The organism is Streptomyces sp. NPDC033221 (assembly GCF_055577005.1).
Map to the genome: position 1 here is coordinate 255,479 of NZ_JBVIQN010000008.1, position 57,671 is coordinate 313,149.

Annotated in this window: 45 protein-coding genes and 3 pseudogenes (1 of these 48 cut by a window edge); 24 read left to right on the plus strand and 24 right to left on the minus strand. The window is 71.8% G+C overall.

Features of this window, described 5'->3' with window-relative positions:
• Window positions 1-109 precede the first annotated feature (109 nt).
• The 5 genes from ACZ53K_RS13580 to ACZ53K_RS13600 form a co-directional block, all read right to left on the minus strand.
• Window positions 110-1,444 carry an LCP family protein gene (locus ACZ53K_RS13580; protein WP_468835265.1) on the minus strand — a complete coding sequence of 445 codons (1,335 nt, stop codon included), beginning with the start codon at window positions 1,442-1,444 and terminating at the stop codon, window positions 110-112.
• 244 nt (window positions 1,445-1,688) lie between these two features.
• Window positions 1,689-1,943 carry a hypothetical protein gene (locus ACZ53K_RS13585; protein ID WP_468835076.1) on the minus strand — a complete coding sequence of 85 codons (255 nt, stop codon included), beginning with the start codon at window positions 1,941-1,943 and terminating at the stop codon, window positions 1,689-1,691.
• Between the two features lie 126 nt (window positions 1,944-2,069).
• Window positions 2,070-2,774, minus strand: coding sequence for a hypothetical protein (locus ACZ53K_RS13590; protein WP_468835078.1), 705 nt, complete (start codon window positions 2,772-2,774; stop codon window positions 2,070-2,072).
• A 68-nt stretch (window positions 2,775-2,842) separates the two neighbouring features.
• Window positions 2,843-3,808 (minus strand): M56 family metallopeptidase, encoded by a 966-nt coding sequence (locus tag ACZ53K_RS13595; RefSeq protein WP_468835081.1) that lies wholly within the window; start codon window positions 3,806-3,808, stop codon window positions 2,843-2,845.
• Window positions 3,809-3,815: 7 nt separating this feature from the next.
• Window positions 3,816-4,250 (minus strand): BlaI/MecI/CopY family transcriptional regulator, encoded by a 435-nt coding sequence (locus ACZ53K_RS13600; protein ID WP_468835268.1) that lies wholly within the window; start codon window positions 4,248-4,250, stop codon window positions 3,816-3,818.
• A 169-nt stretch (window positions 4,251-4,419) separates the two neighbouring features.
• On the opposite strand from ACZ53K_RS13600, the gene ACZ53K_RS13605 reads away from it, so the two are divergent.
• Complete coding sequence (locus ACZ53K_RS13605) at window positions 4,420-4,995, plus strand: TerD family protein (protein WP_468835084.1); 576 nt, start codon at window positions 4,420-4,422, stop codon at window positions 4,993-4,995.
• 107 nt (window positions 4,996-5,102) lie between these two features.
• Here the strand turns inward: ACZ53K_RS13605 and ACZ53K_RS13610 are convergent, their stop codons facing one another.
• Together ACZ53K_RS13610 and ACZ53K_RS13615 are read right to left on the minus strand one after the other, a co-directional pair.
• Window positions 5,103-5,558 carry a tellurite resistance TerB family protein gene (locus ACZ53K_RS13610; protein ID WP_468835087.1) on the minus strand — a complete coding sequence of 152 codons (456 nt, stop codon included), beginning with the start codon at window positions 5,556-5,558 and terminating at the stop codon, window positions 5,103-5,105.
• A gap of 256 nt (window positions 5,559-5,814) precedes the next feature.
• Window positions 5,815-7,197: an alkaline phosphatase gene (locus tag ACZ53K_RS13615; RefSeq protein WP_468835090.1), complete on the minus strand. Its 1,383-nt coding sequence runs from the start codon at window positions 7,195-7,197 to the stop codon at window positions 5,815-5,817.
• Window positions 7,198-7,611: 414 nt separating this feature from the next.
• On the opposite strand from ACZ53K_RS13615, the gene ACZ53K_RS13620 reads away from it, so the two are divergent.
• Entirely contained in the window at window positions 7,612-8,148 is a 537-nt protein-coding gene (locus ACZ53K_RS13620) for a DUF6344 domain-containing protein (RefSeq protein WP_468835093.1), read from the plus strand.
• A 144-nt stretch (window positions 8,149-8,292) separates the two neighbouring features.
• Here the strand turns inward: ACZ53K_RS13620 and ACZ53K_RS13625 are convergent, their stop codons facing one another.
• The 4 genes from ACZ53K_RS13625 to ACZ53K_RS13640 form a co-directional block, all read right to left on the minus strand.
• Window positions 8,293-10,467: an MFS transporter gene (locus ACZ53K_RS13625; protein ID WP_468835095.1), complete on the minus strand. Its 2,175-nt coding sequence runs from the start codon at window positions 10,465-10,467 to the stop codon at window positions 8,293-8,295.
• Between the two features lie 109 nt (window positions 10,468-10,576).
• Window positions 10,577-11,188: a GNAT family N-acetyltransferase gene (locus ACZ53K_RS13630; protein ID WP_468835098.1), complete on the minus strand. Its 612-nt coding sequence runs from the start codon at window positions 11,186-11,188 to the stop codon at window positions 10,577-10,579.
• Between the two features lie 157 nt (window positions 11,189-11,345).
• Window positions 11,346-12,650, minus strand: a complete 1,305-nt coding sequence (locus ACZ53K_RS13635; protein ID WP_468835101.1) for a sensor histidine kinase — start codon at window positions 12,648-12,650, stop codon at window positions 11,346-11,348.
• 97 nt (window positions 12,651-12,747) lie between these two features.
• Complete coding sequence (locus tag ACZ53K_RS13640; RefSeq protein WP_468835104.1) at window positions 12,748-14,217, minus strand: MMPL family transporter; 1,470 nt, start codon at window positions 14,215-14,217, stop codon at window positions 12,748-12,750.
• Window positions 14,218-14,531: 314 nt separating this feature from the next.
• Between ACZ53K_RS13640 and ACZ53K_RS13645 the strand changes: the two genes are divergently transcribed.
• From ACZ53K_RS13645 to ACZ53K_RS13670, 6 genes are read left to right on the plus strand one after another with little or no spacing between them, the layout of a single operon-like run.
• Window positions 14,532-15,467, plus strand: coding sequence for a 3-oxoacyl-[acyl-carrier-protein] synthase III C-terminal domain-containing protein (locus tag ACZ53K_RS13645; RefSeq protein ID WP_468835107.1), 936 nt, complete (start codon window positions 14,532-14,534; stop codon window positions 15,465-15,467).
• Between the two features lie 26 nt (window positions 15,468-15,493).
• Window positions 15,494-16,888 (plus strand): preATP grasp domain-containing protein, encoded by a 1,395-nt coding sequence (locus ACZ53K_RS13650; RefSeq protein ID WP_468835110.1) that lies wholly within the window; start codon window positions 15,494-15,496, stop codon window positions 16,886-16,888.
• Window positions 16,878-18,170: a type III PLP-dependent enzyme gene (locus ACZ53K_RS13655; RefSeq protein ID WP_468835113.1), complete on the plus strand. Its 1,293-nt coding sequence runs from the start codon at window positions 16,878-16,880 to the stop codon at window positions 18,168-18,170. Before ACZ53K_RS13650 ends, ACZ53K_RS13655 begins: the two co-directional genes overlap by 11 nt.
• Before the next feature lie 30 nt (window positions 18,171-18,200).
• Window positions 18,201-18,467: an acyl carrier protein gene (locus tag ACZ53K_RS13660; RefSeq protein ID WP_385226580.1), complete on the plus strand. Its 267-nt coding sequence runs from the start codon at window positions 18,201-18,203 to the stop codon at window positions 18,465-18,467.
• A complete protein-coding gene (locus ACZ53K_RS13665) occupies window positions 18,464-19,309 on the plus strand; it encodes a beta-ketoacyl-[acyl-carrier-protein] synthase family protein (protein ID WP_468835117.1) in 846 nt (281 codons plus the stop codon). The genes ACZ53K_RS13660 and ACZ53K_RS13665 overlap by 4 nt, the downstream gene beginning before the upstream one ends.
• Window positions 19,306-20,049 carry a 4'-phosphopantetheinyl transferase family protein gene (locus ACZ53K_RS13670; RefSeq protein WP_468835120.1) on the plus strand — a complete coding sequence of 248 codons (744 nt, stop codon included), beginning with the start codon at window positions 19,306-19,308 and terminating at the stop codon, window positions 20,047-20,049. Before ACZ53K_RS13665 ends, ACZ53K_RS13670 begins: the two co-directional genes overlap by 4 nt.
• Window positions 20,050-20,149: 100 nt before the next feature.
• Here ACZ53K_RS13670 and ACZ53K_RS13675 read toward each other — a convergent pair.
• Window positions 20,150-20,788, minus strand: a pseudogene (locus ACZ53K_RS13675) (response regulator transcription factor); the annotation flags it as partial.
• A 262-nt stretch (window positions 20,789-21,050) separates the two neighbouring features.
• Here ACZ53K_RS13675 and sbnB point away from each other — a divergent pair.
• The 7 genes from sbnB (at window position 21,051) to ACZ53K_RS13710 (ending at window position 40,420) form a co-directional block, all read left to right on the plus strand.
• Window positions 21,051-22,094: a 2,3-diaminopropionate biosynthesis protein SbnB gene (gene sbnB / locus ACZ53K_RS13680; RefSeq protein ID WP_468835123.1), complete on the plus strand. Its 1,044-nt coding sequence runs from the start codon at window positions 21,051-21,053 to the stop codon at window positions 22,092-22,094.
• A 48-nt stretch (window positions 22,095-22,142) separates the two neighbouring features.
• A complete protein-coding gene (gene sbnA / locus ACZ53K_RS13685; protein WP_468835126.1) occupies window positions 22,143-23,144 on the plus strand; it encodes a 2,3-diaminopropionate biosynthesis protein SbnA in 1,002 nt (333 codons plus the stop codon).
• 85 nt (window positions 23,145-23,229) lie between these two features.
• Window positions 23,230-31,146 carry an amino acid adenylation domain-containing protein gene (locus ACZ53K_RS13690; RefSeq protein WP_468835129.1) on the plus strand — a complete coding sequence of 2,639 codons (7,917 nt, stop codon included), beginning with the start codon at window positions 23,230-23,232 and terminating at the stop codon, window positions 31,144-31,146.
• Window positions 31,147-31,193: 47 nt separating this feature from the next.
• Complete coding sequence (locus ACZ53K_RS13695; protein ID WP_468835131.1) at window positions 31,194-38,375, plus strand: amino acid adenylation domain-containing protein; 7,182 nt, start codon at window positions 31,194-31,196, stop codon at window positions 38,373-38,375.
• A 50-nt stretch (window positions 38,376-38,425) separates the two neighbouring features.
• Complete coding sequence (locus tag ACZ53K_RS13700; RefSeq protein WP_468835134.1) at window positions 38,426-38,638, plus strand: MbtH family protein; 213 nt, start codon at window positions 38,426-38,428, stop codon at window positions 38,636-38,638.
• Window positions 38,639-38,643: 5 nt separating this feature from the next.
• On the plus strand, window positions 38,644-39,609 hold the full coding sequence (locus ACZ53K_RS13705; protein ID WP_468835137.1) for an ATP-binding cassette domain-containing protein: 966 nt from the start codon (window positions 38,644-38,646) through the stop codon (window positions 39,607-39,609).
• Window positions 39,602-40,420: an ABC transporter permease gene (locus tag ACZ53K_RS13710; protein WP_468835140.1), complete on the plus strand. Its 819-nt coding sequence runs from the start codon at window positions 39,602-39,604 to the stop codon at window positions 40,418-40,420. Before ACZ53K_RS13705 ends, ACZ53K_RS13710 begins: the two co-directional genes overlap by 8 nt.
• A gap of 118 nt (window positions 40,421-40,538) precedes the next feature.
• Here ACZ53K_RS13710 and ACZ53K_RS13715 read toward each other — a convergent pair whose 3' ends face one another.
• Entirely contained in the window at window positions 40,539-41,348 is an 810-nt protein-coding gene (locus ACZ53K_RS13715; RefSeq protein WP_468835143.1) for an AfsR/SARP family transcriptional regulator, read from the minus strand.
• Window positions 41,349-42,033: 685 nt separating this feature from the next.
• On the opposite strand from ACZ53K_RS13715, the gene ACZ53K_RS13720 reads away from it, so the two are divergent.
• Window positions 42,034-43,008 carry a D-alanyl-D-alanine carboxypeptidase family protein gene (locus ACZ53K_RS13720; protein WP_468835146.1) on the plus strand — a complete coding sequence of 325 codons (975 nt, stop codon included), beginning with the start codon at window positions 42,034-42,036 and terminating at the stop codon, window positions 43,006-43,008.
• 70 nt (window positions 43,009-43,078) lie between these two features.
• Here the strand turns inward: ACZ53K_RS13720 and ACZ53K_RS13725 are convergent, their stop codons facing one another.
• Window positions 43,079-43,654, minus strand: a complete 576-nt coding sequence (locus ACZ53K_RS13725; RefSeq protein WP_468835148.1) for a hypothetical protein — start codon at window positions 43,652-43,654, stop codon at window positions 43,079-43,081.
• A 182-nt stretch (window positions 43,655-43,836) separates the two neighbouring features.
• Here ACZ53K_RS13725 and ACZ53K_RS13730 point away from each other — a divergent pair, with 182 nt between their 5' ends.
• Complete coding sequence (locus tag ACZ53K_RS13730; RefSeq protein ID WP_468835150.1) at window positions 43,837-44,778, plus strand: NAD-dependent epimerase/dehydratase family protein; 942 nt, start codon at window positions 43,837-43,839, stop codon at window positions 44,776-44,778.
• A gap of 136 nt (window positions 44,779-44,914) precedes the next feature.
• Here ACZ53K_RS13730 and ACZ53K_RS13735 read toward each other — a convergent pair.
• The 8 genes and pseudogenes from ACZ53K_RS13735 to ACZ53K_RS13770 form a co-directional block, all read right to left on the minus strand.
• Window positions 44,915-45,855 (minus strand): IS5 family transposase gene (locus ACZ53K_RS13735; protein ID WP_468835152.1). Its coding sequence is split into 2 segments (ribosomal slippage): window positions 44,915-45,439 and window positions 45,442-45,855, totalling 939 coding nucleotides; the frame shifts between segments, so codons are not numbered across the junction.
• A gap of 63 nt (window positions 45,856-45,918) precedes the next feature.
• Window positions 45,919-46,647, minus strand: coding sequence for a TetR/AcrR family transcriptional regulator (locus ACZ53K_RS13740; protein WP_468835154.1), 729 nt, complete (start codon window positions 46,645-46,647; stop codon window positions 45,919-45,921).
• 322 nt (window positions 46,648-46,969) lie between these two features.
• Window positions 46,970-47,842, minus strand: coding sequence for an urease accessory protein UreD (locus tag ACZ53K_RS13745; RefSeq protein WP_468835157.1), 873 nt, complete (start codon window positions 47,840-47,842; stop codon window positions 46,970-46,972).
• Complete coding sequence (ureG, locus tag ACZ53K_RS13750; protein ID WP_468835159.1) at window positions 47,839-48,534, minus strand: urease accessory protein UreG; 696 nt, start codon at window positions 48,532-48,534, stop codon at window positions 47,839-47,841. The genes ACZ53K_RS13745 and ureG overlap by 4 nt, the downstream gene beginning before the upstream one ends.
• 30 nt (window positions 48,535-48,564) lie before the next feature.
• Entirely contained in the window at window positions 48,565-49,239 is a 675-nt protein-coding gene (locus tag ACZ53K_RS13755) for an urease accessory protein UreF (protein ID WP_468835161.1), read from the minus strand.
• Between the two features lie 157 nt (window positions 49,240-49,396).
• Entirely contained in the window at window positions 49,397-51,559 is a 2,163-nt protein-coding gene (locus ACZ53K_RS13760) for an urease subunit alpha (RefSeq protein WP_468835163.1), read from the minus strand.
• Window positions 51,559-51,918 (minus strand): urease subunit beta, encoded by a 360-nt coding sequence (locus tag ACZ53K_RS13765; RefSeq protein WP_468835270.1) that lies wholly within the window; start codon window positions 51,916-51,918, stop codon window positions 51,559-51,561. The genes ACZ53K_RS13760 and ACZ53K_RS13765 overlap by 1 nt, the downstream gene beginning before the upstream one ends.
• 138 nt (window positions 51,919-52,056) lie before the next feature.
• Window positions 52,057-52,350, minus strand: a pseudogene (locus ACZ53K_RS13770) (urease subunit gamma); the annotation flags it as partial.
• Window positions 52,351-52,998: 648 nt separating this feature from the next.
• On the opposite strand from ACZ53K_RS13770, the pseudogene ACZ53K_RS13775 reads away from it, so the two are divergent.
• Window positions 52,999-53,385, plus strand: a pseudogene (locus ACZ53K_RS13775) (tyrosine-type recombinase/integrase); the annotation flags it as partial.
• Window positions 53,336-53,809 carry a hypothetical protein gene (locus ACZ53K_RS13780; protein ID WP_468835165.1) on the plus strand — a complete coding sequence of 158 codons (474 nt, stop codon included), beginning with the start codon at window positions 53,336-53,338 and terminating at the stop codon, window positions 53,807-53,809. The pseudogene ACZ53K_RS13775 and the gene ACZ53K_RS13780, both read left to right, overlap by 50 nt.
• A 275-nt stretch (window positions 53,810-54,084) precedes the next feature.
• On the opposite strand, the gene ACZ53K_RS13785 is transcribed toward ACZ53K_RS13780, so the two are convergent.
• Window positions 54,085-54,780 carry an HAD family hydrolase gene (locus ACZ53K_RS13785; protein WP_468835167.1) on the minus strand — a complete coding sequence of 232 codons (696 nt, stop codon included), beginning with the start codon at window positions 54,778-54,780 and terminating at the stop codon, window positions 54,085-54,087.
• On the minus strand, window positions 54,770-55,636 hold the full coding sequence (locus ACZ53K_RS13790; protein WP_468835169.1) for a winged helix-turn-helix domain-containing protein: 867 nt from the start codon (window positions 55,634-55,636) through the stop codon (window positions 54,770-54,772). Before ACZ53K_RS13790 ends, ACZ53K_RS13785 begins: the two co-directional genes overlap by 11 nt.
• Before the next feature lie 410 nt (window positions 55,637-56,046).
• Here ACZ53K_RS13790 and ACZ53K_RS13795 point away from each other — a divergent pair, with 410 nt between their 5' ends.
• The 5 genes from ACZ53K_RS13795 to ACZ53K_RS13815 form a co-directional block, all read left to right on the plus strand.
• Window positions 56,047-56,508 (plus strand): hypothetical protein, encoded by a 462-nt coding sequence (locus ACZ53K_RS13795; protein WP_468835171.1) that lies wholly within the window; start codon window positions 56,047-56,049, stop codon window positions 56,506-56,508.
• A complete protein-coding gene (locus ACZ53K_RS13800) occupies window positions 56,451-56,648 on the plus strand; it encodes a hypothetical protein (protein WP_468835174.1) in 198 nt (65 codons plus the stop codon). The genes ACZ53K_RS13795 and ACZ53K_RS13800 overlap by 58 nt, the downstream gene beginning before the upstream one ends.
• Before the next feature lie 76 nt (window positions 56,649-56,724).
• Window positions 56,725-56,904 (plus strand): hypothetical protein, encoded by a 180-nt coding sequence (locus ACZ53K_RS13805; protein WP_468835177.1) that lies wholly within the window; start codon window positions 56,725-56,727, stop codon window positions 56,902-56,904.
• A gap of 94 nt (window positions 56,905-56,998) precedes the next feature.
• Window positions 56,999-57,256 carry a DUF6284 family protein gene (locus tag ACZ53K_RS13810; protein ID WP_468835179.1) on the plus strand — a complete coding sequence of 86 codons (258 nt, stop codon included), beginning with the start codon at window positions 56,999-57,001 and terminating at the stop codon, window positions 57,254-57,256.
• On the plus strand, window positions 57,253-57,671 hold the 5' portion of the coding sequence (locus ACZ53K_RS13815) for a Pycsar system effector family protein (RefSeq protein WP_468835182.1). The gene runs 34 nt beyond the window's last position; the window shows 419 of its 453 coding nt (coding positions 1-419); the start codon lies at window positions 57,253-57,255; its stop codon lies beyond the right edge, outside the window. Before ACZ53K_RS13810 ends, ACZ53K_RS13815 begins: the two co-directional genes overlap by 4 nt.

Sequence of the window (57,671 nt, forward strand, 5' to 3'; positions counted from 1 at the left end):
CTTACACCACCCCCCCCCCCCCCCCCCCCCCCCCCCCCCCCCCCCCCCCCCCCCCCCCCCCCCCCCCCCCCCCCCCCCCCCCCTCCGCCGTTTCAGGTGGCCGCGGGGGTCAGCCCGTCGTGCTGAACCCCTCGCCCACCGTCAGTGTCACCACGCCGGGGCCGGCGGCCGTCGCGTCCGCCGACTTCTCCGTCTTCACGTTCGTCAGCCGGGCGGAGAGCACCTTCGCCTGCGCCTCCATCGACGCGGGGTAGGTGATGGCCGTCTCGGTGGCTCCGGGGGCCGCGTTGCCGGTGGAGACCACCGTGAAGCCCAGCTTGCGCAGGTCCGCCGCCGCGTTGGCCGCGTAGCCCGGCGTGCCCGTGCCGTTGAGGACCCGTACCTTCACCGAGCGCGCGGTGACGAGCTGCTTGGCGTCGGCGGCCAGCTTGTCCTTGTTGACTTCCCTGTCGTGCGCCAGGTCGCTGAAGAGGCCGCCGGCCTGCGGGTACTGCCACACCACGTTCGCCTTGTCGGTGGGCACGTCCGCCTCGCGCGAGTAGTTCGGCACGGTCAGGAAGGTGAGCCGGTTGCTGGGGATGTCCTTGACCGTGGAGGCCAGTTCGGAGAGCGGTTTGACGCCCGCCAGCTCGTTGTCCGTGGTGATCGACTTGGTGGCCGAGTCGAGGAAGTCGTACAGCGCGCCGGGGCTGGTCAGCTTGGACTGCGCCTTCGCGCCGAGCGCCTTCATGAACTCCTGCTGGCGGCCGATGCGGCCGAGGTCGGAGCCGTCGCCGACGCTGTAGCGGGTACGGACGTAGCCGAGCGCCTTCTCGTCCTGGACGTTCTGGCAGCCCGCCTCCATGTCGAGGTGCGCCTTCTTGTCGTGGATCGCGGTCTTCGGGCAGACCTCTATGCCGCCCAGGGCGTTGACCATGCCCTTGAAGCCCTGGAAGTCGACCGAGGCGAAGTGGTCGATGCGCAGCCCGGTGTTCTTCTCGACGGTCTTGATCGTGCAGGCCGCCGCGTTGGCGACGTCGCCGCTCTCACCGCCGATGGTGAACGCTTCGTTGATCTTGAAGTGGTGGGGCTTCGAGGTACGGCCCTTGCCGGTGTCGCAGGCCGGAATGGACACCCAGGAGTCACGCGGGAAGGAGACGGCGGTGGCCCACTCGCGGTTGGCGGCGATGTGCAGCACCATCAGCGTGTCCGACTGCATCGTGTCGAGGTTCTTGCCGTACTTGGAGTTGGCGCCCGCACGGCTGTCCGACCCGACGACGAGGATGTTCTTGGAGCCGGGGCTGAGGTTGGCGGGGCGGTCGCCGCCGAGGCGGCTGCCGACGTCCGCGCCGTGGATGTTGCCGTCCAGCTTGAAGTAGACCCAGCCGCCGACACCCGCCGTGATCAGCAGGAGTACGCCGATGACGCCGCCGGTCCAGGCGAGGATGCGGCCGCGCCGGGTCATCCGGGCCTTGCCGGGCCGGCGGCCGCGGCCGGACGCCGGCCCGGCGGCGCGCCGCCCTCTGCCGGGGCCCGAGCGGCCCGGGCCCGGACGGTCGGCCCGCCGGGAGGTCCCGGCGGTGCCGGAGCGGCCCGCGGTGCCGGTGGGGCCCGAGGGCCCGGAGGGGACGGAGGTGCCGGTCTGGCCGGAGGGTGCGCCCCGCCGGGGCCGCTGCCTGTCTTGCACGCCTAATGGTCCTTCTGGTGCGTCAGATGCCCGCGCTCGGCAGAACGAGAATCCGGTCGGGGTCGTACGGAAACCACTGCGGGCAACTGCCGCCGCTGCCGCGCATCGTACGCAACCGACACCACAGTTCGCCTGCCCCGTCCCGCCACCAGGCGCTGATGCGGCCCAATTCCCACGCGCCGTCGGGGTGTTGGAGCTCCACCGGCTGGTAGACCCACAGCACCTCCGCCTCCGGAGGGGGGCCGCCGCCGTGCGGGGGTCCGGACCTCGTTGTCATCTCCCCCTCCCGCCACGCCCGTTGCGAACGTTTTGGCGCACTCTACAGCCCGGATCTACACGGCTGTAGAAGCGTCCGGGTGTGGGGCGGATCACATCCGGGGTGCGACGGGGGCGCCGCGGGAGGTCAGGGAGCGGGGAAGGCCGCCGGTGGTTTCAGGTGGTCGCCCGCCAGGTCGTCCCCCTTCTTCCACGCCGGGTCGTACGCGCACGGGGCGACCGTGCCGCCGTGCAGCCGGTCCTGGTCGCCGTACCAGGTCACCACCTGCCGTCCGTCCCCGCCGCGTTCCGCGCGGACCTCCCACTCGTTGTTGACGGTCTTCCCGTACGCCTTGATGCGCCAGCCGGCGTCCTTCAGGTGGTCCCGCAGCCGCTTCAGCGCGGGCAGAGCCGTCTTTCCGGGTACGTGGTCCAGCTCCCAGCTGTGGCTGAGCCGGTAGGCACCGTCCACGGACCGGTCGCGGACGCTCTCCCAGCCGCCCGGGTGGCAGTAACCGGAGTCCAGTGTGTTCACCGTGCGCGTTCCGGGGCCGGTCGGCCGCTCGCCCGGCGGCAGGACGCGTCGCAGGCCCATGGCCCGGTAGGCGTCCTCGGACGTGCCGATGACCCGCTCGGCCATCTTCTCGGGGGCCACCTCGGCGTAGTCCTCGGGGACCGCCGACTCGACCGAGATGACGGCGATCACCCCCAGCACCAGCAGGACCGGCAGGGCCGCCGCGATGCCGCAGCCGAGGGCGGTCGCCCTGAGGGGCCGGAACGTCTCGCTCCGGTCGGCGGGGGCGGCACTGCCCGTGCTCCCGGCCGCTGCGCTGTCTTCTTCCACGGTGGCCACAGCCGCACGCTACGGAGCGCACGGCCCCCGCACCTGAGCGCGAACCCCCATCACCTGGGCGCGGCTACTCAGAGCGGGGTGGCCGCCTTCAGGACGAGGAAGAGGGCCACCGCCGCGTTCAGCGCGGAGAGCGCCGAGGCGGCGGTGCCCGCGGCGGCGACCAGGGCGGCCAGGCCCGCCGGGGTGAGGGCGGGCGGCCAGCTGCGGGCCGGGGGCACGGGGTCCAGGAGCGCCGCCACGCGGCGCGGCACGGGGCCCGGTCCGGGCACGGCGAAGCCCGCGAGCAGCGGGCCGGGCGTGGGGCGGGAGACCAGTGCGGCCTTGCCGACGGCCCGGGCGGTCAGCCGCCGGTCGCCGACGGTCCGTGCCGCCTCCTCGTCGGCCCAGCGTTCGGCGCTGAAGGCGACCGCCGCGCGCAGCGGCAGCAGCAGCGGGTTGGCGCAGCCGGCCAGCCGTACGGCGAGCTGGTAGCGGTGGTGGCGTTCGGCCAGGTGGGCCCGCTCGTGGGCGAGCAGGGCGCGGCGCTCGTCGCTGTCCAGGCTGCGCAGCATGCCGCGGGAGACCGCGATCCGGCCGGGGCGCGCGGGCCTGCCGGGGCGGGCGGGCAGGCCGGGTACGGCGTAGGCGTACGGGGTGTCGTCGGGCAGCACCGCCAGTTCCGTGGCGGACGGCAGGCCGTCCAGCGCGCGGTGCGTACGGGAGCGGACGCGGTAGTGGCGGCGCAGTTCGGTGGCACCGGCCGTCAGGACGGCCGCGAGCCCGGCGATGGCTGCCGTACCGGCGACCTCGGCGATCGGGACCGCGGCCCGTACCTCCGGGTCGGACCAGCCGTCGGGCAGCGGGTTGCCGGGAAGCTGGGCGGTGCCCACCACCATCAGCAGCCCCAGGCACAACGTGCTGCACACGCCGAGGACCACGGCCAGGGCGGTGAGCAGGCGGGTCGTGCTGCGCGGGTGCAGATGCTGGCCGGCCAGGCGGGCGATCGGCAGCGCGGTCAGCGGCAGGACGAGCGGGAGGAAGACGAAGACGCCCATGGGTCAGTCAGTCTCCGGAACTCTCGGCCGCTCCGGGCCCCTCGCCGGTGGCGCGCTCCAGCAGGGTGCGCAGCAGCTGCTCGTCCTGGGCGGAGAGCGCCGAGACGAAGCTGGCCAGGACGGCGTCCCGGTCGGTCTCGCTGTCCAGGACGCGGCGCATCCGCAGCGCGGCGAGCCCGGCCTCGTCGGCGGCCGGGGTCCACGCGTAGGACCGGCCGACGCGTTCGCGGGTGACGGCCTTCTTGGCGTGCAGGCGGGAGAGGATCGTCATCACCGTCGTGTAGGCGAGGTCGTCGCCGAGGTGGTCCTGTACCCAGGCGGCGGTGGCGGGGCCGGGCGCCCGGTGCAGCGCGGCCAGTACCTGGGCCTCCAGCTCGCCCTGGCCCCGGCGGCGCGCGCGGTCGCGCCCGCCCGGATGGCCGTCGAAGGGGTCCCCGTTCATTGCCGTCGCCTCCCGTTCGTACCGCGTGCCCCGCGCGGCGGGGGCGTCGCCGCATCCTACTGAGCGGTCCGGGAACGCGTCCCGCTCCTCGTTCGTCATCTTCTACAGCACTGTAGATTTTGTGGCCCGCCGCACAGCGAGGCCACACCCCGACCCGGGAGGAACATCCATGGGAGTCTCGCTGGCCAAGGGCGGCAACGTCTCGCTGTCGAAGGAGGCGCCCGGCCTGACCGCCGTGACGGTGGGCCTCGGCTGGGACGTCCGTACGACCACCGGCGCCGATTACGACCTGGACGCGAGCGCCCTGCTGTGCAACGAGTCGGGCAAGGTCGTCTCGGACCGGCACTTCGTCTTCTACAACAACCTCACCAGCCCGGACGGCTCGGTGCAGCACACCGGCGACAACCTCACCGGTGAGGGCGAGGGTGACGACGAGTCGGTCAACGTGAACCTGGCGGGCGTGCCCGCCGAGGTCTCCAAGATCGTCTTCCCGGTGTCCATCCACGACGCGCAGACCCGCGGCCAGAGCTTCGGCCAGGTCCGCAACGCCTTCATCCGCGTGGTCAACCAGGCCGACGGCAACGAGCTGGCCCGTTACGACCTCACCGAGGACGCCTCCACGGAGACCGCCATGGTCTTCGGCGAGCTGTACCGGCACGGCACGGAGTGGAAGTTCCGCGCGGTCGGCCAGGGCTACGCCTCCGGGCTGGCCGGCATCGCGGCGGACTTCGGCGTCAACGTCTGACCCGTACCGGCGGGTGAGCGAATGCGACGGCGGGCCCGCGGCGTGTGTGCCGCGGGCCCGCCGCCGTATGACGCGCCCGTGCGGCGTGCCCGTGTGACGCGGTCCGGTCAGAGGTCGAACTCGGCCGGCGGGATGTCCAGCGCGTAGCAGACCTCGCGCACCACGGCCTGCTCGGTCTTGTCGAAGTCGCCGTCCGCGCCGCCGATGACGATGCCGATCTGGATGACGGCACGCGCCTCGACCGGCTTCTTCTTCACCTTGCCGATCTCCTGGAGGAGGCCGACCTTGCCGAAGTCGAAGTCGGCGGCCAGCTTGTCCAGGTAAGCGTCGAAGCGGTGGCGCAGGTCGTCGGCGGAGAAGTTCTGCAGCACCTCGTTGGTGGCGATGAGCTGGGCCACCCGCTGCCGCTCCGAGGGGTCGACGGACCCGTCCGCGGCGGCGACGAGCGCGCACATCGCCATGCTCGCGTCCCGGAAGGCGCCGCTCTTCAGGTCGTTCTTCTTCGCGACGAGCTGGGTCTGCATCGTCTGGGCGGAATCCTTGATCCGGTCCCACAGAGCCATGTGGATCTCCTTGTCGTTCCCGCGTGGTGCCGCGCATCGCTGCTGTTCGAGTAATGCGCAAGCAAAATCTACAGGCTTGTAGATTCTCGCGGGACACCACCACCCGCCGAGGCGGCCGTACCGGATCCGCCGGCCGTCGCGGGTGCGCACGCGCGAAGGGCCGGGGCATCCGCCCCGGCCCTTCACCCCCCGTTCCCCCGTTCCCCCGGAAGCCCCCCTCGGGAGATTCAGGTGGCCGTAACCCGCTGCCCGCCCGTCAGCGCAGCCGCAGTGCGGTGCGGAGGGTGCCGAACAGCTGGGTCTGGTCGGTGACGCCGAGCACGCGGTACGCCTGCGGGCCCTGCGCGGCGATCCGGACCTGCGTGCCGGTGTGCTCCTGAGACTTGCCCGGCGTGTTGGTCGAGTAGTTCACCTTCAGCTTGCCGCCCTCGTCGGTGACGAGCGTGGACGAGAGGCCGGGCGGGTTGGCGTCCAGCGGCACGATCTGGCTGGAGTGGCCGTGGTCGGCGGTGGTGACCACGAGCGTGTCGGGGTGCTTGGCGGCGTAGTCCCGGGCCACCTTCACCGCGCGGTCGAACGCCGCGGTCTCGCCGATCTGCCCGCAGGGGTCGGCCGCGTGGTCCTGCTTGTCGATCGAGGCGCCCTCGACCTGGAGGAAGAAGCCCTTGTCCCGGCCGTGGCCGCGCTGCGACTTCTGCTTCTTCTCCAGCAGCTGGATGGCCTTGGCGGCCTGCTCGTCCAGGGCGGGCGTGCCCGCGGGACGCTGCGGGTTGGCGGTCGCGCAGCGCTGCGGGCCGGTGCCGCCGACGGCGGCCGGCTTGCCGGTCCACTCCACGGGCACGGTGCCCGGAGCGAACAGTCCGAGCACCGGCTTGCCGCCCGCGACGCTGCGGACCCGCTTGAGTCCGTCCCGGTCGGTCACGACCTGGTAGCCCAGCTTGCGGGCCTGCTCGGCCACCGTCAGACCCTTGTACGGGCCTTCGGTGATCTTCTGGTCGAAGCGCTGCTTGCCGCCGCCGAGGAGCACGTCCACCTTGTGGTTCACGCTCTGCTCGGCGATCGAGCCGGGGCCGCCCCTGCCGATCGTGTCGGTGGGGCACTTGGCCATGTCGGCCGGGCCCTGGCAGCTGCGGTCGGTGGCGTGCGAGGCGAGGACGGCCGGGGTGGCGTCGGTCAGCTCGGCGGTGGTGACGGAGCCGGTGGCGTAACCGTTCTGCTGCGCCAGCTCCAGGATCGTCGGGAGCGCCTTGTCGGTGTCCGGCGTCTTGGAGATCCGGCCGTTGACCGTCTTGTGGCCGGTGGCCCAGCCGCTGCCGCTGGCGGCGGAGTCCGTGACGTAGTCCGGCTTCTTGTTCCGGTCGACGGCGTACGTGGTGTAGCTGCCGGTCATCGGGAACTTGTCCATGTCGAGGCGGCCCGCGGCCCCCACGGTGTAGTCCCGGGCGAGGGTGATCTCGCTGTCGCCCATCCCGTCGCCGATCAGCAGGATGACGTTCTTCGCCGCCCCGCCCCTGACCGCCCGCTCCGCCTGGTCCTCGGACCCGAACGCGGCGGCTCCCGCGGGCACGGCCGCGGCGGTGGCGAGCACCACGGCGGCACCGGTGATGACGCCACGGCGGGACAGGCGCAGTCTTCGCATGAGTTCTCCTCTTCGCACGTCGGCCGGATGCCGACGCAGCGAAGCCCACCAGCCCATGGTGAATACCCGGTGACCACTGCACGGCGTCTTGGCCGCCGCAACCCCAACGGCGGGCGTCGGCGCGCGGGCGGGGGCGCGGACCGCGTGCGGAAACCGGTCAGCAAGCTGTCGGCCACCGGTCGGCCACCGGTCGACCGGTACGGGCCCGGTGCCGCCGACCGGGTGGTGTTCATCAGAAGAACGGCGAATCGCGGTCGTCGGTCCTCGTGTTCCCGCCGCGTCTACACATCATGAGGAAAGTACGCAAATCGGTCATCGGGACAAGCGTCTCAGCGGCGCTGTGCCACCGCTTCACCGCGGCGCCGCCCCGAGGCCCCGGAACCACCGCAGGACCGAGCAGAGAAGAGAGGGATCATGGCCACCACCAAGGTCACGAAACTCTGGACCGCCTTCGCCGTCATCATCGTCAAGCTCCTCGCCGCACTGGGGTTCCGCACCCCCGGCTCGGCTTCCTCCGCGTTCCCCGTCCCGGCCGCCGCCGCGGCCGACGAGGAGACGTACCGTACGGCCGCGGCGCTCGCCGCCCTCGGGGCCGGCAGCGCGACCGGCGGGCGGGAGGCGGCCGCGCCGCCCGGCAGCAGGACGGCCGCCGCGCCGTCCGCACCCGAAAGCCCGCACGGCGAGCGCGACTTCGGGTACCCGTCGGCCACGCCGCTGTACGCCGCGCCCCGGATGATGTACGGACGGACCCTGCCGCCGACGATGAAGCAGCGCATCCGCGCCGAGGCGCACGGCGCGGCGCCCAGCTCCCGCTGCGTACAGACCGACGCCTTCGACGCCCCGTACACCTGCCCCGCGAGCGCCCCGCCGGCCCGCGCCGCCTCGGTGCCGCAGGCCCGCGCCGCGGTGCCCGCCGCACGTCGCCCCGAACGCGTCCTCTGCCCGGCCTGAGCCGTACGGACGACGGCGCGGCCGAGCGGCTGAGCCGTACCGAGCGCGTGCCCGAGCCGTAACGAGTGCGGACCGAGCCGTACCGAGTGCGGGCCGAGCAGCCCGAAGCTCATGTCGGTCATGGGGGTTGCGGCCCCGACCGGCTTACGGCAGCGGCCTCTTGACGGCCTCCTGGGTGAGGACGAGATCGAGGCGGTGTTCCCGGTCACCGGTGGCGAGCGTGACCCGGTCGGCGTGCGGCGGATAGCCGGTGGCCGTCAGGGTGTAGGCGCCCTCCACGAGACCGGTGACGGCGAAAGTGCCGTCCGGGCCGGTCACGGTGTGGCCGGCGAGCGAACCCTCCTGATCCCGAAGTGTGACGGCGGCGTCCGGCAGCGGGCGCCCGTGCGGGTCCCGTACGGTGCCGCGGACCGCGGCCTCCGGGACGAGCCGGGCATCCTGACGGGCGGACGTGCCGGAGGAGACGAGTGAGCGTGCGTGCGGGCGGTGGCCCGCGGCGCTCAAAACCAGGGTGACGTTCCCCGACGGAAGTCCGGTCAGCTCCCAGCTGCCCTGCGCGTCAGCGGTCGTGGTGGCCACGACCTCGCCGTTCGCGTCGGTGAGGACGACGCGTCCGCCGCCGAGCGGCGTGCCGTCGGTGCCGCCGGACAGGGTGCCGTGGACGCGACGGGTGTGGGGCCGGGACGAGGCGACGAGGACGGACGCAGGCGTGGTGGCGCCTGCGGTGTCCGCCTGGGGCGCGGCCGTTGCCGGAGCGCCCCGCTCCTCCCCGCCGTCCGGAGCGACCAGTTCGAACTCCCCGGTCTCCTCCCCGCTCCGCGCGAGCAGCAGGGGCCGGGCCGCCGCGCGCGGGGACGGGAGGAACGCGGCCAGGACGAGGCCGATGGCGACCGCGCCGGCGGCGATGCCGAACGAGACGCGGAACCCGGCCATGGTCGGTACGGAGACGGCGCCTGCCGGGGCGGACATGTGGGCCAGGACCATGCCGATGACCGCGCTCGACACGGACGTGCCGATCGAGCGCATCAGGGTGTTGAGGCCGTTGGCGGCGCTGGTCTCCGACGGGTCGACGGCGCCGACGATCAGGGCGGGCAGCGAGGAGTACGCCAGGCCGATGCCGGCGCCCACGACGATGGCGATGATGACGGTCTGCCAGGCGGCACTCATCAGGCCCAGCCCGGCGGCGTACCCGACGGCGATGATCAGCATGCCGAGCATCAGGGTGGCCTTGGGGCCGCGCCGGGCCGATATGCGCGCGTACACGGGCGCGGTGAGCATCATCGTCAGCCCGAGCGGGGCCACGCACAGGCCCGCCACCACCATCGACTGGCCCAGCCCGTAGCCGGTGGACGTCGGGAGCTGGAGCAGCTGCGGCAGGACGAGCGAGATCGCGTAGAAGGCGACGCCGACCATGATGGACGCGAGGTTGGTGAGCAGCACCTCGCGGCGCGCGGTGGTGCGCAGGTCCACGAGCGGTGCGGCGACGCGCAGTTCGAAGACGCCCCACAGCAGCAGGAGGGCGAGGGCGCCGCCGATCAGGCCGAGGGTGGTGGGCGAACCCCAGCCCCAGTCGCTGCCCTTGGTGATCGGCAGGAGCAGGCAGACCAGCCCGGCGGTCAGCCCGATCGCGCCGAGTACGTCGAACCGGCCGGCGGCCCGTACGGAGGTCTCGGGTACGAAGGCCACGCTGAGCAGCATGGCCAGGACGCCCAGGCCTGCGGCGCCGAAGAACAGCGCGTGCCAGTCGGCCTGCTGGGCGACCAGGGACGCGGCGGGCAGCGCGAGTCCGCCGCCGACCCCGATGGAGGAGCTCATCAGTGCCATGGCCGAGCCGAGGCGTTCGCGCGGCAGCTCGTCGCGCATGATGCCGATGCCGAGCGGGATGGCGCCCATGGCGAAGCCCTGTAGCGCCCTGCCCACCAGCATCGTGGTCATGTCAACCGTAAAGCCGCAGATCAGTGAGCCGACCACCATGAACGCCAGGCTGGTCAGCAGCATCCGGCGCTTGCCGTAGAGATCGCCGAGCCGGCCCATGATCGGGGTGGCGACGGCACCGGTGAGCAGGGTGGCCGTCATGATCCAGGTGGCGTTGCTCGGGGCGGTCGCCAGGAGTGTCGGCAGGTCCTTGATGACGGGTACCAGCATCGTCTGCATGACGGCGACGACGATGCCGGCGAAGGCGAGTACGGGGACGACGGCGCCGCGCCCGGTCCGCCGGGTCCCCCGGGGTGCTTCGGGGGCTGCTTCGGTGGAATCGGGCAGGGGGTGCGCGGCGGTGGGCGCCGGTTCCCCGGCGCGCTGTTCCGTCGTCTGCGGCATAAGTGCGGCCTCCGGTCGGTGCAAGTGAATGCCCCTTGAACGCTTTTGTTGCCGTGGACATTCCAACGCCCCCTGTAAGCGCCGATAAGGGTGCCGGACGTCCGGCGCGTCAGGCTCCCGGCCTGCGCGTCATCGCCCAGGTACGCGGACCGCCGTCCGGCAGCGGGTAGCCCGCCGTCACCTCGAACCCGAGGCGCTCGTAGAAACGCACGTTGCGTTCGTCGGAGGTCTCCAGGAAGGCGGGCAGGCCCGCAGCCTCCGCGGCTTCGAGCCCGGGCCGGATCACCGCGCCGCCCAGCCCCCGGCCCTGGCGTCCGGGGTCGACACCCACCACGCCGAGGAACCACACGGGTCCGGTGGGGCGGTGCACGCCCATGGCGGCCTCGGCCCGTGCGGACACCTCGGCCCGGTCCCCGGCGATGTCCGCGAACTCCGGCGCCAGCTCCCCGAAGACCTCACCCGCCGCCACCGTCCCCGGAGTCGTCCACACGGCCACCGCGTCACCACCGTCGGCCACCCACACCCGCCCGTGGTCGAAACCGATGCGGGTGACGAAGAGTTCGTCGAAGCGGCGCAGGCGGGCGGAGTGGCCGTCGGCCGCGATGGTGTGGCGGGTGAAGGCGTATCCGTCGAAGGCCCGCTCCAGAGTGCGCAGGATGCGGGGGAGGTCCTCGCGGGTGGCGGGCCGGACTGCGGGGGTGTCGGTGGTCGCGGAGGTCACCGGATCAGGTAAGGACAGGCGGTGGCGACTGCGCAAGCCAATAAGCGGCCCGGATACGGCCCGTGGAGCCGCCGCGTGCCGGACGTTCCCGCGCCCGCCGCACGCGCAGGGCCCGGGTCGGCGACCGACCCGGGCCCCGCGTGGTGGGGGTGTGCGGTCAGGGCATGACCGTCAGGGTGCACGGAACCTGGAGGCTGACGGTCGTGGGGCCGCCGATCGGGCTGCTGATGCCGAGGGTGCCGTCGAAGGCGGCCAGCCGCCGCTGGATGCCCTGGAGGCCGCTGCCGGACTCCAGACCGGCGCCGCCGTTGCCGTCGTCGGTGACGCTCACCGCCAGCGCGTTGGCCCGGTACTGGATGTCGACCAGGACGCGGCGCGCCCCGGAGTGCTTGGTCGCGTTGGCCAGCAGCTCGCACACGGCGAAGTACGCGGCGGACTCCACGGCCGGCTCCGGGCGGGACGGCAGGTTCGCGGTCACCTGGACCTGGAGGCGGCTCTCCAGCGCGAGCGAGCGGACGGCGTCCACGAGGCCGCGGTCGGCGAGCACCGGCGGGTGGATGCCCCGTACGAGGTCCCGCAGCTCCTCCAGGGCGCGTACGGAGGCGTCGCGGGTCTCGGCCAGCAGCGTGCGGACGGCTTCGGGGTTCTCGTCCAGGAGCGATTCGGCGGCACCCAGCTTCATGCCCATGGCCAGCAGCCGGGCCTGCGCACCGTCGTGCAGGTCGCGCTCGATGCGGCGGATCTCGGCGGCGGAGGAGTCGACGACATCGGTGCGGGTGCGGGACAGGTGCTCGACGCGCAGCCCCATCTCGGCCTTGGCGGTGGGCGCGAGCAGGGAGTGGGTGATGCGGGCGTGCAGGCGCAGCACGTACGGGGCGAGGAGCAGGGCGATGGGGAGCTCGATCAGGCCGAGGCCGCCGGCGATCCAGGCGGCGTCCTGGCTGCGCACCGGCACGAACAGGTACCAGGTGCCGTCCCAGGCCTCGATCACCGGCTGCCAGATGAACGGCAGCACGATGCCGAAGAGGCCGTGGGCGAGCATCGCGAACGGGATGATCGCGAAGAGTCCGGTGACGGTGACGGCGCACTGGGCCCACAGCATGTCGCGCCAGGTCGCGCTGTCGGTGAAGATCGCCTCACACTTGCGCCAGGCGCCCTTCCAGCCGCCTTCCGTACGGGGCGCGGGCGGGTACGGCTCGGCGATCGGCACGCCGGTGTTCCCGGTCAGGCGCCGCTGGGTGTTGGCGGACCAGCGCAGGGCCGCGATCAGGCCCGGTACGAGGAAGAGGCCGAAGCCGAGCAGCGTCAGGGACATGCCGACGAGGGCGAACCAGGCGAGGAAGACGGCCAGCAGACCGAGGAAGAACATGGTCAGTCCGCGGCCCATGGCTATCCAGCCGGCGGTGAACCAGTTGCGTCCCTGACGCGCCCCGCGTGCGGCGTTCTTGGAATGTTCGGACATCTCACTCGTCTCCGTGTCTGTGCTCGGCAGGGCGGTCCCGGCTTCGTGCGTCTGTCCATCGTCCGCTGTGCGGCGCCGGGAATCAGGGGTACTAGGCCTACTTTTGGGGGAGGGAATGCCCCGTGTGCCGCAGCGCGTCGCGGGGCCAGAACCGGGTGCCGGTCAGCAGTACGGCCAGCGCGGGCAGCGTCAGCGCCCGCACGACGGTGGAGCTCAGCACCACGGAACACGCCAGGACGATGCTCAGCCGCCCCACTTCCACCGAGCCGGTGCGCTCGGTGAGCAGGAAGATGGTGCACATGATGACGGCGGTGACGGTCACGCCGTCCGACGTGGAGGTGACCGCGCGGGCCGTGGCCTCCCGCGGGGACATGCCGGCGGCCCGTAGCTCGGCGATCCGCAGGACGACGTGGCGCAGCAGCAGCACCGACACGGCCAGCGCCAGGACGAAGCTGAGCAGTGGCGCCCATGCGGCAGGCGTGCTGTGCCCCCAGGAGCCGGGCGCCTGGCCGGGCTTCCACGCCCGCAGGATCAGCGTCGCCGTGCCGCACGCCGCCGCGGCGGCCAGCGTGCAGGGGACCGTCACGGCGACGGCCGCGGGCGCGGACCGGAACGCCGCGGTCAGTGCGGCGAAGGCCAGCAGCACGGTGGACGCGATCACCGCGGCGATGGTCGCGGCCGTGATGCCGTGCGCGCGGGCGGCTTCGGCGGTGTGCAGCAAGGCGGCCCGCTGGTCGGGGAGTTCCGGGCGCCACCACGCCAGCGGCAGGGCGAGGGCGGCGAGCAGCACCGCCGAGGCCGCGAGGGTCCAGCCGGGCCGCCGGGTGCCGGGGCGCAGCAGCAGCGGCCACAGCCGCGGCGGGCCGAGCCGGTAGGTCAGCCGCCACAGCACCGGCAGCCGGGGCCAGCCCAGCCGCCGCCCGAAACGGGCGGTCACCGCGGGCAGCGCGGTCACCGCGGCCAGCATCACCGCGGTGACGGTGAGGAGCACGCCGACCGCGACCGCCGCGAGCATCGCGTCGGCCGACACGAAGAGCCCGCTGACCACCGCGATCGTCACCAGGCTGGAGAGCAGGACGGCCCGGCTGGAGGCGGCGGCCGTGTGGGCGACGTGCGGACGCCGTGTCCCGTGCCGCCGGGCCTGCCGCTCGCTCCACAGATAGTGCAGGCAGTACGTGACGCCGAGCGCCGTGCCCAGCACGGCGACCAGGGCGAAGACGGAGGTGGACGGGGCCTGCTCGGGTAACAGCCGGGCCACCACGCTCCACCAGCCGGTGGCGACGGCGACGGCACTGAGGCTGACCAGCAGCGCCACCACGGCCGGGGTGACCGCCGCGAGCAGCGCGACGAGCAGCAGCAGAACCGCGGCGCAGCCGGCGAGGGCGTACCAGAGCAGCCGCCGGCCCGTGGAGTCGTCGGCGAACAGCTCACCGGCCGGTGAGCGCAGGGCCAGCGCCCCGCCCGCCGTGGACGCCGTGACGACCACCAGCCACAGGGCCAGGGCCGGCCACGGATGCCCCGCACTCCAGCCCGCCATCCTGCCCACGGCCGCCTTCAGGCCCGTCACACCCACCGGTCCACCTCTCTGTCGGTCCTCTCCCGGGATTCCTCCCGCGGCCGAAGGGCCGGTCCGGAAAAGGCGTTGTCCATGCTCAGGGGTGCGGCCGGGGGCGCGCACAGGTGCTAGGACGCCTGCGGAAGTAGTGCTAGCACTACCGGACTTACAGCATTACCGCAGTACACGCCCGCGTGGGGCGGGCCTGTCATCAACCGGTCACTGGACTGTCAGCACAATTGGCCAGACTGGCCCGGAAAGCGCATCGCTGGAAAAGACAAACAGACGGGGAGCGCGCGCGTGCCGAGACTTTACGGAGCGGCCGGATGACATCATTCGCAGCTGTTTCAACGTACCTCCCCCCGAGCGTGCCGATCGCCGAACTCCGGGAGGATTCCCCGCTCGACGAGGGGATGGCCCGCCGCTTCCGGCGCTTTTACGGGCTGTCCGCGGTGTGCCGGGACCCGGAGCGTGACGAGGAGGGCCTGCTGCTCGCCGCGGCGGGCAAACTCGACGCGCTGCGCGGACAGGAGGAGCGGGTCCGGTACGTCGTACACGCCCGCACCTTCCCCAACAGCAGGCCGAACCCTACCAGCGCCCTGCGGCGCGTCGGCGAGGAGTTGGGGCTGGTCAACGCGACCGCGTTCGCGGTGACGGGCCAGGCCTGCGCCAGCGGTCTGCAGGCGGTCGACCTGTGCGGCCGGCTGCTGGCGGCGGACGGCGACCCGGACGCGCTCGCGCTGCTGCTGACCGGCGAGAAGACCTTCACGCCGGTCGCCCGGTGCGTACCGCGCAGCAACATCGGCGGCGAGGCCGCGGCCGCCGTGCTGGTGCGCGAGGGCGGGGCGGCGGACGGCGACCGGGTGCTCGGCCGGGCCGTGCACCTGCACGGGCGCTATCACGACGAGGTCGTGACCGGCCTGGCCTCGTCCGCGGAGTTCAACAAGCTTTACCCGACAGCGCTCGGCGACGTGATGCTGGCGGCCTGTGAGAATGCCGGGGTCTCGCTCGGCGATATCGACCTCGTCATTCCGCACAGCGTCAACACCATTTCCTGGAAAGCGGTCGCCGACCGGCTCGGGCTTCCTGTGGAACGCATTTTTCTGGACAACATCCCGGTGACCGGCCACTGCTTCAGCGCGGACCCTTTCATCAACTACGGGACGGCCGGGCAGCTCGGCCGGTTGCGCCCCGGCGCGCGGTATCTGCTGACCGCCGTCGGACTCGGCGCGACGTTCTCGGCGATGGTCGTCGAGCGCTGACCGGCCACACCGGGCGAGGGGACAACATGGAATCGTTGCTGCCGGGCTTCACCGCCCGTCTGAAGGCGGCCGTGGCCGGGGACGAGACGGCGCCGTTCGTCTTCCTCGGCAATTTCGAGGTCGAGGAACAGTGGGCGGTCGGCGAACCCGGCCTGCCGCGCATGGGCTTCACCGGCGGCGGCGCGGTGGTGAACTCGATGGACGAGTTCGCCATGCTGCTGGCGGGCGAGGGCGACCACGTCGTCCTCAAGGCGCAGCCGGACGCCGGCTACCTGGCGTACCTGCGCGGACTGGGCCTCGCACTGCCCACCGTGCACGTCGTCACCGAGTCCGACCCGGCGCGTACGGTCTCCCAGGACGCGCTGGCCGACACCGCGCTGCACGCCGGACTCGCGGGGGCCGGGACCGGTCTGATGCTGTACGCGCACGGCGTCTCCGCCGTCGAGGAGGAGCTCGCCGAGCGTACGGGGCTGCCGCTCGCCCACCCGACGGCCGCGGTCTGCAAGGACGTCAACAGCAAGATCTACAGCCGTCGGGTCGCCGACGAGCTGGACATCCGCCAGGCGCGCGGCTGGGCGTGCGACACCGTCGCCGAGCTGACGCAGGCCGTCGAGGAGGCCCGCGAGCTGCTGGCGCAGGGCCGCAAGCTGGTCCTCAAGGACGCCTACGGCGTGTCCGGCAAGGGCATCATGGTCATCGAGAGCGAGCGGCGGCTCGACCGGGTGCACCGGATGGTGCTGTCCCGCGCCGAGGCGTCCGGCAGCGACCGGGCCGGGCTGGTCCTCGAAGAGTGGGTGACCAAGCAGACCGACCTGAACTACCAGGTCACGGTCGGCCGGGACGGCTCGGTGCGGTTCGACTTCGTCAAGGAGGCGCTCACCGAGAACGGCACGCACAAGGGCCACCGGATGCCCGCCCGCCTCACCCCCGCCCAATTCGACGAGATCACCGACGCAGGCCTCCGCATCGGCGCGCGCCTCGCCGCCGACGGGTACTTCGGCGTCGCGGGCATGGACGCCCTGCTGCTGCCGGACGGCACGGTCTTCCCGGTCATCGAGATCAACGCCCGCAACAACATGTCCACGTACCAGGTGCGCCTCCAGGAAGCCTTCGTCGGCGAGGGCCGTATCGCCCTGGCCCGGCACTACCCGCTCAAGCTGAGCGCGCCGCTGCCCTTCGACGAGCTGCGCCGCACCCTCGACGGGCTCCTGCTGGAGCGCCCCGACGGCGCCGGACTGCTCGTCAACAACTACGCCACCGTCAACGCCGCCGTACAGACCCTCGCCGAGCCCGGCACCACCGCCGACGGGCGGCTGTACGGCCTGGTCGTGGGCGACACCGCGGAGCAGGTCACCGCGATCGACACCGAGATCACCGCCCGGCTGGCCGCGGTGACGGAAGGAGCCGTCCATGCCGGCTGAGTTCGAGATCCAGGGCATCGGCATCACCGAGCTGGCCGAGCGCCACGGCACGCCGATGTACGTGTACGACGGAGACGCGCTCGCCGCGAACTACCGCAGCCTGCGCGAGCGCCTGCACCCGCGTGCGGAGATCTTCTTCTCCCTCAAGGCGAACCCGAATGTCTCCATCTGCGCGCTGCTCGGCGCACAGGGCGCCCGCGCCGAGATCTCCTCCATGACGGAGCTGGTCACCGCCCGCCGGGCGGGCATCGCGCCGCACGACATCATCTTCCTGGGCCCCGGCAAGAGCCGCGCCGAGATCGCCGCCTGCCTGGACGAGGGCATCTACGCCATCGTCTGCGAGTCGCTCGGCGAACTGGAGATCATCGACGAGCTGGCCCGCGAGCGCGGCGTCACCGCCCCGGTCGCGCTGCGCGTCAACCCCAGCTTCGCGGTCAAGGGCTCCGGCCTGACCATGGGCGGCAAGCCGCGCCAGTTCGGCATCGACGAGACCGTCCTGTTCGACCAGTCCGACCTGGCCGGCCGGCACGCCAACGTCCGCCTGATGGGCGTACAGGTCTACATGGGCACCCGCATCCTCGGCGAGGAGGTGGTGGCCGAGAACACCGGCCGCATCTTCGACCTCGCCGAACGGCTGTCGGAGAAGCTCGGATTCGCCCTCGACCTGGTCGACTTCGGCGGCGGCTTCGGCGTCGCGTACTTCGACGGGGAGCGCGACCTCGACCAGGAACGGCTGACCGCGCTGCTCAACCCGGTCGTCGAGGAGTTCGCCGCCCGCCACCCCGGCACCCGGCTGATCAACGAGCTGGGCCGCTACCTGACCGCCCCGTACGGCACCTACGTCTCACGGGTGCGGTACGTGAAGACCTCGATGCACGAGAACTTCGCGGTGGTCGACGGCGGCACCAACCACCACATGGCGGCCGTCGGCATCGGCTCCTTCGTCAAGCGCAACTTCCCCATCCGGCTGCTCGACCGCGCCGACGAGGGCGAGACGGAGAGCTGGAACATCACCGGCCCGCTCTGCACGCCCAACGACACCCTCGGCAAGAAGGTCCAGCTGCCGCCGCTGCGGCCCGGCGACCTCATCGGCGTCCTGCGCTCCGGCGCGTACGGGCCGACCGCCTCGCCGGTGCACTTCCTCAGCCACGGCTACCCGGCCGAGGTGCTGGTGACCGGCGGCCGCGACCACCTGGTGGGCGAGCGCGAGCGGCCCGAGGACCTGCTGCGGCGCCAGCGCCTGTACACGGACGAGGCGCCCGCCGCCGACGCCGCCAACTGAACCGACCGACCCCCGCAAGGAGACACCGACATGCCGCAGACCGCTGAGAGCACCGCGCAGGACCAGACGATCACCGCCGTCCGCGAGGCGCTCGGCGACGTGCTGGAGCGCGAGCTGCCCGACCTCGGCCCGGACGCCAAGCTCTTCGACGATTACGGCCTGGACTCCACCGGCGTCCTCGACCTGCTGATGCGCCTCGAAGAGGTCTTCGACGTCGAGTTCGACACCGAGGAGCTGGAGATGAGCCACTTCGCCACCGTCCGCACGCTGGCCGACTACGTGGCCGCCGCACAGTGACGCTCCGCCTCACGGGGGCGGCGCACCGGGCCTTCGACGGTCGGCCGCCCGCCCCCGCCGACCCCTACCTGGTCCGGATCTACTCCGACATGGCGGAGCTGTACGGCACCGTCTTCGACCAGGAGCGCTTCGAGCGCGCCAACCGCAACACGTTCACCGACATGGCGCGGGGCCTGCTCGACGCGCTGCCGCCGCAGCCGGACCCCGTCGACCTGGTCGTCGTCGCCTCGGCCGTACCGGACTTCGAGCCGCGGGTCTCGGGCATCTCGTACCTGACCGACGCGCTGCCCGGCACGCCGCCGGGCTTCGCCCTGTGCGACCAGGGCGACGCGGCCCCGTACACGGCGCTGCGGCTGGCCGGTCAGTACGCCGCCGACGGCCGGGCCGCCCGGGCGCTGGTCGCGGTCATCGACCAGACGACGGCTCCCGCCAACCCCGGGCCGCCCCGCCAGGGCGAGGACGCCCGGGACGGCGCGGCGGCGCTGCTGCTGTCCGCCGACGGGCCCGGGGCACCGATCGGGGTGCGGCAGTACGGGGGCCTGACGCGGGCGGACGCCCACGCCCTGCTGGGCGAGGCGCTGCCCGGCGGACTGTCGGTGCTTTTCCTGGGCGGCGGACTCGTCCCGGACCTGATCACCGTGCCGTCCGGTGTGACGGTGGAATCCGCGTCCGCCGAGTTCCCGTGCAGCGGCGTCTGGAGCCTGCTGGCCGAGCGGCTGCCGTTCCTCTCCGAGCAGCGGCGCCCGGTCGTCCTGGCTGACTACGTACCGCAGGGCACCGACGAGACGAAGGCGGGAGAACTCTCTTTCTGCGTCGTCGACTTCGGGGCCGCGACGGCGTGAGCGGTACGGATACGGACGGTCCGCCGGACGGCACAGTGCACGTCTGGCGGATACCGCTGTCCGCTCCGCCCCACCTCGTCAGCGGCCTGTCCGCCCTGCTCGGCCCGGACGAGCGGCAGCGCTGCGCACGGGCCCTGCCTGACGACCGCGCGCGCTTCTGCATCGCGCACGGCGCCACCCGCGCGATCCTCGGCGCCTACCTGCGGCGCCCCCCACAGCACCTGCGCTACGCCTATGGCCGGTGGGGCAAGCCCGCCCTCGCCGACCACGCCGGGCTGTGCTTCAACCTCTCCCACTCCGGCGGCCTCGCCCTGCTGGCAGTCGCCGCGCACCGCGCGGTCGGCATCGACGTGGAGCGGGTGTACCCGGCCGACCGGGCCCGCAAGGCAGAGCGCTGGTTCCCGCCCGAGGAGGCGGCGTACGTGCGCGCGGCGCGTGACCACGACGAGTCGGCGGCGCGCTTCGCGCTGCTGTGGACCTGTAAGGAAGCGTGGGCCAAGGCGGCCGGCGGGCGCATGGTGCACGGGCTGCGGCTGCCGGTGGGGCCGGGACTCCGTGATGGCGCCGTAGTGCACGACGCCGAAGGGCGCGTGCCAGGACGGTGGTCGCTGACCGGCATACCGGCGGGCGAGGGATACACGGCGGCGCTGGCCGTGGCGGCCGGGCCGACGGAGCAGCCCGTACGGGTGGAGGTCAGGCAGTGGCGAACGCACCGGGCGGCAGCCGCGGCGGGGCCTTAGGCGCTCCGGAGGCTCTGCCGAGGGCAGCGCCGGAAGCCGGACCGGGGGCCGCAGCGGGGTCCGCCGCCCTGGAGGGCGCGCCGGTCCGGGACGAGTCGTTGTTGAGGTACGTCAGGACGGCCTGCACCCGACGATTGTCGTCCTTGGACGGCAGCAGCTGGAGCTTGCTGAAGATGTTGTTGATGTGCTTCCCGATCGCCTTGTCCGTGACGAACAGCGACTCGGCGATGCCGGCGTTGGACTTGCCCTCCGCCATCAGGCCCAGTACCTCCAGCTCGCGCTGGGTCAGATTGCCCAGGGGTTCACGGCGCGACCCGTTGTGCAGCAGCCGCTCGATGACCTTGGGGTCCATGGCCGTGCCGCCGTCGGCGACGCGGCGGACCGCCTCGATGAACTGGCCGCTGTTCAGGACCCGGTCCTTGAGCAGGTAGCCGACCGATCCCGTGCCGTCGGCGAGCAGTTCGCGGGCGTACAGCTGCTCCACGTACTGCGACAGGACCAGGACGGGCAGGCCGGGAATCTGCCGGCGCGCCTCCAGGGCCACCTGAATGCCCTCGTCGGTGAAGGTGGGCGGCAGCCGTACGTCCACGATGGCCACGTCCGGGCGCTCGTCGAGCAGCGCGCGCAGCAGCTCCGGCGCGTTGTCGACGGACGCGACGATCGTGCAGCCATGGGCCGCCAGCAGACGTTCCATGCCCTCCCTCAGGAGGAACAGGTCTTCTCCGAGGACGACACGCATCAAGGGCCTCCCCGCGGCTGCCGGTCGTGGGCGCCGCCCACCGCACACAGCGCCTCTGTGCACCGGACTGTACCGCCGCCCCCTGACGTCCCAGTGACGGATCGATGACGAATCCGGCCACCGCGCGGCCGGCCGCAGCGGTAATCGACTGGTCATCGAACTGTCAGTGGCGTCCGGAAGTGTGACTACCCGGCACCGAAGCCCCCTGACGCGCCCGCGCCCCGCGCTGCCCCGTCAGTCCTCGACCCATGGTGGAGTTCCCATGCCCTCCTCTGGCACTGAGATACCGTCGTTCTCCGTCGTTTCGGGCGAGCAGGTCTCCCGAGTTCTGCACGGGCAGGAAAAGCAGATCCTCGACCTGGTCGACTACGCCTACCGCGTGCACGGCGTCGGCGACACCGTCAATCCCCCTTCGTATTTCCTCAAGTTCGAGGACCGCCCCTCGGCGCGCATCATCGCGCTCCCCGCCTCGGTGGGCGGCGAGGTCGGCGTCGACGGCATCAAATGGATATCCAGCTTCCCCGAGAACATCGACTCGGGCCTGCCGCGCGCCTCGGCCGTGCTCATTCTCAACGACCGGGACACCGGTTATCCGTTCGCCTGCATGGAAAGCTCCATCATCAGCGCGGTGCGCACGGCCGCCTCCGCGGCGCTGGCCGCCGACTGGCTCACCCGCGAGCGCGGCCGCCCGAAGCGCGTCGGATTCATCGGCACCGGCCTGATCGCCCGCTACATCCACACCTACCTGGCCGGTACCGGCTGGGAATTCGACGAGATCGGCATCCACGACCTCAGCAACGAGTACGCAGCGGGCTTCGAGGGCCACCTGAACGACGCCGGCAGCACCGCCCGCACGGTCATCCACGACTCGGCCGAGAGCCTGATCCGCAACAGCGACCTGGTCGTCTTCGCGACCGTCGCCGGCGCCCCGCACGTCACCAGCCCGGCCTGGTTCGCGCACAACCCGGTGGTGCTGCACGTCTCGCTGCGCGACCTCGGCCCCGAGGTCATCAAGGCCTCGTCGAACTTCGTGGACGACGTCGAGCACGTCATGAAGGCCAACACCTCCGTGCACCTCGTCGAGCAGGAGGTCGGCAACCGCTACTTCATCAACGGCACCCTGCACAACGTGATGACGGGCATGGTGAAGATTCCGCGGGACCGCCCCGTCATCTTCTCGCCCTTCGGCCTCGGCGTACTGGACCTGACCGTCGCCAAGCACGTCTACGACGAACTCGCGGCGAGCGGCGGCCTGCACGCCGTCGACGGGTTCTTCCACGAACTGTCCCGGCACGGAAAGAAATAACCGCTGCCCCGCGCCAGGACCACACGCCTGCGGTTGGGAGGACCGGACGTGCCCGTTATATCGGCCCCGCACGAATTCAATGTGCCGGATCTCTTCGTCGACCTGAACAGCGTCCTCGGAGAGAATCTCTACCTCAAGTGCGAAGGATTCAACTTCGCCGGATCGATCAAACTCAAGGCCGCCGTGGAAATGATCGCCCGCGGTGAGCGGGACGGCACCCTGCGGCCCGGCATGACCCTCGTCGAATCGTCGTCGGGCAATCTCGGCGTCGCGCTGAGCCTGGTGGCCAGGAGCAAGGGCTACGGCTTCGTGTGCGTCACCGACAGCCGCTGCACCCTCGCCAACCGCCAGCGCATGGAGAACCTCGGTGCCCAGGTACGGATCATCACCGAGCCCGACCCGGAGACCGGTCTGCTCGGCGCGCGCATCCGCTGCGTACGGGAACTGTGCGCGAGCGGCGACGGTTACGCCTGGCTCAATCAGTACGCCAACCTTGGCAACTGGATGAGCCACTACCGCACCACCGGTCCCGAGATCGCCGCGCAGTTCCCCGACCTCGACGTGCTCTTCATCGGTGCCGGCACCACCGGCACCCTGATGGGCTGCGCCCGCTACTTCCGCGAGAACCAGCCCTCGGTCACCGTCGTCGCTGTCGACAGCGTCGGCTCGGTCACCTTCGGCACCCCGGCGGCCCCGCGCATGATCCCCGGCCTGGGCGCCGGTGTCCGGCCGCAGATGCTGGACGAGTCGTACGTGGACGCCGTGGTGCACGTCCCCGAGCCCGACACCCTGCGCATGTGCCACCGCCTGGTCCGGCACGGCTACGTCCTCGGCGGCTCCACCGGCACCGTCCTCAGCGGCGCCCAGCGCTGGATCGCGGAGAACCGGCCGGAGCGCGACATCGTCGGCGTGGCGATCTCCCCCGACCTCGGCGACCACTACCTGGACACCGTCTACCAGGAGAAGTGGCTCAAGGACATCTACGGCCTGGACGCGGACGAACTGGCCGCGCCGGACGGGCTGCCCGAGGCCACCCCGGCCACCGCGTAGCCCTCAGCCCGCAACGCCCCACCCGCACCGGGCCGCCCGCCCACCGCACCGAACCCACCCGCAGGTCCTCCAGGAGGTTGCTGTCATGACCGCACGTATCGAGCCGGGTCTGCCGCTGACCGCGGCCCAGACCGAGATCTGGTTCGACGAGCAGTTCGCCGACGGCCACCTGGCCTACAACATGGCCGACCACTTCGACATCCGCGGCCCCCTGGACGCCGCCCGCCTCGAAACGGCACTGCGCCTGGCCCTCGCCGAGGCCGAGTGCTTCCGCGTCCGCCTCACCGAGCAGGACGGCGAGCCACGCCAGACCGTCGAACCCCTGGAGACCCTGCCGTACACCGCCGTCGACCTGAGCGGCGAGCCGGACCCCGAGGCCGCCGCCCGCGCCTGGATGGCCCGGGACCTGGACCGGCCGATCGACGTGACGTCCTTCCCGCTGCTGCGGGCAGCCCTGCTCACCCTCGGCCCGGACCGCGCCTTCCTCTACATGTGCGCACACCACATCGTCAGCGACAGCTTCGTCCGCCCGCTGTTCTACCGGCGGCTGGCCGGCCTCTACACCGCCCTGCACGAAGGGCGCCCCACGGACGAGGGGCAGCTGCCGCCCCTGAAGACGCTGGTGGACGACGAGATCGCGTACGCGTCGTCGCGGCGCGCCGAACGGGACCGCGCCTACTGGTCCCGCGCGTACGCCGACGCCCCCGCCCCGGTCAGCTTCTCCGGCCGCGAGCCGGCCGCCGCCCGCGGCTTCCTGCGCCGCAGCACCACCCTGCCGCGGCCGGTCGTCCAGCGCCTGCGCGCCGCCGCGAGCCGCGCGCGGGTGACCTGGCCGACGCTGGTCATCGCCGCCGCTGCCGCGTACACCCAGCGGCTGACCGGTGCCGACGAGATCCTGCTGACCCTGCCGGTCAACGCGCGCACCAGCGCGGCGGGCCGCTCGGTGCCCGGCATGGTCGCCAACTACCTGCCGCTGCGCGTCGCCATCGCCCCCGGCACCACCCCCGGCCAGCTGCTGCGCACGGTCGCCGACGCCTTGCTGCGGACGCTCAACCACCAGCGCTACCGGGGCGACCGGGTGCGCCGCGACATGGGCCTGCGGGTCGACGACCGGCGCCCCTTCGGCCCGTTCGTCAACGTCCTGCCGCCCGAGCCGGAACTCGCCTTCGGCCCCTGCGCGGTCACCCTGACGAACCTGTCCACCGGCATCGTCAACGACTTCATGTTCGCGGTCTCCGACTCCTCGGGCGACGACGTCGAGATCCACCTCAACGCCAACCCGGAGCTGTACACCGCTGCTGAACTCGACGCCCACCGCGACCGGTTCGCCGCCTTCCTGGACGCCCTGTCGCACGCGGCGGCCGACCGGCCGCTGGCGGGCGTCGGGGTGCTCACCGAGGTGGAGTCGCGGCGGCTGCTGGTGGAGTGGAACGACACCGAGCGGGTTGGCGGTTTCGCGGGGGTCGTGGAGCGGGTGCGTGAGCATGCCGCGTCCCGTCCGGATGCGGTGGCGGTGGCTGATGGTGAGGTTTCGGTCTCGTACGGCGGGTTGGCGTTGTGGGCTGACGGGGTGGCGGGGCGGCTGGCGGAGGCCGGTGCGGGTGTCGGGTCGTTGGTGGCGGTCCTCGGCGAGCCTGGGGCCGGGTATGTCGGTGGTGTGCTGGGCGTGTTGGGTGCGGGGGCGGCGTGGCTGCCGCTGGACGTGGACGCGCCGATCGCCCGCCAGACCGGACTGCTCGCGGACAGCGGCGCACGCCTCTTGCTGGCCGGGCCCGGCCAGGCCGCGCGGGCCGAGGAGATCGTGGCGGCGGCCGGTTCCGGCGTACGGGTCCTCGTCCTGGACGAGCCGTTCCCGGCGGCGGGGGCGCGGGCCGAGGGCCTGGGGCCGGTGCGTGGTGGCGAGGACGACCTGGCGTACGTGATCTACACGTCGGGGTCGACCGGCCGCCCGAAGGGCGCGATGGTGCACCGCCGGGGCATGGTCAACCACCTTCTGGCCAAGGTGGAGGACCTGGCCGTGGCCGAGGGCGATGTGCTGGTGCACAACGCTCCGGTGACCTTCGACATCTCGGTGTGGCAGATGCTGGCCGCCCTGGTGGCCGGCGGGACGACGCGCGTCGTGGACCGCACGGTGGCGGCCGACCCGGACGCGCTGTTCGCGGTGACCGCCGACGAGAGCGTGACGGTCCTGGAGGTCGTGCCGTCGCTGCTGCGGGCGGCGCTGGACGCGTGGGAGACGGCGGGCGGCTTCCCGTCGCTGCCGAAGCTTCGGTACCTGGTCGTGACGGGTGAGGCACTGCCGGTGGACGTGTGCCACCGCTGGTTCGCCCGGTACCCGGGGATTCCGCTGGTCAACGCGTACGGGCCGACCGAGTGCTCCGACGATGTGACGCACGCGGTGATCGAGCCCGGCAGCGAACCGGGCACGCGTACGCCGATCGGCCGCGTGGTGCGCAACACCCGCCTGTACGTCCTGGACGACGCGCTGCGCCCGGTGCCGGTGGGCGTCGCGGGTGAACTGTACGTAGCGGGTACGGGCGTCGGGCGCGGCTACCTCGGCGACCCGGGACGTACCTCCTCGACATTCGTCGCGGACCCCTTCGGGGCCGTGGGCGAGCGGATGTACCGGACCGGTGACCGGGTCGTGTACCGCCCGGACGGTCAGCTGGAGTTCCTGGAGCGGCTGGATCATCAGGTGAAGATCCGTGGTCGGCGGATCGAGCTGGGGGAGATCGAGGCGGCGCTGCGGGCCGTGGACGGTGTGACGGACGCGGCGGCGCAGGTGCATACCGATGCCGCCTCGGGACGTAAGCGTCTGGTCGGCTACCTGGTCGGACCGGCGGGTGCGGGCGAGGTGCGTGCCGAGCTGCTGCGGGTGCTGCCCGAGTACATGGTGCCGGGTGAGTTCGTCGCCCTGGAGGCCCTGCCGCTGACCCCGAACGGCAAGGTCGACCGCAAGGCCCTCACCGCCCCCGAGGCCACCGCGTTGACGAGCACGGGCCGCGCCCCGCGCACCCCGGAGGAAACGATCCTCTGCACCGCCTTCGCCGAGGTGCTGAGCCTGCCCTCGGTCGCGGCCGACGCCGACTTCTTCGCGCTCGGCGGCGACAGCATCAGCTCCATCCAGGTGGTGAGCCGCGCCCGCAAGGCGGGCCTGGTGTTCGCGCCGCGCGATGTGTTCCTGCGCAAGACACCGGCCGCGCTCGCAGCCGCCGCGCAGGCGGCCCAGGACGCGGCCGCGGTGGTCGGCACCGACGACGGTGTCGGCGAGCTGGAGATCATGCCGATCGCCCACCAGCTGCGGGAGGACGGCGGACCGGTCGCCGGGCCGGTGGGCTCGTTCGCGCAGTACGTCGTCGTACGGGTCCCCGACCACGTGGACACCGAGCGGCTGACCGGCGCGCTGCAGGCGGTGACCGACCGGCACGACGCGCTGCGGATGCAGCTGGACGTGCCCGTGGAAGGCCTGTGGACGCTGAAGGTACGGCCGCAGGGCACGGCGGACCTGGCGGGCGCGGTGACCGAGGTCGCCGTACCGGCAGACGCGGACGGCGGTGAGGCGGTCGTCGAACAGGCCGCCGTCGCCCAGCGGCGCCTCGACCCGACCGCCGGCAACCTGGTCCAGGCCGTCCTGCTGAACGCCGGCCCCGGACACCCCCGGCGCCTGCTGCTCATGGTCCACCACCTGGCCGTGGACGGCGTGTCCTGGCGGGTGCTGCTGCCCGACCTGTCCGCCGCCTGGTCGGCCGTCGAGGCGGGCCGCACACCGGCGCTGGCGCCGGTCGGCACCTCGTACCGGAGCTGGTCGCGGCTGCTCGCCGAGGACGCGCGTACCGCCGCCCGCACCGCGGAGCTGCCGCTGTGGACCGAGCACGCGCGCGGCCCCGAGCCGCTGCCCGGCCTCCGCGGCCTGGACGCCGCACGGGACACCTACGCGACCGCCCGCCGCCTGCGGCTGGTGCTGCACGCCGAGCAGACCGCGGCCCTGCTGACCGATGTGGCGGCGGCGTTCCACGCCGAGATCAACGACGTACTGCTGACCGGCCTCGCGCTGGCGGTGGCCGACTGGCGCCGGCGCAAGAGCGCCGCCGAGCCCGGCACCACCGACACACAGATCGAACTCGAAGGCCACGGCCGTGAGCAGGTCGTGGACAACACCGACCTCTCCCGCACGGTCGGCTGGTTCACCAGCGCCTTCCCCGTCCGCCTCGCCCCCGGCGACCTGGACTGGGACGAGGTGTGGGCAGGCGGCGACGCCGTCGGCACCGCCTTCAAGCGGATCAAGGAACAGCTGCGGGGCATCCCGGACCACGGCCTCGGCCACGGCCTGCTGCGCTACCTCAACCCGCAGACCAGCGGCCTCCTGGCCCGCCACCCGCGCCCCCAGATCGGCTTCAACTACATGGGCCGCTTCAACGCCGCGGGCACGGCCGACTGGTCACTGTCCGGCGAGGGCGCCGCGGTCGGCACGGCCGCCGCCCCCGACATGCCGTTGCAGCACATCCTGGAGGTCACCCCGGTCACCGAGGACCGCCCCGGCGGCCCGCACCTGGTCGCGGACTGGCTCTGGGCCGGGGAGATCCTGCCGGACGAGGACGCGCGCGACATCGCCCGCACCTGGTTCCGCGCGCTGGAGCTGCTGGTGACCCACGCGGCCCGGCCGGGCGCGGGCGGCCGGGTGCCGTCCGACCTGCCCCTCGTGTCGGTCTCGCAGACCGAACTGGACACCTACGAGGCCGAGCTGGCCGCCTCCGGCCTCGCGGACGTGCTGCCGCTCGCGCCGCTGCAGAAGGGCCTGCTGTTCCTGTCCGAGTACGAGCGGGACGGCGTGGACGCGTACGTCCTCCAGCTCGGCCTGGAACTGGGCGGCGACGTGGACGCCGCCCGGCTCCGCGCCGCCTGCGCGCAGCTCCTGCACCGGCACCCCAACCTGCGGGCCACCTTCCGGCACCGCGAGTCCGGCGCACCCGTCCAGCTCGTACCGAACGCGGTCGAGGTGCCGTGGCGGGAGACGGACCTGAGCGCCGAAGCCGATGGCGGCGCCGCCGCCCGCCTCGCCGACGAGGAGCGCGCCCGCCGCTTCGACCTGTCCGACCCGGCCCAGGCGCCCCTGATGCGCTTCGTCCTCGCCCGCACCGGCCCGGACCGGCACCGCTTCCTGTGGACCATCCACCACAGCCTGGTGGACGGCTGGTCGATGCCCCTGCTGGTCCAGGAGCTGTTCACGCTGTACGCGGCCGGTGCCGACGGCGCCGCCGCACTGCCCGAGCCCGCGCCCTACCGCGATTACCTGGCGTGGCTGGCCGAGCAGGACACCGAAGCGGCGCTCGCGGCCTGGAAGGAGGCGCTGCACGGCGTCGAGGAACCGACGCTGGCCGCCCCCGAGAACGCCGGGCAGACGGCCGTCCTCGCGGACACGGTCGGCATGGCCGTGCCCGAGGCCCTGGCCACCGGCCTCGCCGCCTGGGCCCGCGACCGCGGACTGACCCTGAACACCGTCTTCCAGGGCTGCTGGGCCCTGCTGCTGGGCAGCCTCACCGGCCGCGACGACATCGTGTTCGGCGCGGTCACCTCCGGCCGCCCGGCCGAGGTCCCCGGCGTCGAGAGCATGATCGGCCTGTTCCTCAACACGGTGCCGGTGCGGGTCCGTCCGCGTCCCGAGCAGACTGTGGCCGGCCTGCTCGCCGGCATCCAGGAACGGCAGTCGGCGCTGATGCCGTACGAGCACGTCGGGCTCGCCGAGATCCAGCACCGGGCCGGTGTCGGCGACCTCTTCGACACTGTGCTGCTTTTCGAGAACTTCCCGCTGGACGAGGAGAGCGTGCGCGCCGCCGCGACCGGCCTGCGGCTCCTGGACGCCGAGGCCCGCGACGGGCGGCACTACCCGCTGAGCCTGGCGGTCCTGCCGGGCGCCGGCGGGCGGCTGGACCTGCGCTTCGACTACGCGCCCGGCGCCTTCACCCGGGACGCCGTCGAACGGCTCGGCGCCCGGCTGCTGCACCTGCTCGCCACCGTCCCGGCCACCGCCGACCGGCCGCTGGCCGCACTCGGCCTGGTGGACGAGGTGGAGTCGCGGCGGCTGCTGGTGGAGTGGAACGACACCGAGCGGGCCGGTGGCTTCGCGGGGGTCGTGGAGCGGGTGCGTGAACACGCTGCTGCCCGTCCGGATGCGGTGGCGGTGGCTGATGGTGAGGTTTCGGTCTCGTACGGGTCGCTGGCGTTGTGGGCTGACGGGGTGGCGGGGCGGCTGGCGGAGGCCGGTGCGGGTGTCGGGTCGCTGGTGGCGGTCCTCGGCGAGCCTGGGGCCGGGTATGTCGGCGGTGTGCTGGGCGTGTTGGGTGCGGGGGCGGCGTGGCTGCCGCTGGACGTGGACGCGCCGATCGCCCGCCAGACCGGGCTGTTGGAGGACAGCGCTGCGCGGTACCTGCTGGCCGGGCCGGGTGAGCTGGCCCGTGCGCAGGAGATTGCCGATGCGTACGGCGGTGAGCTGCGCGTGCTGTGCCTGGACGAACCGTTCCCGGCCGCCGGTGCGCGGGCCGAGGGCCTGGGCCCGGTGCACGGAGCCGAGGACGACCTGGCGTACGTGATCTACACATCCGGCTCCACGGGCCGCCCGAAGGGCGCGATGGTGCACCGCCGGGGCATGGTCAACCACCTTCTGGCCAAGGTGGAGGACCTGGCCATGACCGAGGGCGATGTGCTGGTGCACAACGCTCCGGTGACCTTCGACATCTCGGTGTGGCAGATGCTGGCCGCCCTGGTGGCCGGCGGCACCACCCGCGTCGTGGACCGGGTGACCGCCGCCGACCCGGACGCACTGTTCGACGTGGCCGTGACCGAAGGCGTCTCCGTCCTCGAAGTCGTGCCGTCGCTGCTGCGGGCGGCGCTGGACGCGTGGGAGACGGCGGGCGGCTTCCCGTCGCTGCCGAAGCTGCGCCACCTCGTGGTGACGGGTGAGGCGCTGCCGGTGGACGTGTGCCACCGCTGGTTCGCCCGGTACCCGGGGATTCCGCTGGTCAACGCGTACGGGCCGACCGAGTGCTCCGACGACGTGACGCACGCCGTCCTGACCGCGGACACGGACCTGACGGGCTCCCGAGTGCCGATCGGGCGCGTGGTGCGCAACACCCGCCTGTACGTGCTGGACGACGCGCTGCGGCCGGTACCGGTCGGCGTGCCCGGTGAGCTGTACGTGGCGGGGACCGGCGTCGGCCGTGGCTATTTGGGCGACCCGGGGCGTACGGCCACGACGTTCATGGCCGATCCGTACGGCCCGGCCGGCGAGCGGATGTACCGGACCGGTGACCGGGTGGTCTACCGCCCGGACGGTCAGCTGGAGTTCCTGGAGCGGCTGGATCATCAGGTGAAGATCCGTGGTCGGCGGATCGAGCTGGGGGAGATCGAGGCGGCGCTGCGGGCCGTGGACGGTGTGACGGACGCGGCGGCGCAGGTGCATACCGATGCCGCCTCGGGACGTAAGCGTCTGGTCGGCTACCTGGTCGGACCGGCGGGTGCGGGCGAGGTGCGTGCCGAGCTGCTGCGGGTGCTGCCCGAGTACATGGTGCCGGGTGAGTTCGTCGCCCTGGAGGCCCTGCCGCTGACCCCGAACGGCAAGGTCGACCGCAAGGCCCTCACCGCCCCCGAGGCCACCGCGTTGACGAGCACGGGCCGCGCCCCGCGCACCCCGGAGGAAACGATCCTCTGCACCGCCTTCGCCGAGGTGCTGGACCTGCCCTCGGTCGCGGCCGACGCCGACTTCTTCGCGCTCGGCGGCGACAGCATCAGCTCCATCCAGCTCGTCGGCCGGGCGCGCAAGGCCGGGCTGGTGGTCACGCCGCGGGACGTGTTCCTGCACAAGACACCGGCCGCGCTCGCAGCCGCCGCGCAGCCGGTCCAGGACGCGCCGGACGCGTACCAGCCGGTGGCCGCCGACCAGCCGCTGGTCGCGCTGTCGGAGGACGAACTCGACGAGTTCGACATGGAATTCGGGGACTTCCAGTGAGCGCGGGACAGTCAGCCAACTCGCCGAAGAACGAAGGGAAGGGCGCCGTGAAGCGTTCGGGTATCAGCGACGTACTGCCTCTGGCGCCGCTGCAGAAGGGACTGCTGTTCCTGTCCGAGTACGACCCGCAGAGCGCGGACGCGTATTCGCTCCAGCTCAGCGTCGAACTCGACGGGCCGCTCGACACCGGCGCCCTGCGCGCCGCGTGCGGCGCCCTGCTGAACCGGCACCCCAACCTGCGGGCCTGCTTCCGCCGCCGGGCCACCGGCGACCCCGTACAGCTCGTCCCGCACGAGGTCGAGCTGCCGTGGCGCGAGCTGGACCTGCCGGACGCGGACGCCGAAGGACTGCGTGCCGCGGCCGACGAGGAGCGGGGCCGCCGCTTCGACCTGGCGCGGCCGCCGCTGATGCGCTTCGTGCTGGTCCGGCAGGCGGCGCGGCGGCACACGTTCATCTGGACGCTGCACCACAGCCTGGCCGACGGCTGGTCGCTGCCGATGCTCATCCAGGACCTGTTCACCCTGTACGCGAACGGGGGCAAGGCGGACGGCGCCGCGCTGTCCGAGGCCGCCCCGTACCGCGATTACCTGGCCTGGCTGGCAGCGCAGGACGAGGGCGCCGCGCACGCCGCCTGGCGGGACGCGCTCGCCGGGCTCGCCGAACCCACCCGCCTGGCGCCCGTGGAGGGCCGTGCCCCGGCGCTGCCGCACTCGCTGACCGTGGACGTGCCCGAGCGGCTGGCGGCGGACCTCGCGGCCCGGGCGCGCGGCCTCGGCGTCACGCTCAACACCGTCTTCCAGAGCGCCTGGGCGCTCGTCCTGGGCGCCCTCACGGGCCGCGAGGACGTGGTCTTCGGCACGGTCACGGCCGGCCGCCCGGCCGAGCTGCCCGGCGTCGAGACGATGGTCGGCCTGTTCGCCAACACCATCCCCGTACGGGTGACGGGCCACCCCGGCCAGTCGGTGGCCGCGCTGCTCGCGGACGTACAGGAGCGGCAGTCCGGGCTGATGCCGTACGAGCACGTCGGGCTCGCCGACATCCAGCGGCAGGCCGGCATCGGTGAACTCTTCGACACGGTGATGCTGTTCCAGAGCTACCCGATGGACGAGGACGAGCTGGCGGCGTCGCTGCCGGGCCTGCGGGTCGCGGACGCGGCCATCCGCTCCGTCACCCACTACCCGCTCGCCCTCGCCGTGCTGCCCGGCCCCGGCACCCGCCTGGCGCTGCGCTTCGACTACGCGCCCGACCTGTACGGGCCCGCCGACGCCGAACTGTTCGGCCGGCGCCTGCTGCGCGTCCTGGCGGCGATCGCCGCCGACCCCGGGCAGCCGCTGGCCCGCATCGGCGTACTGGAGCCCGCGGAGGCGCGGCTGCTCCAGGCGGCCGGGGAGGCCGCGGCCACCGCCGTACCGGCCCGCCCGGTCACCGAGGCCGTCGAGGAGCGTGTACGGGAGCTGCCCGACGACACCGCCGTGGTGTGCGGGGACGACGCCCTCACCTACCGGGAGCTGAACGCGCGGGCCAACCGCCTCGCGCACGCCCTCGTCGCCCACGGCGCCGGTCCCGGCCGTACGGTCGCCATCGCGCTGCCCCGCTCCACCGGCCTGGTCGTCGCGGCCCTCGCCGTGCTGAAGTCCGGCGCGGCCTACCTGCCGGTCGACCCGGACCACCCGGCCGAGCGCAACACCGTCGTGCTGGAGGACACCCGGCCCGTCCTGGCGCTCACCACCACGGCCACCGACATCGCCCTCCCCGAGGCGGGACAGGCCCGCTGGGTCATGGACCGCGCGGACACCGCGGCGCTGGTGGCGGGCTTCCCGGACACCGACCTCACCGATGACGGGCGGGCCCGCCCGATCAGCGCGGACGACGCCGCGTACGTCCTGTTCACCTCCGGCTCCACCGGCCGCCCCAAGGGCGTCGTGGTCACCCGCGGCGGCTTCGCCAACGTCGTCGAGGACATCCGGCACCGCTACGCGCTGGAGCGCGGCGAAACCCTGCTGAGCGTCACCACGTTCGGCTTCGACATCGCCAACACCGAACTGTTCGGACCGCTGGTCAGCGGCGCCCGGCTGGTCCTCGCCGACCGGGAGACCGTACGCGACCCGGCCGCGCTGGGCCGCGCGGTCACCGCGACCGGCGCCACCGTCCTCCAGGCCACGCCCAGCCTGTGGCAGGCCCTGGTCACCGTGGCACCGGACGTCCTGGGCGGCGTGCGCGGCTTCGTCGGCGGCGAGGCGCTGAGCGAACCGCTGGGCGAGACGCTGCGCAAGGCCACCGCGAGCATCACCAACCTGTACGGGCCCACCGAGACCACCATCTGGTCCACCGGTGCCCCGCCCCTGGACGGGATCCGGCCCGGCGCCCCCGCCATCGGCCTCCCGTTCGCCAACACCCGGCTGCACATCCTGGACGACTGGCTGCGGCCGGTCGCGCCCGGCGTCGTCGGCGAGCTGTACATCGCGGGCGACGGCCTCGCCCGCGGCTACCTCGACCGGCCCGGCCTGACCGCCGAGCGGTTCGTGGCCGACCCGGCCGACCCGGCGGGCGGCCGGATGTACCGGACCGGCGACCTGGTGCGGCTGGGCACCGACGGACAGGTCGAGTACGTCGGCCGCGCCGACCACCAGGTCAAGATCCGCGGCTTCCGCATCGAGCTGGGCGAGATCGAGAACGCCCTGTCGGGTCACCCGGACATCGCCCAGGCCGTCGTCGCCGTACGCGAGGTACGTCCAGGCGAGTCCCTGCTGGCCGGTTATCTGACGCCGGCCGACGACGCCGCCGTACCGGAGCCCGGCGCGCTCCGCGCCTACCTGTCCGAGCGGGTGCCCGAGTACATGGTCCCCGCCGCCTTCATGACGCTGGACGCCCTGCCACTCACCCCGAACGGCAAGGTCGACCGCAAGGCCCTGCCCGACCCCGAACTCCGTTCCCAGGCCACCGGCCGGGCCGCGCGCAGCCCGCAGGAGGATCTGCTGTGCCAGGTGTTCGCCGAGGTGCTGGGCCTGCCGCGGTTCGGGCCCGGGGAGAACTTCTTCGAGCACGGCGGGCACTCGCTGCTGGCCGCGCGCGTGGTCAGCCGCATCCGTACGGTCCTGGGCACCGACGTCCCGGTCCGCGCGCTGTTCGAGGCCCCCACACCCGCGGGCCTCGCCGAGCGGCTGCCGCGCGCCGGTGTCGCCCGCCCCGCGCTGCGCCCGGCAGCTCGCCCCGAGGACGTACCGCTGTCCTACGCCCAGCTGCGGCTGTGGTTCCTCAACCGCCTGGAAGGCGCGCACGGCACGTACAACATCTCGCTCGCCCTGCGGCTGACCGGCGACCTCGACCAGGAAGCCCTGGACGGCGCGCTGCGCGACCTCGTGGGCCGACACGAGAGCCTGCGCACGGTCTTCCCGGACCGCGACGGCACGCCGCGCCAGCACGTACTCACCCTGGATGAGGCGGGGTTCGGGCTGCGCGAGCACACCACCGAGGAAGCGCGGCTGAGCACCCTGCTGGCCGGTGAAGCCGCCCGCGGCTTCGACCTGGCCCGCGAGATCCCGCTGCGCGCCGACCTGTTCCGGCTGTCCGCCACCGAGCACGTACTGCTGCTCGTCCTGCACCACATCGCGGGCGACGGCTGGTCCCTGACCCCGCTGGCCGACGACCTCGCCCGCGCCTACGCGGCACGCCGTGACGGCACGGCACCGGAGTGGACCGAACTCCCCGTCCAGTACGCGGACTACGCACTCTGGCAGCGCGAAGTGCTCGGCCACGAGGCCGACACCGGCAGCCTCGCCGCCCGCCAGCTCACCTACTGGAAGGACGCGCTGGCCGGGCTGCCCGAGGAGATCGAGCTGCCCGCGGACTTCGCCCGCCCGGCCGTCGCCGGGCACGAGGGCGCCGAGCACGCCGCCGTCATCGGACCCGACCTGCACCGCGCACTGGCCGGACTGGCCCGCGCACACGGCGTCAGCCTGTTCATGGTCGTCCAGGCCGCACTGGCCGCGCTGCTGACCCGGATGGGCGCGGGGGAGGACATCCCCCTCGGCAGCCCGATCGCCGGCCGTACGGACGAGTCGCTCGACGACCTGGTGGGCTTCTTCACCAACACCCTCGTCCTGCGTACGGACACCTCCGGCGACCCCGCCTTCACCGAACTGCTGCGCCGCGTACGCGAGACGGACCTCGCCGCCTACGAGAACCAGGACGTGCCGTTCGAGCGCCTGGTCGAGGTCTGCAACCCGGTCCGCTCGCTGGCCCGGCAGCCGCTGTTCCAGGTGATGCTGGCCTTCCAGAACACGGCCGGGGCCGAGGCCGTGCTCCCGGGCCTGACGGCGGCCGTGGAGCCCGTCGGCAGTGCCACGGCCAAGTTCGACCTGGCGTTCCAGCTGACCGAACGAGCCGCCGGGGCGGGGGAGAGCGGCGCTGGGGAGGAGTTCGGCGGGATCGACCTGCTCGTCGAATACAGCACCCAGCTGTTCCGGCCGGAGACGGTACGGGCACTCGCCGAGCGCTTCGACCGCGTCCTGACGGCCGTGACCACCGCCCCGAAGGCACCGCTGAGCAGCATCGACGTACTGGGCGACGAGGAGCGCCGGCGCGTCCTCACCGACTGGAACGGCGCGACCGCCGAGGTGCCTGCCCGGACCGTCGCGCAGCTCTTCGAGGAGCACGCCGCCCGGCAGCCGGACCACGAGGCCGTCGCCTTCCGCGACGAGATGCTGACCTACGGGGAGCTGAACGCCCACGCCAACCGGCTGGCCCGCGTGCTGACCGGGCGCGGCGCCGGACCCGGCACCCTCGTCGGGCTGCTGCTGCCCCGCTCGGTCGAGATGATCGTCTCGATCCTGGCCGTCCTGAAGTCCGGCGCGGCCTATCTGCCGCTCGACCCGGACTATCCGGCCGACCGGATCGCGTACATGGTCGGCGACGCCGGGCCGGTGTGTGTACTGGCGGCTCCCGGGGCGGCCGGGGCACTGCGGGACAGCGGCGCGCAGGTGATCGAACTCGACGGCGACCTGGCGGACCCCGCGGACCGCGCACTGCCGGACACCGACCTCACCGACGCCGACCGCACCCGCCCGCTGACCCGCCGCGACGCCGCGTACGTCATTTACACCTCCGGTTCGACCGGCCGCCCCAAGGGCGTCATCGTCGAGCACGCGGGCGTGGCCGCCCTCGCCGCCGACCACATCCGGCGCTTCGGACTCGGCGCGCGCTCCCGCGTGCTCCAGTTCGCCTCGCCGAGCTTCGACGCGGCCACCGCCGAACTGTCGATGGCCCTGCTGTCCGGCGGCACGCTCGTGCTGGCCACCCCGGAGAGCCGCGGACCCGGCCAACCCCTGGCCGACCTGATCACCCGGTACGGCGTCAACCTCGCCGTACTGCCCCCGGTCGTACTGGCCGCGTTCCCCGAGGACATCGCGCTGCCCGCCGGCCTGACCCTGATCACCGCGGGCGAGGCGCTGCCGCCAGAGGTCGCCGCCCGCTGGTCGGCCGGCCGGGCCCTGTACAACTGCTACGGGCCCACCGAGTCCACCGTCTGCGCCACCTCCAGCGACCCGCTGACCGGCGACGGCAAGCCGCCCATCGGCCGGCCGCTGGCCAACACCCGCACCTACGTCCTGGACGGCCGGCTGAACCCGGTGGCGCCCGGTGTGACCGGCGAGCTGTACCTGGCCGGTGCCCAGCTGGCGCGCGGCTACCTCGGCCGCCCCGGCCTGACCGCCGGACGCTTCGTCGCCGACCCGTTCGGCCCGGCGGGCGCACGGATGTACCGCACCGGCGACCTGGCGCGCTGGACGGCGGACGGCACCCTCGAATACGCCGGCCGCGTCGACCACCAGGTCAAACTGCGCGGCTTCCGCATCGAACTCGGTGAGATCGAGAGCGCGCTGGCCGCGCACCCCGGCGTCGCCCAGGCGGTCGCCGACGTACGGGAGGACCGGCCCGGCGACCGGCGGCTGGCCGCGTACCTCGTCCCCGAGGACGCGCCGGTGCCCGCCGCCGCACTGCGCGAGCACCTGTCCGGGCTGCTGCCCGACTACATGGTCCCCGGCGCCTTCGTGACGCTGGACGCCCTGCCGCTCACCCCGAACGGCAAGGTCGACCGCAAGGCCCTGCCCGCCCTCGACACCACCGGGGAGGCCGTGCACGGCCGGGCCCCGCGCACCGCCCACGAGACGCTGCTGTGCCAGGTCTTCGCCGAGGTCCTGAAACTGCCCGAGGTCGGCGCCGAGGCGGACTTCTTCGAGCTGGGCGGCGACAGCATCCGCTCCGTCCAGGTCGTCGGCCGGGCCCGCAAGGCCGGTCTCGACCTCGCGCTGCCCGACGTCTTCCGGCACAAGACCGTCGAGGCACTGGCCGCCGCCCTGGAGCGGGCCGACCGCGCGGCCGGCACCACGTTCCTGGACCGCGTACGGCAGCGTCTCGCCGCTGCGGATGCCGACGCGGCCCCGCTCGACCCGTACGGCCCGGTGCTTCCGCTGCGCACGAGCGGCGACCTGCCGCCGCTGTTCTGCGTACACGGCGGCATGGGCTTCGCCCTGCCCTACCTCGGCCTCGCCGGGCACCTCGGCGAGCGGCACCCGGTGTACGGGCTCCAGGCGCCCGGCCTGAGCGGCACCGGACCGCTGCCGGGAAGCATCGCGGAGGTCGCGGCCGAGTACGTCGAGCGGGTCCGCGCGATCCAGCCGGCCGGCCCGTACCACCTGCTCGGCTGGTCGTACGGCGGCATCGTCGCCCACGAGATGGCCGTACAGCTGGAGGCCGCGGGCGAGGAGGCGGCCCTGCTCGCCAACCTGGACAGCTACCCGGCCGACCTCGCCGAGCCCGTCCCCACGGACGCGCAGCTGCTGGCCGCCGTCCTCGAATACTGCGGATTGGAGAGCCCCGAAGACGGCGGCGACGGCCCGACGCCCGAGGCGGTCCGCGACGCCCTGCGCCGCGCCGACAGCCCGCTGGGCGACCTGGACATCCCCCGGCTCGTGGACGTCATGCGCAACCACGTCCGCCTCGTACGGGAGCACACACCCGGGCGCGTACGGGCCCCGATGCACCTGTTCGTCGCGGAACTCGGCCTGGCCCCGGAGGAACGCGCCGCCCGGCCCGGCCGCTGGTCCGGCCACACCGACGGCACACTGGCCGTCCACCCGGTCCCGTGCGGCCACGAATTCATGATGCATTCCGGGCCGCAGGCCGCCATCGGCCAGGCCGTCGCCGCCGAACTCGGCCGGCTGCACACCTGATCCGCCCCGTACCCGACCCCACTCACGACTCACGACTCACGGAGAACCCCATGGCGAACCCCTTCGACAACGAAGACGGCACCTTCCACGTCCTGGTCAACGGCGAGGGCCAGCACTGCATCTGGCCGGTCTTCGCCGACGTACCGGCAGGCTGGACGGTGACCCTCGAAGCGCGCCCGCGCGCCGAGGCACTGGCCGCCGTCGAGCGCGACTGGACCGACATGCGGCCCAAGAGCCTCGTCACCGCGCACACCGGCAGCTGACCGCGATGGGGGCGGACACCGCGGTCTACGCGGAAGGGCTGCAGAAGCGCTACAAGAGCCACCACGCGCTGCGCGGCGTCGACCTGTCGGTGGCCGCCGGCTCGGTGCTCGGCGTGCTCGGCCCCAACGGGGCGGGCAAGACCACGACCGTACGGGTGCTGTCCACGCTGCTGACGCCGGACGCGGGACACGCGACCGTCGCCGGGTACGACGTGGTGCGCCAGAGCAAGGAGGTGCGCCGCCGGATCGGCCTGGCCGGTCAGTACGCGGCCGTCGACGAACTGCTCACCGGCCGCGAGAACCTCATCCTCCTCGGCCGGCTGCTGCGGCAGGGCCGGCGCGGCGCCCGGCAGCGGGCCGCCGAACTGCTCGCGCGGTTCGAGCTGGAGGACGCCGCCGACCGCCCGGTGGGCACCTACTCGGGCGGCATGCGGCGCCGGCTCGACCTGGCCACCTGCATCATCGCCCGGCCGCCGGTGCTGTTCCTGGACGAGCCGACCACCGGCCTGGACCCGACCAGCCGCACCGTGCTGTGGAAGGTGGTGCGCGACCTCGTCGACGAGGGCATCACCGTGCTGCTCACCACGCAGTACCTGGAGGAGGCCGACCAGCTGGCCGACCAGATCGTGGTGATCGACACCGGCCGGGTGATCGCCGCGGGCACCCCGGCCGAACTCAAGCGCTCCGTCGGCACCGACCACCTCCAGGTCGCCGTGGCCCGCCCCGACCAGCTGGGCACCGCGCTGACCGCCGTCTCCCCCCTGGCCGGGGCCGAGCCGGTGGTGGACACCGAGGCGCTGCGGCTGACCGTCCAGCTCGACGCCGGCCTGGAGAGCGTGGCCGCCCTCGCGGGTGCGCTGCGGACCGCGGGCGTCGAGGTCACCGACTTCGAGGTACGGCGTCCCAGCCTCGACGACGTGTTCTTCCAACTGACCGAGCGCAATGAGCCAAAGGCGAGCGTCCATGAGTGAACTCCGCGTCGCGACCGTGCCGCCGGGCGGCCCGTTCGCCGGCCTGGCCGACACGGCCGCCCTGGCCGGGCGGCACCTGCTGCACCTGCGGCGGGCGCCGGGGAAGTTCCTCGGCATCGTGATGAACCCGCTGATCCTGCTGATCGCGGTGGGCTACCTGTTCCGCAACTCCATCTCGGTGCCCGGCAGCGGGAATTACCAGGAGTACCTGATGGCCGGCGTGGCCGTACAGGTGGGCCTGGCGAGCATCGGGCCGACCGCCATCGGCGTGGCGATGGACATGCGCGGCGGCCTGGTCGACCGGTTCCGGTCGCTGCCGGTCTCGCGTACGGCCGTACTGGTCGGCCAGACCCTCTCCGACCTGATCGTCTCGGCCCTCGGCCTGGCGATCGTGATGCTGGTGGGCCTGGCCGTCGGCTGGCGGCCGCACGCGGACCCGCTGTCGGTGGCGGGCGGCTTCGCGCTGATCCTCGCCTTCGTCTACGCGATGCTGTGGGTGGGCGTACTGCTCGGCCTGCTCCTGCGGTCCCCGGAGACCATCGACTCGGTCGGCGCGATCGTGCTGGTGGCGTTCTCGTTCCTGTCCAACGCCTTCTTCTCCGTCCAGGGACTGCCGTCGTGGATCAGGCCGCTGGCCGAGTGGAACCCGGTCAGCTCGGTCGTCACGGCCTGCCGCACCTTGTGGGGCAATCCGGTCGTGACCGGTACGGGGTTCCCTGCGGAGCACCCGGTCCTGGTGACGGCGGGCACGCTGGCCGTACTGCTGGCTGTGTGCGTACCGCTGAGCCTGCGGGCGTACCGCAAGGCGTGACGAGGTGCCGTCGGGGCGCTCCGGAGAACGGCCGGACGGGGCGCCTCGGGGGCTGGTGTGACCCCCGTGGTGGCGCCCCGTCCATCTCAGCTAACAAAGCGAGCGACGTGGAACCCGGTCAGACCCGTGCTTCCAGCAGTGGGTCCTGGGCGAGCACCGACTGGTACAGCTCCCGCAGCGAACGGCCGACGTCGAGCCCCAGCTCGTTCACCAGCCAGGTGCGGGTGCGCTGGTACACGTCCAGCGCCTCGCTCTGTCTCCCGCAGCGGTAGAGCGCGATCATCAACTGCTCGCTGAACCGCTCCCGCCCGGGATGTGCCACCACCAACTCCTGGAGATCGGCGATCACTTCGCGCTCACCGCCGGTATACAGCTTCACCATCACGAGATCCTCGCGCAGGGTCATCAGCCGCTCTTCGAGCTGCGCGGCCGTGGAGCGGCAGAGCACTCCTTCCCCCGCGTCCAGCAGGGCGGGCCCCCGCCACAGCCGCAGGGCCTCCTTCAGCACCTCGCCCGCCCGCGCGGGGTCCTCGCGGAGCAGGTCCGCCCCCTGGGAGGCCAGCCGCAGGAAGCGGGCGGCGTCCGTGGCGTCCGGCGGGACGGCCAGCAGATAGCTGTTGTTGGCCGTCACGACCACGTCGTTGGGGTGCTCTCCCAGGTCCCAGGTCTCCAACTGCTTGCGAAGCCGTACGGTGTTGGCGTGCAGCGCGTTCCTGCTGTTCGCCAGGTCCTTGTCCGGCCACAGCTCACCGACCAGCGTGTCCCAGGAGACCGTCCGTCCGGCGTGCAACGCCAGTACGGTTAACAGTGTGCGAACCTTTTTCGCCCGGATCCGGTAAATCTTTCCCCCGTGTTCGACGCCCATTGGACCAAGAACATTGATCAGCACCGGTCTGTCCCATCCCCGCTGGTGCGCGTAGAGCCGCATCTGCAGGCGACTGTCTTCCGGTCCAGCAGGGAGCGGAAGCTCATCGGCAGCGCCCTACCCCCTGGGCCCCCGCTGCCATCGCGCATGTCAACGCTACGTACGCCGCATGTAATTTGACGCTTTTGACACTCTTTTGTTGGTCTATACCTAGACCATTGGGATCTTCCCGTCTTCGATGATGCCTGTCAAGCGTCGGGAAACGTGCATAAATCCGCTAAAGAGCAGGGAAACGCCTGAGATTTAAAGCCATCTTAGCCAAGTCGCTCCAGCGCCAGGGCCCTACGGCGTGCCACCCGCCCGCCCCCGCCCGCTCCCGCCTCATCCGCCGCCACGCCGCCAGGGATCATTGCCCACAAGCCCGACAACAGCCCGGAGCCGCTGGTTCCACAAGTCACCCGGCGTATATTTCTCGCAATGAATTCTTCACCTGGGCGACCAATTCACAGGTCAACGACCGCTCCGTAACGCAGAATGCGGCCCGAGCGCGATTACCCGCACCGGCCCGCCCGGGGCCGCCGGCACAATACACCAGGCCCCACCGAAAACCCTCACCCACCCCCCCACCTGCCCCTGCGCACGCCTCGCGCCCACCCCGGATGTTCCGTGTATAGGGCATCATCTACCTGCTTGCCTCGTACGGGAGCACAGTTCGACATCGAGCACGACAGTTACGGAGCGTTTCAACTTGACTGTTAGAGCCATCACTTCGCGCGCAGTGGCCGTTGCGGGCGGCACCCTGCTCGCGCTCTCCCCCCTCACCGCTCAGGCCGCTCAGGCCACACCCCCCACGCAGAACGCACCCGCCACCCAGGCTCCGCAGACCCCCCGCCCCACCCAGACCGCACCCGCCATCGCCGCCAAGGGCGCTTCCCTGATCGACGGCACGACCGGCAGGAGCCTCTTCGGCAAGGAGGCGGACACGGCCCGCCCCATAGCCAGCACGGCGAAGATCATGGCCGCGTCCGTGGTGCTCGACAGCCAGGGCGTCGACCTGGAGCGCCGGGTCCCCGTCAAGCAGGAGTACCGGGACTACGTCACCCAGCACAGCTCCAGCACCGCGGACCTCCAGACCGGCGACAAGCTCACCGTCCGCCAGCTCCTCTACGCCACCCTCCTCCCCTCCGGAGCGGACGCCGCCTACGCCCTCGCCGACACCTTCGGCACCGGCGCCACCAACGCCGAACGCACCGCCTCCTTCATCACCCAGATGAACCAGAAGGCCGCCGGCCTCGGCCTCGCCCACACCAAGTTCGACTCCTTCGACGGCGCGGGCACCGACGCGAGCACCCCGAACGAACTGGCCAAGCTCGCCCAGTACGCCATGAAGAACGACACCTTCCGTACGGTCGTGAAGACCAGGCAGTACAAGGGCGAGGCCCCCGCCGCCAACGGCCGCACCCGCTACTACACCTGGAACAACACCAACCAGCTGCTCGGCTCGTACGACGGCGTCATCGGCATCAAGACCGGCACGACCACCCCGGCCGGCGACTGCCTGGCCTTCGCCGCCACCCGCGGCGACAAGACCCTCATCGGCACCGTCCTGAACAGCAAGGACCGCTACGCCGACGCGGCAAAGCTCCTCGACCACGGCTTCGGCACGGCCAAGGCCAGGACGCTGAAGCTGCGCGCCCTCCCGGCGAACACCCAGCGCGACTGACCACTCACCCCCGCAAAGGGCGCGACCACCGAGGTGGCCGCGCCCTTCGCGTCTCCGGAACAGCCCCCGCTCACCGCTCCCAGTACTTGGCCACCGCCTGCGCGTACGCCACACGGCGGTCGAGGCCGTTGCCGCGGACCCGGAAACGGCCGCGAGCCGTCTCGGTCAAGAACGACCGGCCGAAGAGCCCTCCCGGCCGCTTCCAGGCCGTACGGACCTGGAGGGAGGTCTCGCCGATGGTGGAGTCGGAGACGAACACGCCGACCAGGTAGAACAGGACGAACGGCAGCATCAGCAGGCATACGAGCAGCGACGGCACCGTGCCGTCCTTGCCGCGCAGCACCGTTCCGTCGGGCAGGTGGATCTCGTGCACGGGCCGCCACCGCTTCTTCTGCGGCGGCAGGCGGATTTCGGCGAGGTGCTGATGGTCCGGGGTGAGCACGGCAAGACGGCCGCCGCCCGTCCGGACGACCACCGCGAGCGGGGTGGCGCCGGCGGGGTCGGCGGTCAGGGTGAAGCGGGGTTTGCATCCGTGGGGTATGGAGTAACCGTCGGGGACGCCACGGCGTACGTGGACGGGGGATGCGCCCCGGGGCCGGAGTTCGTAGTGCTTCCGGCGGGGATGGCGGGTGAAGGTCAGCGTCAAGGAGCGGTCCCTCTCGTCAGGTCGCGTTGGTGAGCTGCCGAAAGATACCGCCGCAGTCCACGCCACCCACGCCGTCCGGCAACCCGTGTCGGGCCGTGCCGGTGAAGTCCGGCGTCTTGGCGGCACTGAGCCCCCCGAGGTATCTGGATGAAGGGGGCGCACCCCCGGGCTACTGTGCGCGGGTGAGCCTTTACGTCGTCATAGGATTCGGGCCTGCCGGGGCGGCCACCGCTCGACTGCTGGTCGAAAAGGGGCATGCGGTACGGGTCGACACCACTTCGGGCCGTAGCGCCGAGCCCGGCATCGAGCACTTCGCGTTCGACGCGGCGGACCGCGAGCGGCTGAGCGAGGCCGCGCAGGGCGCCGCTGCGATCGTCAACTGTGCCGGACCGCCCTACCACCGCTGGGCCGACGCGTGGCCGCCGCTGGCCTCGTCGATCTGCGCGGCGGCCGAGGCGACCGGGGCCGTCCTGGTCATGCTGGGCAACCTCTACGGCTACGGCCCGGTGGACGGCGCCATGACCGAAGAACTCCCGCTCGCCGCGACCGGCCCCAAGGGGCGGGTGCGCGCCGCCGTTTGGCAGCAGGCGCGGGACCTGCACGAGCAGGGCCGGATTAAGGCCGCCGAGGTGCGGGCCTCGGACTTCTTCGGGCCCGGTGTGACCGACGGCGGGCATCTGGCCGGGCGGGTCATGCCGCGGCTGCTGCGCGGCAAGCCGGTCTCCACGTTCGGGGACCCGGACGTCCCGCACAGTTGGTGCTACCTCCCCGATGTGGCCCGGGCCCTGGTCGAGGTCGCGGGCGCGGAACGGGCCTGGGGCCGGGCCTGGCACGTGCCGAACGAGCCCGCGCGGTCCGCCAGGGAGATGATCGACCGCCTCGCCGCCGAGTCCGGATCAGGGCCGGTGGCGGTGCGCCGACTCTCGCCGGCCGTTCTCGGTGTCGCCTCGCTGGTCTCGCCGCTGATCCGCGAGATGAAGAAGATCCGGTACCAGTTCGACCGTCCCTTCGTCGTCGATGCGAGCGCCTACGAGGGCGCCTTCACGGTACGGGCCACCTCCCTGGACGAGCAGGTCAAGGCGACGGTGAACTGGTGGCGCGACCGGCTGGCCGCCACCGGGTGAGAACTGTGATGCCGAACGCCTCCGGTGGATCCGGCGGAAGCACGGCCCGCGGACGTCGCGATCGTGGGGATGGCCTGCCGGTTCCCGGGGGCGCGGAACGTCAATCAGGTCGGCGCCGGGCACCCGGCGAACGGGTCTAGGGCGTTTCTGATGGCTCTTGGATGGTGTCGCGGAGCCAAATGACGATCGCGGTGACGGTGAGGGTGCCGTTGAAGATGTAGTCGCGCTTGTCGTAGCGGCTGGCCATCGCTCGGAACTGTTTCCACTTGCTGACGCAGCGTTCGACCGCGCTGCGCCGCCGGTACTGGGCCTTGTCGAAAGCAGGCGGCCGGCCGCCGGCCCGGCCACGGTTGTGGCGGTTGGCCCGCTGGTCGTCCGGCTCTGCGATGGTTGCCTTGATGCCCCGGCGGCGCAGGGAGGCGCGGTTGTCGCGGCTGGAGTACGCCTTGTCGCCGCGCACCCGGTCCGGGCGACGGCGTGGCCGGCCGGGCCCGCGGCGGCGAATGCGCAGCGATTCCAGCACCGGCAGCAGCATGGGGCTGTCGCCCCGCTGGCCCGGCGAGGTGAGCCAGGTCAGGGGGCGGGCCCGGTCGTCGGCCAGCAGGTGGGCCTTGGTGGTCACCCCGCCCCGTGAGCGTCCCAGCGTCTCCCGTCCATCGGCCTCCTCACGGGTCCCGCCCCCTTTTGCGGGAAGTCCCGCGGCGGCCGGTGCCGGGCCCCGGCCGCGTGCTGATGGGCCCGGCAGGAAGTGGAGTCGATGTTCACCGCCCACTCTTGCTCCAGCTCGCGGGCCAGGGCGCCGTCGGGATCGCCGGCATCGGCCTCGATCTGCAGCCCGGCCAGGATGCGCTGCCAGGTGCCGTCCGCCGACCAGCGGCGATGCCGTTCGTAGACGGTCTGCCAGGGCCCGTACCGCTCCGGCAGGTCCGGCCACGGCACCCCGGTACGGGCCCGGAACAGCACCCCGTTCACCACCATGCGGTGATCGGACCACTGCCCGCCGGGCCTGCCGTTGGCCGGCAGCAACGGCTCAATCACCCGCCACTGCGCATCGGTCAGCTCATGTCGCCGCACCATACCCGCCACCTGCCCAGACCAGCGCTTGGTCCACCCAGGCCAGCAAGAGCCATCAGAAACGGCCTAGTCGGTGTTTTCTCCCAAGGGAACCGTGAGCCCGATTCCTTCGGCCGCCACGGCGATGGCGCGGTCGAAGAACGCCGACTGGTCCCGGACGCTGTCGTGGGTACGGCTGAAGACCTGGAACACCAGAAGCCCGATCAGGTTGCTCCACAGCACGATGCCGCGCTCGATGATGTCCGAGAATGGTGCCCCGGGAGCCCCGCCGAAGACTTCCACCGCCGTGGGCAGAAGCACCGACGGCTCGGGCAGTGGCCGCCGGGGCGGGGTGAGTTCACCGGCCTCCAGAGCCGAACGGATGATGCTGCCCAGCGCCTCGGGGGTGCGCGAGGCGGGCGGTACCGTCTCCTGCGGGGCGTGGTACCCCGGAACCGGCGAACCGTAGAGCAGCGTGAATTCGGCCGGGTTGCCGAAGGACCACGCCCGCAGCGCACGCGTCACCGCGAGCAGCCGCGCCCCCGCCGACGCCTGCGCGTCCCGGGCGGCCTGATCGGCCTGCTCCACCGCTGCGCCGGAGGCGTTGTAGGCGTCGATGACCACCGCGGTCAGCAGGTCGTCCCGGTGCGGGAAGACGGTTGCCACGTCCGCGACGGTGAGACCGCTGCCGGCGGCAACGGCATCCAGGGACAGCCCTCCGGCGCCCAGTTCCGCCAGCAGTCGGCGCGCGGTGGCCTTGACGGCCTCCGGCAGCCCGGTGTTCGCATCGCCCGCGTTCGTTACGGAAACATCCATTGCCGAACCGTACCTGTCGGCCACAACGGTGATCGGTTCGGACGCCCTGCCACCTCGGCCGGGCACGCAACACCTGGCGTGGCTCGGACACCGAACAAGTCCCCGGTCGCTGACCAGGGACTTGGTCATGGAGCGGGTGACGGGAATCGAACCCGCGCTCTGAGCTGCGGAATCACCCGCCTCCCGGTGCCTGGCCCGTCGCTGACCTGGGCAGATGTCGTGTGGAGCGGGTGGTGTCGGGGAGTTCTCCGGGCCCGTCGTTGCCCCCGGTTGCCCGCCGGCCGGCCCTGGCGACGGTGGACCGTCGACTGTCCTGTCATGTCTACGGCCTGGCGGCGCCGGCGGCGAGGGCGTGTTCCTGTGCCTCATCGAGCAGGTCCCGCAGCGTTGAGGTGGTAGGCGCGACGGCGGTGGCGAGGAGTGCCGCGCCGTCGGCCAGTGGTGCGAGGACGGCGCACCCGTTCTTGGTGCCTTCGCCGAGGAGTACGGGGGCTTGCCGGGCTTCGAGGCGTGGGTCCACGATCAGGAGCTGGCCGACGGCGCGGTGCCCGTTCAGGATGGCCGGGCCGTCCCAGCCGGGTTCTGGGGTTCCGTAGGCCGTGTGCTGGTCGAGCAGTGGACGCCCGGCGCGATGGACCAGGATCCGGCTGGCGAGGTGACCCGGTTCCTCGTCGGACCGGCCCAGGAGTTGCTCTTCCCGCAGGACCAATCGTGCGGTGGCGGCGAGTGTGACCGTGTACGTCTGGCGCAGGTTGCTGCCGGCGGCACTGATCAGGGGCTTGGGCAGCCAGCGCAGCTGGGCGTGTTCTCCGGCAGTGAGTCGCACGTCGTAGGTGGCCGCGTCGGTGGTGGGGCCGCGCAGGGCGAGCGTGGCGGCTGCCGTGGTGACCTCCAGCTCGGCCCGGTCCTCGGCAGTGATGTCGAGGGTGAGCCGGTCGCCGCCGAGCGGAGCGCTCATCGCGCCGAGAATGCCCACCGTGGCGGCGTTTCCGGCGGTGTGCATGTTCCGCAGGTAGAAGGGGCCGTCGCTGTGCAATTGCGGGAGGGTGGTGACGCGTCCGTTGTGCGCGGCGCGGATCCGGGCCGTGGCGCGTACGCCGTGCGGGTGCCCGGCGGGCTCTTGGGCATCGGCCGCGGGAGCGGCAGGGACGGATGCCGCCCGCCGTGCAGGGGCGAGTTGGCCGGGCAGGGTCATGCGGTTGCCTCGACGCGCCACTTCGCGAGGTGGCCGGTGACCCAGTCGGCGACCTTACGGATGCCGTCGTCGGAGGTGAGGCTGGTGAAGATGACGGGCAGGTCACCGCGCTGTCGCTTTGCGTCGACGGCCATGGTGTCCAGATCGGCGCCGACGTACGGGGCGAGGTCGGTCTTGTTGACGATGAGGAGGTCGGCGGTGGTGATGCCGGGGCCGCCCTTGCGGGGAATGTCGTCGCCGCTGGCCACGTCGATGACGAAGATCTGCACGTCGACCAGGCCCTTGGAGAAGGTGGCGGTCAGGTTGTCGCCACCGGACTCGACGAGCACGAGGTCGAGGGGCTGGTGGGTCTCTTCCAGCTGCTCGACGGCTTCCAGGTTCGCGGAGATGTCGTCGCGGATGGCGGTGTGCGGGCAGGCGCCGGTCTCGACGGCGGTGATGCGCTCGGCCGGCAGGACGGCTTCGCGGCGCAGGTACTCGGCGTCCTCTCGGGTGTAGATGTCGTTGGTGACCGCGGCGATCTGCCACTGGTCGCGCAGGGTGCGGCAGAGCGCGGCGACACAGGCCGTCTTGCCGGAGCCGACCGGACCGCCCAGGCCGACCCGGAGGGCGCGGCGGCTCCCGTCGGGGAGGAGTGGCTCGGCGCTGTGCGTATGCCGCTGGGGAAAGATCTCAGCGTGGTCGAGGTGCATGTCAACTCCGGTGTGCGGGGCGGGTTCGGGTCAGGAGGCGAAGAGGCGGACGGTCCAGGCGGCGTGTTGCTCCGCGGTGATGTCCAGCAGGGGTGAGGAGGCCGACGGCAGGGCGTCGAGCCCCTCGGCCGTCGCGCGGTGCGCGGCGTCGGCCGCGGTCTGTGCGACGGCATCGGTCTCGGGGCCGAGGCGGGCCAGCAGCCCGGAGGCGCTGAGCGGGTCGAGGCTCAGCAGGCGCACGGCTGCGGTGGCCGGGCCGCTGATGTTCTCGTACGCGGCGGCATGGGCGGCATCCACCGGGGCAAGGCCGGCGGCGCGGGCGGCGAGGCCCAGAACGATGGGCTGGTGGGCGCCCTGGGGACGCGCGACGGCCAGTTCTTCGAGAGCGGCCGAGGGGAAGGTGGCGCGGGCCGCGCGCATCATCTGCCGGCCGAGCCTGCGGGCGACGGCGCGCAGCGCGGGGGCGGGGGTGCGCGCGTCGGCGGCGGCGTCGAGCAGCAGCGGGTCATGTCCGGCGACGGCTGCGGCGGCCAGCCCGGCCGCGGTCAGACCGGCGGTGTGCAGACGCCCACGGCAGAACGCCTCCAGGCTGGCGGTGTCGTGTACGGCTCCGTGGGCGACCGCGGCCTCGACGCCGCCGGAGTGGGCATGCCCACCGGCGGGGAAGCGGCCGTCGGCCAGGAGGAGCAGGGCTGCGCGGCTCATCGGCGAGTGGCCGCCTTTCACAGGGGCACAGGGGCACAGGGGTACGAGGTACGGGGCGGGTGATGGTGAGGCGGTCCTGGCGGGCGTACCGGGCTTGACCGGGGCCCGACCGGGGCCCGACCGGAGCAGTGGCGCCACCGGCCGGGCGGATGCCGGATCAGAACAGGAAGTACCGCTGCGCCATGGGAACCTGGTCGACGTAGGCGCGCGGGACCATCACACCGTTGAGCATGGTGGGGGAGTCCCCCGTCGTCTCGCCGCCGATGTTGACCTCGAAGCTGTTGTGGTCCACTTCGAGCTGCTTGGGCAGCACGCCGTTCAGCCTCATGTGTCCCTTCGTGAGGCCCCGGGTGTCCTTGATGTCGACGAACTCCTTGTTGAGGCCGAGCCCCTCCCGTTTCGTCTGATAGGTTCCGCTTTGCCCGGTCGTCTCGTAACGGGTGTTCAAATCGTCGGCCACGCCCGGGGCGGCGAAGTTCACCGAGTTGCGCCCCGGGGCACACCCGGTGGAGCCCCAGATGGGCCGCGGCTGGTAGGGCTGCGGTGTCGTGATCGAGGCGTTGGCGTCGCCGTTCTGCGCGTAGGCGAGCTGGCCGCCCTTGATGACCGCGTGCATCTTGACGCCGAAGAACTTCGGCTCCCACAGCACCAGGTCCGCCCGCTTCTCCGGCCCCGACTCCACCGAACCGACGTAGTCGTCGATGCCGTGTGTGATCGCCGGGTTGATCGTGTACTTGGCGACGTACCGGCGTACCCGGTAGTTGTCGTTCGGCTCCGTCGTGGCGGCCCTGTGCTTGTGCCCCTTGTCGTAGGCCGGGTTCGCCCGGATGCCCGCGTACGACAGGTCCTGGGGAAGCGTGCCGTAACGGGACTTCATCACGTGCGCGGTCTGCCACGTGCGCATGATCATCTCGCCGATGCGTCCCATCGCCTGGGCGTCCGAGGACATCATCGAGATGGCGCCCATGTCATGGAGGAGGTCCTCCGCCGCCATGGTGGACGGGCGGATACGGGAATCCGCGTAGGCCATGTCCGCCGTCAGGTCCGGGTTGAGGTGGTGGGCGACGACGAGCATGTCGATGTGCTCCTTGACGGTGTTGACCGTCAGGGGCCGGGTGGGGTTGGTCGAGGCGGGCAGCACCCGCGGGTTCTTGACCAGCTCGATCATGTCCGGGGCATGGCCCCCGCCGGCGCCTTCGATATGGAAGACATGGATGGCCTGGTTATTGAAGGCTTCCTCGGTGTCCTCCAGGAAGCCGGATTCGTTCATCGAGTCGGCGTGCAGGGCGACCTGAACCCCGTGTTTTGTGCAGGCATCCAGCGCGCTCTTGATCACGGCGGGTGTGGCGCCCCAGTCTTCGTGCAACTTGAGGCCGATGGCACCGGCGAGCACCTGTTCCTCCAGGGCCTTCTTGCTCATCGTGCTGCCCTTGCCGAGCAGGCCGATGTTGACCGGGTAGTCGTCCAGGGCCTCGAAGAGCTTGGTGAGGTGCCATGCGCCCGGGTTCACGGTGGTGGCGGTGCTGCCGGCGGCGGGGCCCGTACCTCCGCCGATGAGCGTGGTCACGCCGGAGGCCAGGGCCTCGTGGACCTCCTCGGGGCAGACGAAGTGCACGTGGGTGTCGATGGCGCCCGCGGTGAGGATCTTGCCGTTGCCGGAGATGACCTCGGTGCTCGGGCCGACCACGAAGTTCTCCGGCGTCGGCGGCGTCGGTGTCGGTGCCGGAGGCGTCACCGGCGTCGTCGTCGGCGGCTTCGGCGGGGCCTCGATCCCCGAAAGACGCCGAGGCATCTCGAAATTCGTGATCGGGTCCATGGTCTCGGGGTTGTACGCCTTGCCGATGGATTGGATCCTGCCGTCCCTGATGCCGATGTCGGCTTTGACCACACCCCACCAGTCGATGATCAGTGCCCCCGTGATGACGGTGTCCACGGGGTTCCTCTTCACGTCCTTGTACCGGTCCCTTGAGATGTGGGACATGCCCATCGACTCGCGGATCACCTTCCCGCCGCCGAAGAGCATCTCGTTGCCGCTGTACTTCGGCCCGCCGCTCCAGTCGGCTTCGATCTCGACGATGAGGTTGGTGTCGGCGAGGCGGACACGGTCCTTGGTGGTGGGTCCGTACCGGGTGGTGTAGTCGACCCGCGTCAGCAGGTTGTTCGTCCTCGTCGGCTTCCTCTGACTCGGCGGCACCGGCAGGTTCGGCGGCCCCGCCGAACTGGGCTTCTTCCCTGCCAGGGTCGCCGCTGCTCCCTGTGCGGGCTGCGACGTCGTCTTCTTGGCTGTCGTCTGGGCTGTCCGCTTCGATGTGCCGGCCATCAGACGGTCCCCTCGCGCAGTCCCATAATCGCCTTGACGTTGGTCTTGGCCTGGCCCCCGAACTTGACCAGCTCAACGCAGCACTCGTCGCCCGGTTCGAACCGCACGGAGGAGCCCGCGGAGATGTTGAGGCGCCGATTCTTCGCCTTGGCGCAGTTCTTGAGTTCCACCTGCGTGCCCTGAGCGGTGATCACCTTGAGCCCGGGGTTGATCTCGGCGAAGTGGTAGTGCGAGCCGACCTGGATGGGACGGTCGGAGACGTTCTTGACCTTGATTGTCTCCAAGTCGTCCTGCAGGTTGCCCTGTGTGAGGGGCTTGCCCTGCAGGTTCTCGTTGAACGCGATCGCTTCGTGCCACACCGCACGGTCGTCGCACTTCTCGCAGCAGTAGGGCGTCCTGCTGTCGTCACAGTCGACCGGGCAGTCCGGGAGGCGGGCCGGCCGGGGGTGCTCGATCTTGCCCGGGTGGAGCGCGGGCTCCTCGGCGGCTGCCGGGAAGGGGTCGTGGATCGTGGCCAGCTTGGTGCCGTCCGGGAAGGTGGCCTCCACCTGGACGACCGGAATCATCTCCGGGACGCCGTCCATCACGTCGCCACGGGTGAGCAGCCGTCGGCCCGTGTCCATGACCTCGCTGACCGTCTTCCCCTTGCGGGCCTCTTCGAGGACATGGTTGGTCAACAGGGCCACAGCCTCCGGGTAGTTGAGCCGCAGTCCCTGTTCACGGCGCCTCGCTGCCACGTCGGCTGCGACGTGGAGGAGCAGGCGCTCCTGCTCATGCGGAGTCAAGTGCACGATGGCTCGTCTCTGTGGGGCGGATGATGCTGCGACCGGGCACGTCAAGGTCACGGACAACGCTTCCCCAGAGGACGGCGGGCGCTCTCCGATCATCGGCGGGACCGAACGGCGAGACCACCAAAGCGCTGATGTTCCACACCATCTGGTGAATCCCCGGGAATACGCCGTTGACGCGCCTCCAAAACGAAAAAGCACGGTTTTGGAGGCGCGGACAAATTTCGTGACATGGGGCAGCTTCCTGGGACTTCATCGATTGGTTCTGTGCCTGGAAGCTGACACCGCCTGTCGTTCGGAGTGGTCAACGCCCGGTTTTTCTGCGGGGCGGTGTCGATGAATTCTGGAAATGCCCGGGGCCTTGCGGCGGGAGCATCAAAGGTGCTCTGTCCGGTGAGAGACGACGGTGCCGCCGAAGGTCAGGGGCGATGTGTATGCGGCGATCCGTCGCGATGCCCGGGCGGGGTTGTCGTGCCGGGCGTTGATACGCGAGCGCGGAGTGGGATTCACACGGTGAAGGCGGCGCGGGAAACGACTGGATGCTTACAAAAGATGCTGCGGACGGACAAGGGAGGCTGCATGATGCTCGGGGGTGGGCGCCCGACTCCCAGAAGGTAGGGAATGGAATTGAGGTGAGCACGTCTGGGTGGCGCCGGGAAGCGGGAAATCGCGGTGCCGCAGTTCGTGCTCACGGACTTATGCCGGCACCTGGACTGGTTCGCGGAGTCAGGCCCGGAGGGCCTGGTCTTCGTCGGCGAGCGCGGGGCACCATTCCGCCGGTCCACCTTCGGGCGCACGTACCGCAAGGCGCGGGAGAAGGCGGGTCTGCCCGACGGCTTTCGCTTCTACGACCTGCGGGGCACCGGCAACACCCTGACCGCCGGCACCGGCACCGGCACCGGCACCGGCACCGGCACCGGCGCCAAGCTGAGGGACCTCATGGTCCACGCCGGCCATTGCAGCGCGCGAGCCCAGTTGATCTACCCCTGTGGCGGAGACGGACGCCGAGTCAGTCGATGCGGCCGTGGCCTTGGGTGACCGCTACACCAAGACGCTGGGGCTGCTCACGGCGCCCGCGTACCGCAAGCACGCGAGCGATGGTGGTCTGCTCGTCGCGGTCGAGCATGGCGAGGTCATCGGGCAGGCACGCATCGCGGCGGTCAGTGTCGGCTCTCCCCGGGAGGTATGGCGCGATCACCGTTCCCGGGCCGGCATCCCCTGCGCGGAATTCTGGGAGAGCCCGTCCCGGTGTAGACCGGAGTCGGCAATCAGTGGCCGGGTCGGCAGGCAGTCGGCCCGGCCCTCGTCGTTCGCCTCGGGGGCGGCAGCGCCGCGAGTATGTTCGGGCGCATCGTTGCAGGCCACCCGGTGGAGCGTGACGCGGGCCATGGAAATCGCGTCTCGTGTTTCGGGATGCCGGGTCGCCCGGAAGAGGGCCGTGGCCGTCAACTCGGTGCGTTGATCGGCGCCTTGTGGCACGCGAATGGCACGCGGCCCCGAATTGGTCCAGACAACAAACAAGTCCCAGGCCGCTGACCTGGGACTTCGTTATGGAGCGGGTGACGGGAATCGAACCCGCGCTCTGAGCTTGGGAATCCCGGGTGATCAGCCCTCTGGGCCCTCTGTGGCCAGCCATTACGTGGACAACCGTGCACCCGTACGCCGCACTTCGTTGACCGTCATTGACCGCTGTTTACCGCCCCAGGTGGTGCGCAGGTGGTGCGCGAACGGGTGGGGCTACCCGGGGTCCGATGTGAGTACGTCAGCCACGTCGGCCATGTCCGTGATCACAGCATCGGCCCTCGCTTCGGACAGAGCGAGGTCCTTGTGAGGCTTGTTGGCGAAGCCGATCGACATCGCTCCGGCAGTACGGGCGGCTTCGATGTCTGTCACCGAGTCCCCAATGAGCGTGCAGTGTTTTGGGGGAACGCCAAGTCGTTCGGCGGCGAGCAAAAGCGAGTGAGGATCGGGCTTCATCAGGTCCGGCCGGTAGGCGGCGCGTCCGATCACCTCGTGCACTAGGTGGTGAAGGTTGTGTAGCGCCAGAAATGCCCGTACACAAGCCGTGGAATTATTGCTGACCACGGCAAGCTTTCGTCCGGATGAGTGCGCTGCTTTGAGTGCGGCGACTGCGCCGGGAATCGGCAAGCCGGCGACCTTCACGGCCGAAACTTCGGCGTCGGTCAACGCTTCCTCGACTGCTCGAATGACGGGCTCGCCACCCTGGACTGCGAGGCGCAGAATCTCCATCGGGTCTTCAAGGCCGCGCGCCTTGCCGCTGAGGGCCACGTCGTGTCCAGCCACGACGTCCGTGAGGTCCCGGGCGACGCCGGAGGCGGGCAGGCCTGCGAACACGTCGCAGACCGGCCCGTCAAAGTCGAACAGGAGCCCGATGGACTCCCCAATGACCGTAGCGAGCTTGTCACTTTCCATCAGGGCCGAGGTCCCTTCCGATGGTGCCCCAAACGCTGTCGAACCACATGCGCGCCTGCTCGACCTGCTGCGCTCCACTCGATGACTCGCCTTCGTTCACCGAGTAGTGGAAAAGCGTGGCATCGGCCCCTACGAGGTCGTAGATCTCAATGGCCTCGCCCTCCGCGACCACCTTGTTGGGGCGGATGGGGTAGTACCCGAAAAACGCGTCTTCCTTGTTGATCACGTACAGCTTGAAGAACTGCGTTCCCGTGTGGACACGCACGCTCACCTTGGTTTCCGGTACCAGACCGAGAACGCTCAGCTCATGGATCGAGTTGGTGATGCTGCGCGTGAAGCCGACCATCATGTCGTGCATGCGGCGGCGTAGGCGTGGGTCGTCCGTCCCGTCTTCGCGTCGCACAGGCGCGGCATGTGGCACCGACATGTCCGGCACCAGGATTCGGATGGCGATGCTCGAAGGGGTCAGGCGGCCAACGCGAATCTTGTCGATGGGCTCTTGAAGGGTGCTGTGCAGGGTCTCGCTGGAGAAGCCGGCGAAGTCGATCGAGACGTTGGTACTGGCAAACGCCTGCTCGACATACGGGCGGAGACCGGCCGGCCGTTCAGTGCGGTTGCGGACGTATACGCCGCTGCCCTTACGGGACACAACGAGACCTTCGTCCTCCAGGTCCCGGAGGGCCCGCTGGATCGTGGCGCGAGCGAATCCGTACAGCTCGGTCAGTGTCTTGTGTGAGGGGAGCTTGTCGCCGGGGCCTAGCTTCTTCGTCCGAATGGCGGCGCCAAGACTGCTCGCCACCTGCTCAAACGGCGGCCGGTCGTCGTCCGGGTCCAGGGGTTCGGGCGTGAAGGTCATGCCTCGATGCTACGTCCTTTCCCGGCGATCAGAGCAGCCAGGCTAGCCAGGTGTTGACATGACTAGCCATGCTGGCTACGTTGTTCTCGTACCCACCGGGCTAGCCAAGTTGGTCAGGCCGGAGGGTGTGTTCGACCCGGCAAGTGCCGCCCGGACGCCCCGGTGAAAGGGGGTGAAAGGAAGCGGTCGTTCCTTGAGAACTCAACAGTGTGCTGAGGGAATCCCGCCCCACCTCGCGCCAAGCGGGCGGGCGCGTACGGGTCTTGCCCCGTACGCGGTACAGCGCTTCTTGACCTCTCCGCAGCCCGACCGCTGCGGCCGGTTGCCTCCGCTGCTCGTCTCGAACGAGCAGCGCTGAGGGGAGCCGCGATCACTCGTACTCCACTCACCTCAACTTCGAGAGGGACCTGATGGAAACCACGATCGCCAGCATCATTGCCGTGCTCGGCACCCTGGGCGGTGCCCTGGTCGCCGGCGTGCTGCAAAGCCGCAGTGCGGCCCGCAGCGAACAGGCCGCGCTGCGCGAGCAGTTACGGCGTGAGCAGCAGGACGCCGCGCTAGCGCTGATCAAGGCGGTGAAGGCACACCGCCGCAACTGCTACACCCGCTGGAAGCTCAAGACGCTGCGCGCCTCGGGCGAGGCGCAGGAGGCGGCACGCTTCGTGAGCTGGGACACCCGCTCGGATGCGACTGACGCGCTGGACGCGCTCCAGCTCGTCACCGACGACACCGAGCTTCTGCACCGTGCAAGTGCAGTGGTCGGCACGTCGTTGGCGCTGAGCGAGGTGGACGACGCCACCACGCAGGAGCCGTCATGGCGAAGAACCGGGACAACCGCAACGAGGCCGCCGGCGCCGAGGCCGACGACCTGACGCAGATCGGGACCGTCACCGGCGCGACGAACCTGGGCTCGAACGGCAGGGCCGCCAACACCGAGGTCCATGGCGACGGCACCACCGTCATCAACGGCGACCACACGCACACCAACGTCAGCCACACCTTCAACCGCTGACCTGCTGCCCGATCCGCCGGTCGCGTACCGGCGGTGAGGGGAGCCGGGACAGCCCCGGCCCGGAAGGAGACCGGCCATGGCGAAGAACGAGGGCATCGACATCGCGGCCTACGCCCAGACGGTGATCGAGTCCGTCGACACCCCGACCCACCTGGGCTCCGGGGACCAGATCACCGGCACGCAGGTCAACGGCGAGGCCCCCACCGTCATCGACGGTGATGGCGTCTACGTCCAGATCAGCCGCGACTTCGGCTGACCGACACCCCGGCACACCCATGAACGGCGCGCGGCCCCGGGGATGCACCCCCGGGGCCGCTTCGGGCCGTCCCATCTGGAAGGACACACGACCCATGACCACTGTACGAATGCTGACGGCCGTCGGGGACCCGGAGCAGGGTCCGACGGCGGCGGAGCTGGACGCGATCGAGCAGGAGATGCCCGTCATCCTCGCGGAACGGGACCTGCTGGACGCGCACATCTCGATCCTGGACCGCGCCCCGAACGAGCTGGACGAGCAGCGTATCCGCCGGGCCCGGCGCCGGCTGCTGGCCGCGCGCCGGGACCTGGCCAACCGCACCGCCGTGGACGTGCCGGAGGTGGGGGCATGAGCACGCTGCCCGAGGCACTGGCCGCCGCGCACGCCGAGGTGAAGACGGAGATCGCCCGCACGGACACGAAGGTCGCGCTGCTGAGCGCCTTCAACGGTGCGGTACTGCTGGGCGCCGCCACGGCAGCCACGTCGGTTCGCGTGCCGCTGCCCGGCCGCTTCGTCGGGTCCCTGGGGGTGCTCGCGCTGCTGGCCGCGGTCGCGCTGCTGCTGACGACGGTCCGCCCCGACCTGACCGGCGCCCGTACCGGGTTCCCGCGGTGGGCGACGCTGACCGGCGAGCAGATCCGCGACGAGCTGAGCCACGACCGACGGGCCCAGCACATCCGGGTCCTGTCGCGCATCGCGGTCGCCAAGTACGGCCGGCTGCGCCGCGCCATCGACCTGACCCTCGTCGGCGGTCTGCTGCTGGTGGT

Bases quoted from the DNA above. Each gene is read 5' to 3' on its own strand.
- ACZ53K_RS13700 (WP_468835134.1), top strand. From the start codon at position 38,426: ATGGCGAACCCCTTCGACAACGAAGACGGCACCTTCCACGTCCTGGTC.
- ACZ53K_RS13755 (WP_468835161.1), bottom strand. From the start codon at position 49,239: ATGAGCCGCGCAGCCCTGCTCCTCCTGGCCGACGGCCGCTTCCCCGCC.
- ACZ53K_RS13715 (WP_468835143.1), bottom strand. From the start codon at position 41,348: ATGCGGCTCTACGCGCACCAGCGGGGATGGGACAGACCGGTGCTGATC.
- ACZ53K_RS13760 (WP_468835163.1), bottom strand. From the start codon at position 51,559: ATGGCCGGCACATCGAAGCGGACAGCCCAGACGACAGCCAAGAAGACG.
- ureG (WP_468835159.1), bottom strand. From the start codon at position 48,534: ATGCACCTCGACCACGCTGAGATCTTTCCCCAGCGGCATACGCACAGC.
- ACZ53K_RS13660 (WP_385226580.1), top strand. From the start codon at position 18,201: ATGCCGCAGACCGCTGAGAGCACCGCGCAGGACCAGACGATCACCGCC.
- ACZ53K_RS13690 (WP_468835129.1), top strand. From the start codon at position 23,230: ATGACCGCACGTATCGAGCCGGGTCTGCCGCTGACCGCGGCCCAGACC.
- ACZ53K_RS13620 (WP_468835093.1), top strand. From the start codon at position 7,612: ATGGCCACCACCAAGGTCACGAAACTCTGGACCGCCTTCGCCGTCATC.
- ACZ53K_RS13580 (WP_468835265.1), bottom strand. From the start codon at position 1,444: ATGACCCGGCGCGGCCGCATCCTCGCCTGGACCGGCGGCGTCATCGGC.
- ACZ53K_RS13785 (WP_468835167.1), bottom strand. From the start codon at position 54,780: ATGGAAAGTGACAAGCTCGCTACGGTCATTGGGGAGTCCATCGGGCTC.
- ACZ53K_RS13615 (WP_468835090.1), bottom strand. From the start codon at position 7,197: ATGCGAAGACTGCGCCTGTCCCGCCGTGGCGTCATCACCGGTGCCGCC.
- ACZ53K_RS13710 (WP_468835140.1), top strand. From the start codon at position 39,602: ATGAGTGAACTCCGCGTCGCGACCGTGCCGCCGGGCGGCCCGTTCGCC.
- ACZ53K_RS13585 (WP_468835076.1), bottom strand. From the start codon at position 1,943: ATGACAACGAGGTCCGGACCCCCGCACGGCGGCGGCCCCCCTCCGGAG.
- ACZ53K_RS13705 (WP_468835137.1), top strand. From the start codon at position 38,644: ATGGGGGCGGACACCGCGGTCTACGCGGAAGGGCTGCAGAAGCGCTAC.
- ACZ53K_RS13810 (WP_468835179.1), top strand. From the start codon at position 56,999: ATGACCACTGTACGAATGCTGACGGCCGTCGGGGACCCGGAGCAGGGT.
- ACZ53K_RS13610 (WP_468835087.1), bottom strand. From the start codon at position 5,558: ATGGCTCTGTGGGACCGGATCAAGGATTCCGCCCAGACGATGCAGACC.
- ACZ53K_RS13600 (WP_468835268.1), bottom strand. From the start codon at position 4,250: ATGAACGGGGACCCCTTCGACGGCCATCCGGGCGGGCGCGACCGCGCG.
- ACZ53K_RS13595 (WP_468835081.1), bottom strand. From the start codon at position 3,808: ATGGGCGTCTTCGTCTTCCTCCCGCTCGTCCTGCCGCTGACCGCGCTG.
- ACZ53K_RS13645 (WP_468835107.1), top strand. From the start codon at position 14,532: ATGACATCATTCGCAGCTGTTTCAACGTACCTCCCCCCGAGCGTGCCG.
- ACZ53K_RS13625 (WP_468835095.1), bottom strand. From the start codon at position 10,467: ATGCCGCAGACGACGGAACAGCGCGCCGGGGAACCGGCGCCCACCGCC.
- ACZ53K_RS13745 (WP_468835157.1), bottom strand. From the start codon at position 47,842: ATGACCCTGCCCGGCCAACTCGCCCCTGCACGGCGGGCGGCATCCGTC.
- ACZ53K_RS13655 (WP_468835113.1), top strand. From the start codon at position 16,878: ATGCCGGCTGAGTTCGAGATCCAGGGCATCGGCATCACCGAGCTGGCC.
- ACZ53K_RS13635 (WP_468835101.1), bottom strand. From the start codon at position 12,650: ATGTCCGAACATTCCAAGAACGCCGCACGCGGGGCGCGTCAGGGACGC.
- ACZ53K_RS13800 (WP_468835174.1), top strand. From the start codon at position 56,451: ATGGCGAAGAACCGGGACAACCGCAACGAGGCCGCCGGCGCCGAGGCC.
- sbnB (WP_468835123.1), top strand. From the start codon at position 21,051: ATGCCCTCCTCTGGCACTGAGATACCGTCGTTCTCCGTCGTTTCGGGC.
- ACZ53K_RS13740 (WP_468835154.1), bottom strand. From the start codon at position 46,647: ATGGATGTTTCCGTAACGAACGCGGGCGATGCGAACACCGGGCTGCCG.
- ACZ53K_RS13790 (WP_468835169.1), bottom strand. From the start codon at position 55,636: ATGACCTTCACGCCCGAACCCCTGGACCCGGACGACGACCGGCCGCCG.
- ACZ53K_RS13605 (WP_468835084.1), top strand. From the start codon at position 4,420: ATGGGAGTCTCGCTGGCCAAGGGCGGCAACGTCTCGCTGTCGAAGGAG.
- ACZ53K_RS13795 (WP_468835171.1), top strand. From the start codon at position 56,047: ATGGAAACCACGATCGCCAGCATCATTGCCGTGCTCGGCACCCTGGGC.
- ACZ53K_RS13650 (WP_468835110.1), top strand. From the start codon at position 15,494: ATGGAATCGTTGCTGCCGGGCTTCACCGCCCGTCTGAAGGCGGCCGTG.
- ACZ53K_RS13805 (WP_468835177.1), top strand. From the start codon at position 56,725: ATGGCGAAGAACGAGGGCATCGACATCGCGGCCTACGCCCAGACGGTG.